Raw genomic sequence first — 57,671 nt, 5'->3', positions numbered from 1 at the left:
CATTGAACGATATTAAAGGAGCAACTCAGAAAAAACTGGCAGAAGGTAGAGAAGACGCGCAAAAATCTCGCTACTTGGCAAGTATAGTTCTTGATGTTCCTTTAGAAGTTAACTTAGAAGATTGTAAATTAACAGGGTTTGATGCCAGCATTCTCACACCAATTTTAGAAAAGTTAGAATTAAATAAATTTTTAGGCAAAATTAACGAAATTCAGCAACAGTTTGGTGGCAAAATTGAAGCAGCACCAAAAGCAGAAACTGTTGATACTGAACCCGAATTTGAAGACGCAGACCTTTCATTTTTCAGTTTTTCTGACACACAAGCCGCACAACAGCAACCTGTTTCACAAATTCAACCAAGCATTATTGATACTGAAGCCAAACTCACTAAGTTGGTAAAAGTGTTGCAACAATTTACTAATCCAGAAATACCTGTTGCTTGGGACACAGAGACTAGCGATTTAGAACCACGGGATGCTGATTTAGTAGGAATTGGCTGCTGTTGGGGAACTGAACCAGAGGAATCAGCTTATATTCCCCTTGGCCATAAAACAGGGGAAAATTTAAATAAAGATGTGGCGCTAGCAGCACTACGCCCCATTCTTGAAAGTGCCACTTATCCTAAGACATTTCAGAATGGAAAATTTGACCGCTTAGTTTTCCGTTGTCAAGGAATTAACTTGGCGGGAGTTGTGTTTGATCCGATGCTAGCGAGTTACGTTCTGAATCCAGATACTAGCCATAATTTGAGTGATTTGGCACTGCGATATTTAGGATTATCGCTGCAAAATTATGTGGATTTAGTTCCCAAGGGAAAAACCATTGCTGATATAGATATCTCTGCTGTAACAGATTACTGTTGTTTGCAAGTTTATGCCACATTTCAACTGGTAGCAAAATTGCGTGAGGAACTGGAGAAGTTTCCAGTTTTGGATAAGCTATTGATGGAAGTGGAACAGCCGCTAGAAGAAGTTTTAGCGGAAATGGAATATACAGGTGTCCGCATTGATTCAGCTTACTTAAAAGAACTTTCGCAGCAATTGGAAATAGATTTAGCAAAGCTGGAGGAAAAAGCTACTGAGATAGCTGGAGAAAAATTTAACCTGGGTTCTCCCAAAAAATTGAGCCAGATATTGTTTGAAAAATTAGGATTAAGTACTAAATATTCCCGTAAAATTCAAACAGGTTACTCTACGGATGCAGCAACTTTGGAAAAGCTCCAAGAAATTGATAAAACTGGTTTTGTTGATGCCATCATTGAGTACCGTACTCTATCTAAATTAAAGTCTACTTATGTGGATGCTCTACCAGCATTGGTGCGTCTAGATACCCAGCGAGTTCATACTGATTTTAATCAAACGGCGACATCAACTGGCAGATTATCTTCTTCTAATCCAAATTTACAAAATATCCCCATTCGTACAGCTTTTAGTCGCCAAATTCGGAAAGCATTTTTGCCAGAACCAACCTGGTTAATGGTGGCTGCTGATTACTCGCAAATTGAGTTGCGGATTTTAGCTCATTTGAGTCAAGAGCCAATATTGGTGCAAGCCTATCAGCAAAATGAAGATATTCACACAGTGACAGGAAGGTTGGTGTTTGAGAAAGAAGATATCACATCAGATGAACGAAGGGTGGCGAAAACTATCAATTTTGGTGTGATTTATGGAATGGGTTCTCTAAGATTTTCGCGTTCAACTGGGATAGATAAAGCTGTTGCTAACGAATTTATTAAACGCTTTAACGAACGTTATGCGAAAGTATTCGCATATTTAGAGCGGATGAAAAAAGAAGCGATCGCCCAAGGTTATGTAGAAACTATTCTCGGTCGTCGCCGTTATTTTGATTTTACTATTAACAGTTTACGCAAACTAAAAGGTAGCAAACCAGAAGATATTGACCTAAGTAAATTGAAGAATTTAGGTGCTTATGATGCAGGTTTACTGCGCTCCGCTGCTAATGCACCCATTCAAGGTTCTAGCGCCGATATTATCAAAATTGCAATGGTGAGATTGCATGAGGTCTTATCTAAATATCAGGCGCGTTTGTTGTTGCAAGTTCACGATGAATTAGTATTTGAAGTCCCGCCCGATGAGTGGGAAGAATTACAACCACAAATTAAATCTGTGATGGAAAATGCTGTGCAGTTGAGTGTGCCTTTGATAGTGGATGTGCGTGCGGGTGAAAATTGGATGGAGACGAAGTAAGGCAATCACTCCTACAAACAAAGGGGAGGTAGACAACTAAGCAAGATTCTCCCCCTACTTGTATAATCAATCCTGGTAATCATTGATTCCGACAGAATTTGCGATCGCTATCATCCTGAGGGTATTGCCAAGAATAAGCAAAATGGCTCACTCCCTTCAGCTGAGGAGAAAATTGGCGGAGTGCCTGCATTTGTGCTTCTAGGGATGGACGATTGCTGATCGATGCTCCCCACTTACCCGCTAGAGCTGGAATCACTTGTGTACCTGGTTGCGCCATGCTCAAAACCCGTTGTACTTGCGTCACAATACAACTGGCGTTACCGCAAGCCCCATAAGCCATTGGATGCCATTGTAACGAACTAGGGAACCTATCCCAAGGTTGTAAGCGAGAATCATAACCTTGTCCTAATGTTTGGTTACCATCTGAGAAAAACACCACTCCTGCGGGAATCTTTTGCTGCTTTACTGGGAGAGTCGCTAAGGCTACAAAATCCACGATACCTTGCATCGCATGGGCAACGCAGAGCAGCCACAAATCCCATTGCAAAAGCGGTTGTCTATCGGTGGGAGTCAGGATGGACTTTTGCTGTGGCGCTAAAGTACGACCTTGCCAAAGGGGTTCTCCTTCCTGAGGATAAAGTTGATCTACTTCAGCAATATCTCCTGCGGTTATATATCCCTTACCCAAAAAGCGGCGAATCAAGTCCAATCCTTTGTTATTTTGCGCTCGTTGAAATAAAGCTTGTTGAGTTGCTGAACTATATAACCATAAATCTGTGACTTTGGTAGCGACAGAATTACTTCCTGTTTGTCGTGGATAGCGCACATAGTCAAATAGCAGCCCATCTGGCCGACGGCGCAACACCTCTTGTACCATTTGGTAATAGTCGCGTTTTGCTTGCAAATTGTAGGGGTCAATAAATACTTGAGGACTGTTATCTACAACATATAAGCTCGTCTGACCTTTGCCATTACGGGCGATCGCATCTTCTCTATCTCGACGTTGGGCGTAGGTATAGCCGAAATTGATAGTGAACATCCAGGCATAGACTTTTAAACCGCGTTGTCGCCCTTTTTGAATTGCAGTGGCTAGTAAATCCACTTTTTCTGCCCCTGGGGTACGAATCACAGAAGGCCAAATTGTGGGGTTGGCGGCTGCTGGCAAAAGTACCTGTCCGTCATAAAATACTTCCAAATAAACTTGGTTATAACCACGGTTGACAATTCGATCCATAATTTTATCCAGCACTCCGGGCTGAATATCGCAGGGATACAAACGCAACCACAGTGCCTGAGTTTGTGGCCAAGTGCGACTACGGCATTGCTGTATTTCTTGTGCGTGTTGTTTTAACATCTGTTGGTAGCGCTTCTGGGCATCTTTATTGCCTCTTAGTGCTGAAAGGCGTAACTTTTCTTTTTCATTTGCAACTGTTGGTGATAATTGGCAATATTCCGTTACTTGTGCCTCTGCTGGTTGGTTACCAAAACTGGGAATTAACAGACTACTACTGAAAACGACAGCGAATAGGCGTCGCCAAAATAACATTGATTTTGCAACGTTTAAGGAACGGTTAGACATACTTAAAAGTAGATGAACAAAACAATAGACTTCTGGGAAAAATCAGGTAAAAGTTAAAGGTCAAGGGTAAAAGCAATATAATTCTGCTTTTTCCTTTCTCCTATAATCCTTTGCCTATCCCTTGTAAAAGACACTTGTGTAAGAGGTATAATCATAAACCCCAAATCAAACGACTTAGGGCAATGTGTATCAAATTCTATATTGTAAAAATAGGGGTTTTGGAGCCTAGTTTTGAAAGACTCCTAAACCCCTATTTCTGTTGCCACATTTTTTATTGAGTTAAGTTCGTCTCAATTTTGAGTTGCTTGATTTGTCGTCAATGACAATACTCTGGGATATTATATGTAATTCAAAATTCAAATTCAAAAACTATTTAACTGATTCAAACATACTCGACCAAGTAGTCAAGAGTCTCAAGTTTAGACTCTTGACTTAGCTGCGCGGATAGTTAAGAACCACGCTTTAGCGCTGCCTCTACTTGATTGAACTCTTGTTCTAGGCGATTTTTAAGTTTTTGTGGTACAGGACGATTTGGGTAAGAACTGTAGTGTCCGGCTAGGGAATTTAGAGCTGTTCGCATAGTGGTAAACGAGCTAAGACCAGAAACAGAGTTAGCTCGTTGGTAGCGAGCTGAAAAGTCGTTAATTTTTTGACGCGCTTCTGCTTGAATTGCTGCCTTGTTTGGTGAATCTTGTGATAACTCTAGGACATTTCTCATAATCTGGACTACAGCTAAGGTGTCCTGACGATAATCCCCTGTCAAACTATCCGGACTAGAACAGCCCATTAAGCTGATGGATACAACTAAAACTAGGGCAAGCAGACGCGACCAATAGCGCTTCATAAGCATTTAGTGAAACAACGCATAAATCAACGTCCATCGTATCTTGGATTGGTATCCTGGGGATCAGGAGTAAGGATGAAGGATCAAGGATGATTAGGGAATTTTTCTCTTAGTTTATGGTTCATACTTTCTGATACAGAGTATCTCTTTGCTGGTAAGGTCTTCCTATAGAAGCGATCGCCATTTGTAAAGTTTCTACTTCCATGCATGTACCACCCACAGCACCAGCCATTGTAGTAATATGCTCTTCCATCAATGTGCCACCAATATCGTTACAGCCCCAAACTAAAGCTTCCTTAGCGCCAGCAAGCCCCAGTTTTACCCAACTCGGCTGATGATTAGGAATCCAATTACCTAAGAAAATCCGCGCCACAGCACCCAGTAGTAGGGCATCATTTAAAATTGGTTGATCGCGCCCCACACGACGACGTAAGGGTTTAGGAGCTTCTTGCCCAACAAATGGCAATACAATGAACTCGGTAATTTTCGCTGGATATCCTTGATTGATGGCAGTTTGTTGGAGCGATCGCAATTTTTCTAAATGTCCTATTTGCTGTTCTGGTGTTTCAATATGCCCTGATAGCATCGTGCTAGTAGTATGCAAGCCTAATTTGTGGGCTGTACTAACAATTTCTAGCCAAGTGGCTGTGTCAATCTTCTCTGGACACAGTACCCGCCGCACTTCATCATCTAACACCTCAGCGGCTGTTCCTGGCATTGAGCCTACACCAGCATCTTGTAATGCCGCAATGACATCAGCATACTCAAGTCCATCCACTCTGGCGATAAATTGCACTTCCTGAGGAGAGAATGCGTGTAAGTGTACTTGGGGAAATTCCTGCTTGATGGTTTCCACCAGCTTGAGATAATAAGGCAAAGATTTATCGTTGATTTTCGCCTGTGGATTCAATCCCCCCTGCATACAGATTTCCGTTGCTCCCCGCCGCACTCCATCTGTCGCCTTTTCCAAAATTTGTGCCCAATCTAACCAGTAAGCACCTACATCACCATCATCCCGACGAAATGCACAAAAACTACAGTGCTGCTCACAGATATTAGTAAAGTTAATATTACGGTTAATTACGTAAGTTACCGTATCACTAGCTTGAGTGTGGCGGAGTTTATCAGCTGTCATCCGAATGGCAGCGATCGCCTCTGGGTCTGTTTGCTTTAATAATACCAATCCCTCTGCGAGAGATATATCGTACCCCATCAGAGCACGGTCAAGAATACCATCAACAGTTTTATGCTTCACAGCGCATCAGTGACAACCAGGTTACTCCTACTATTTTGCCAGGAAATCTTGATGAGGCTAAAATCCTAGACACGCATCGCAGACGCAACAGCGTTTATTGGACAACTTTAGAAGAATTTTGATTATAGAAAATATATTTTTATTTTACTACATAATATAGTTCTTTTTAAATTTTATTATTAATACCAAATTTCACAGTTTCAAAAAAATACGTATATCTTACCTAGTCATTGCTAACTATATTTTATAAGCTGGCATAAGTTTAACTGGTAAACTTATGCCAGCTTATCAATAACTAATTACAATGATTTTGCGTAAATAAAAAATTACAATTATCCTTCCATAGTATAAAGCTTTAATAATTGAGATTATTTAAACAAAATAAATGGAGTTCGCTAATAAGAATTTACCAGTTTTTTATTAATTATCAAAATTCCAATAAAAAATAAAAATATTATTTATTGAATCGCAAAACTGTTATCCCAGCCAACTGATTGATTAATCCAAGCTTACTAATCACTAACATGAAAAAGCTTTTTTCTGTAGAAAAATTAGCGCTAATTGTTATTGCGATCGCAATAGTGCTAAGAATGTTGAATTTAGGAAACCGGGAGTTGTGGTATGACGAAGTTTTATCACTACTTCTTTCTAGCGGACAAAAGGGTGCTTACCAAACCCCTGGCGATACACCAGCTGTATTGGCAGAATACACATCCTTGTTGAGCTTACCAATTGAGGCAGGTTTGCGCGAGGTTTTCTCAACCTTTATTCAGCTAATTCGGAGTCTATTAGGAGGAGAACCTCATCCACCACTATTTTTTTTGAGTCAACATTTCTGGCTGCGTCTTTTCGGTAACAGCGAAGCAGCAATGCGGAGCCTAAATACATTATTCAGTATTGCCGCTATAGGCAGCGCCTATGGGTTAGGTAGGGTTTTCATAGGACATCGTGGCGGACTACTCCTGGCTGCACTAATAGGAATTAATCCGTTTTATTTATTCCACTCTCTCAATATTCGGATGTATGCTCCCCTAGTTTTGTGGGTAACACTAAGTGCATGGGCACTGCTGCATCTAATTTATCAGCAGAATACTCAAAGTACCAAAAATCTTCGCAGCCAATTGCTATGGAATAGTCTTTTGATCGGCTCTACTGCTGCTGGCCTACTGACCTTTTATTTATATGTTTATTGGGTGGTTGTTTTAGCAGTCTTAGTAGTTTACCTTGATCGGCAGAATTGGTGGCAGCACGGATTACGTTTGGGGGCAGGAGTTTTATTAACCATTCCTTGGATGCTATGGGGAACCATCAAGCAGCTTCGTAATGCTGATTTAAAACGTTTTGGTGCAGCAAAAGAAGTTGGGTTTGCATGGTTACATCACTTACAGGATATTGCTCAAACTTTGGGTACTAATTTACTTCTAGGAGATTGGGTAACCAGTTTACCTTCCCTGAGCGTGGCCACAGCAGGTTGCTTGGTAATTTTACTACTTTTGACTTGTAGTATCAGCCTTTGGCAAAAAGGTGAGCAAACAAACTTAGGAGTAGCTTTAATATTAGGAATTGTGCCCTTGTTACTAGCCTTAGGAGTAGATATTGCGACTCAAAAATTTACCTTGGGGTTTGGCTGGGGAAGGACTATGATCATTATTCTCCCCGGCTGTTTATTATTGCTGGCTTTATGGGTAGAACGAGCGGTCTCTGTGCAATGGCGTACACCTGTAGCAACTGGTTTATTGCTTTTGTATCTCACTATTAGTATTAGTGATTTTAGTCTACGGCAACGCTCAGTTTTCCATTCAGTTGCCGATTTAATTTTACAAGATGTAAATCAGCCAACCTTAATTGCTCTGAATTCCAAAGCTTGGGGTCATGTTATGCGTTTAGCTTATTATATTCCCTCGAAAGCTCCTGTTAGGCTACTAGCTGACAAGCCTGCAAATCTGGCAACTTCTTTAGAAAAAGTCTTAATAAATGAAGCTGGGCAGTATCCTCGCCTACTCTGGTTAGACAGTAGTGATCCTGTGTGGTCACGTTTGGAAACAGAATCGGAAATAGAAAAGGAAAAACAGAAAATTCAGCAAGTTATATCGTCTCAGTTTCAGCTAATAAATACGCAAAATTTATCTGGCACAATGTCTCTGGATAACTTTACTTTAAGGCTTTACACACCTTCTAGAAACTAGAGTATGATTTTTTGCGAGGTCTGAGGGCTATGGAGTTAATGTTGTCTACATTTTAGCTTTCATGCCACCTTCTCAGGTATTACAGTCAGTATGCCTAAATTAATTTATCTGCGCCAAAATTGCCAATTTTCTGCTAATGTCTGTAATTTTCCGGTACACCCACTGGTGACAAACCAGCGATCGCCCGTAAGTTTTGGCAACGAATCAACTCGATAAAATTTAAACTAGAACGTCCTTCAATTTTTGCTGTCGCCTCAATTGCGGATAATAGATGTTGGGCGGCTTCAGCTTCTGAGTAACCCCGTCGCTGCGCGATTCTAATTGCGGCTGCATCGGCATTTAATTCTACATCTTGAGATTTGTTGGTGCGCCAGATGCGAACTAATGCGATCGCACTTAATCCTGCACCTATTACTACACCCACTACATCAGACTGCGTTGACTCTATTAATCCACCCAACAACCCCAGCAATACCACACCTTGATAAATGTCTGGTTTGAACCACTTCACCCCTATCAACCAGCTAACCATTTGCAACAGCAGCAAGTCTCGTTGTGGTTTTGTCAGGCGGAACCATAAATCGAAATTAATATATATAGGTCGCTCGTGACTCCAGGGTAGCGGAAATGAAGCATCAATTACCTTTGCTTGTTCAGGCTTACTGACGATTTTTGCCGTCATTCGTCCCGAAGCAGGCATTACATCTAACAGACGGCGGATTTCAACGTTTGGCTCCATAATTTAGCTATTAGCCATCATAAGCATAGTAATTAATTATGCAAAAGATAAAGTTTTCATGCTACCTTTTGATTTGTGCGAAATTGTCACAAACTTTGAAGATGAGGGTAATTTAAGTGAAAACCTCTGCAAATTAAGACTTGTAAAAGAGATAGACCAAGCCATCAGAATACTGGTTAAGCAAGTATATAGTGTGACCGGATTCTATAGTATCCACCCGTTTGGCTACAAGTTCAAAACGTTAAAGTTTTGGATAACCATTAAGACTAAAATTTTAACTACATGGACGCTTTTGCTCCCTTCCCACCTGAATGGACGAATCAGGCAATTCATGCTTATAAGTTTTGCTGTCCTAGCTGCAATGCCAGTAGCCTAGAAGCTTTACAAGTTTGGATAAATCGGCGATCGCCTGTAACTACAGAAGAATATCGCCGTAAATGGCAAGAATTTTACAATTGCCACTGTGGTTGTGCATGGTGGGCTTGGAGTAGCGATCGCCCTCCAACGGATCTGTCCACCCAGCAAGATTGTAATCCTACATAGCCTTTTTTGCGTCAGCAAAAGCCCGGTCTATAAGAACGGGCTTTTGCTGATTCATATTGTGACTAACAAGTTAGTAGTAGCACTACTAACTTAGTATGCATTTTAGAAAGTGAAGGTAGTACGGAGAGTACCAACGTAGATAGTGTCGTTAATGTCGTTATGCTCTGGATTGAAAATCACCAACAAGCCAGGGGTAACTTGAATGTTATCCGATACCTGCACCTTGTAGAGACCTTCTAAATGATAAGAAGTGCTGGGATCTGTAGCAATACCAGTACCACCAGTTACTTTAGGTGGTTGACCAAACAGAAGACCCAAAACGTTTCCTTTACTACCCAAGTCTCGCACACCAAGCGAAGCAGCCCAGTATAAAAACTCTGCATCTCTTGCAGCACCAGTTAGGGCATCGGCAGTGGTGTAGCCTACCCAACCACTCAAAGCCAATTTAGGGCTGGGTTGGAAGGTAGCTTGTACACCATAGTGATTGGCTTCAGTACGCGCACCACCAAAGGGGTTATTAGCAAATGCGCTACCTGTTGCTTGGAAGAGGTTGGGAGTAGGTTGATAAGTGCGGGCGTAGCTTAGACCGATGTTAAAGGCTTTGCTAGGTTGGAAAGTTAACTGACCAAAGATGGCATTTTCACCTTCAAATACCCCGTTAGTCGGAGTAGGATTGCTAGCAGTCCTAGCTAGATAAGCTGCACTCAAGCTAAAAGGGCTTTGATTAGGATTGAAGGTCACAGTCACACCAGCACCACCGGCACCTTGGCGATAGATAGGGCTGAAACGACCATAGCGGGATATAGAACCCCTACCAGAACTGGCAAAGTCTGGGTTAAAGGTGTTGACGTTCTCGTATAACTCAGCATTATTAGCGTCAACCTTGATACGTATTGCGTCACTCAGGTTAAAAGCGTAGTTAATTTTATCAATTTCAACGCTGTTGTTAACGCCCCCATCAAAGCTCAAGCGGGTCATGTTTGTACCAGTTACACCAGCGTTGGAGAGTGTATTTGCTGCTTGCAACCGGATTTGTAATTGGTCTTTACCTGTAAAGCTACTAAGCAAGCTCAAACGAACCCGGTCAGAAAAGACAGTGTTGGCATCTAAGTCAGCACCGCCAACTCTCGTATCACCGAAAGGTTCAGATATGTTGAAAATTACTTCCCCAGACAGCTTGGTTGTTGTAGAGAATTGATTAGCTTCTAGTTCAGCAGTACGAGCTTCTAAAGAATCCACACGACCCCGTAGGGTAGCTAATTCAGCAGAAAATTCTTCTTGTAAACGCTGTAGGGTAGCAAGGTCTTGTTTAGTTACCAAGTCAGCGGTAGCTGTCGCAATTAGTTCGTTAACTCTATCTAAGCAAGCGTTCAAACCTGCGGCAAATTCGTAACGAGTCAAAGCACGGTTGCCCCGGTAAGTTCCATTGGGATAACCTGCTATACAGCCATAGCGTTCAACTAAAGATTGCAAAGCTTGGAATGCCCAATCTGTAGGCTGCACATCCGAAAATTGCGAAACGGATGTAACTTGTTCCATGCTGTTAGATTCTTGTGACAACTCGGTAACAGCAGTTATCGGTTCTTCGGCTTCAGCAGCCAAGGCGCTATTACTAGCAAAAAAGGTCGCAGCAACAATAACTGGACTGACCTTGATAAGATCCCAGAATGCTTTTTTCATAATCTTACTCTCGCTCACACCTAACTAATTCACTCCAAAGCATAATTCCCAAAAAATTTTATTTTTAAGGAATTTACTTATTAATCTGGTAAGTATAATACCAAATTCTCTTGTTAATTTACCATTCAACTACCATGATTTTAAATGAATTTATAGTTATTTAATTCGCTAAATAAAGAATAATAAGGCGTTTATAACGTAAAAGACTTCCTTCTTCTTCAAATTGCTGGAGAAGACGAGTTACAGTTACTCTTGTTATATTTAACACTTCTGCAATTTCTTGATGGGTGAGAGTTATGTCAACCAGCCTACCCTGTTCTACATCACGACCGAATTTTCCACTTAACCAAACCAAAAAATGCCACAAACGTAGCGAAGTTGGTTTACGATGTACTATGCTTAAAAGCTCTTCAGATTGCTGAATGTGGGATAACAAAGCATTGATATCTTGATACCAAAGCTGAGGTGGTAAAATGCTCACTTCCACACTCGTCAAACATTCAATTTGATAAGGTTTGACTCTAGACAAAGGATATCCAATTATATCACCTGGCCCCCAATAGCCTAAAGTGATAAATGTTCCCTCTTCACTCCAAGTTAAACTACGAACTGCTCCACGCTCAATACGCCACAGTACGTCATTACGTGGTGGCATTACTTCCCTACGAGGGAATAGTCGTTGGGGTAACTGTTCATTAATAGTAGATTTATTTGATGTAACAGAGGATTTTAGAATACTACTTGTGTAATACATCACAAATGTTTTTTTAGGAAGCAATGTTTGATTGAAAACCTATTCAATCTACAATATTCGCTTTATTAAATCGTAAGATTTTTTAAATGATTATCTTAGTAATCTTATTCGTAATTAATTGCATATTTTATCTTTAATATGAACTCACAGCAGATATAAAATGATATTTTTTATAGGTTTTAAAAATACTTAAAAAACAATGAATAAAACTATAAACATAATGAATACTGCTGATTAAATTACTATAATAAAATGCAATTATATTATTTTTTAACTACTAAAAACGAAAATAATGTTCGGTAGTAAACTTAAAAAAATGCTTGTAGCCATTACACCAATTTTTCACTAAACATCGCTAGCATTAATAGCAAGACTATATAAATAATGGGAGCTTGGCAAAGTATGACAGAATCATTTACCAATAATTCTATGTTGATATTCCAACATTACCTCCTACCAATATTAATAATTGGCGCTTATAATAAATATTAGTTTTCTTTATTACAGCGTAACCATTATTAAGTAAATAAGTAAAGTAGAAGACGATTTTTATACTGTCTTCGTTTACTTTAATGGTCAAAGTTTAAGAACAGGTAAGCTTTTAGTGAAATGTATGTTAGATTACTAATTTTTAAATACTTAAGACTTTAGTAGTATATAGACTTGTTTTTTACCAAAAAATAGAGGAATAAAGCTCTAACCCCAATTCTGTCTGAAGTTTAAATGTTACCTTTGATTTTTATTCATTCAGGTCATAGACGAGCAATAAATACTTAATGTAAAGTATTTATTATTACATAATTAGGTAAAGCACAAATAAGATGGGGACTGGCAAATAAGATGATTGCCAATCCCTGATTTTTCTGGTTCCCAAGCCATAATTAGGATCGTTGACCAGTAACGATATACGCCACTCTTTGGCCAATATTAGTAGCATGATCTGCCATGCGTTCCAGGTAACGGATTGCCAGTGCCAACAGAACAATTGGCTCGACCACACCTGGAACATCCTTTTGGAAAGCTAAAGTCTGATAAAGACGCTCATAGGCATTGTCTACAGCATCATCCAGATGCTTAATACTTCGTCCACTTGCTTCATCCAAATCTGCTAAAGCTACTAAGCTAGTTGCTAGCATAGCCTGAGCATGATGGGACATAACTGCAATTTCTGGTAAAGAGGCATGAGGCGGATAAGGAAAGATTTTAATGGCAATGTCAGCTAAATCTTCAGCGTAATCCCCAATTCGCTCCAAATCCCGCACTAGCTGCATAAAAGCGCTCAAACAGCGCAAATCTTGCGGCGTAGGTGCTTGCAGCGTCATAATTGCGGTACAGTCTGACTCTATTTGCCTGTAAAAACGATCAATTTTTTTATCTAATCGGGGAAGTTCCTCTGCTGCTGTTAAATTGCGGGCAAATAACGCTTGGTGGCTGAGACGAAATGATTGTTCGACCAAAGCTCCCATGCGTAGTACATCCCGCTCTAAGCGCCTAATGGCACGTGCCAGATGAGATCCATCAGAACTGGGACTATAAAGGACAGCTTTCACACTTGTAATCTTAAACGTGAAGATATTTTTTTAACTATAATCTTGGCTTGAAGTGTTTGCCATCATTCCAGGGAGTTGAACTTGTATCCAAGCACCACCACTTTCTGGATGGTTCATAGCTTTGATTGAACCACCATGGGCAAGAATAATTTGCCGGACAATTGCCAAACCCAATCCACTGCCAACAACTGCGGTTGTTGAATTACCTTCTTGTACTGGGTAACGAGTTCGTGCTTTATCTCCCCGGTAAAATCGCTCAAAAACATGTGGCAAATCTGCTTCCGAAAAACCAACTCCAGAATCAATAATATTGATTTCCAGATAAGATGAAGCGAGATTGCTCTTGTGATTATTTTTGACCGATAAGATTTTTGCTTGAACTTGAATAGTTGTACAAGGAGGGCTGTATTTAATGCTGTTATCCAGTAAGTTTAAAAAAACTTGATATATGCGCGAACGATCTACTTTAATAAAGAGATTTTCTGCTCCAGAATAGTGAAGATTTAGATGTTGCCGTTGTGCCAGTGGTTCTAAAGTTTCCCACACGCATGTGATCAGCGATCGCACTTCTACAGTTTCAAAATGCAATTGCATGGTTGGGTTGGTTTCCATTTGAGTCAAATCTAACCAGCCTTGTACCAAGTTAATCAGCCGATCGACTTCCTGCATGAGGCGGTCAACCCAACGATTTAAAGGTGGTTCTAAACGGTTTTGTAAAGTTTCCCCAACTAGACGAATCGAAGTCAGTGGTGTTCTGAGTTCATGAGCTAGATCGGAAAAAGAACGATCTCTTACTTGATTCATATCCAGCAGCGGTTGGCGATTTTCTAAAAACACTCCCACTTGGCCTTTAGGTAATGGAAAGCTAGACGCCCGTAGAGCCAGAGGCTTTACCTCTAACATTGCCGCCGCATTCTCACAAGAAGGGTGAAACACCCACTCTTTGACTCGTGGTTGTTGGCAATCACGAGTTTGCTCAATTAAACGGTCAAGTTCATAAGAGCGCACTAACTCCAGTAACAAGCGCACTTGCCCTGGTTGCCACCGTTCCAGATACAATATTTCTCTTGCCTGCTGATTACACCACAGCAACTGATTTTCTTCATCCACCTGCAAATATCCCAGCGGTGCAAAATCCAGCAATTCTTGGTAAGTTTCCAAGGACTGCTGCAAATCTTGCCGCTGCTGCTTCACCATAGCAATTTCCCGGCGCAAGCGAGGAATCATTAGCAGCGCCACCTTGGAAGAGTGAGAATTTAAAGGCTTAAGTACTCGCCCCAGGTAGCGGTTCAGTTGAACCTGTTGCCAAATCCAAAACCCAATGCCTACCGCTAAACCCAGACAAAATCCCAATATGAGCATTTAAGTCATTAGTTGCTTTATAACAACTAAAAACTAACAACTATCCGAAGCAATTAACCAAATCGATAGCCAAAACCTCGTACAGTCACAATGTATTCTGGATGACTAGGGTCTTGTTCTAATTTTTCGCGTAACCAGCGGATGTGAACATCTACAGTCTTGCTATCTCCAACAAAATCTGGCCCCCAAACCTGATCCAGCAATTGCTCCCGTGACCATACCCGGCGAGCGTAACTCATAAATAATTCTAGAAGGCGGAACTCTTTCGGCGACAGACTCACCTCTTGACCGCGAACCAGCACGCGACACTCTTGGGGATTCAAGGTAACATCTTTATATTTTAATATCGGTAGCTGGGGCAAAGTGCTTAAACGTTGGCGACGGAGTAAAGCACGGCAACGAGCCACTAACTCACGCATACTAAAGGGTTTTGTTAGGTAGTCATCTGCTCCCACTTCTAACCCTAGAACACGGTCAGTTTCACTACCTTTAGCACTAAGCATCAAAATTGGTACGGGGTTGCCTTGATGACGTAGTAAGCGGCAAATATCTAGCCCATTGATTTGAGGCAACATCAAATCAAGGATTACCAAATCAAAGGCAAGTTCCCCTGAGTTGGGTTCAGCACTTTTAAGATATTCTACAGCCGATCGCCCATCAGGGGCAGTTACCACGTTATAGCCTTCTTCCTCCAATGCTACAACTAGCATTTCTCGGATGAGTTCTTCATCTTCCACTACTAAAATGCGACTTATTTGTCCTAAGTCTGCTTTGGCGGAAAACTTGGTTGATTCACTGGTATACATTGATATCACAAAACTTTGGGGCTGTACCGCCATCAAGAATAATGATTGGCTCTAATTATTTAACTTCAGTGCATTCACACTTCTATCGTAGAGAGCTACTTCGTAAAAAGTAACCGATATAACAGTACCCAATACATTATAAATCACTGTGGCTACAAGCGGACAAAAGTGTTTTTGACGACTCTATATTTCTCATATTTTTAAGACTTACGCATTCGCAACCAAAAACAAGGCTTGCGATTGCTTCCTTACGGTCGCAATCACAAAATTACGTTACTTTTGCGTAAGTCCTGATTTTGTATAGCTGTAATTCTATCTTGACAGCAGCAGATTAAAATATACCTATTTAGTTAGTAAAAATATTCTATAATATTTGTTACAAAAACTTTACTTAACAAGAAAAAACATTGATGTCGGCTGTTTTTAACATAGTTTAGTATCTTTTAATTCTCTATTTCAGTATTTACATTGAGCTAAAAACTTTTATTTTCAGGCTATTCGGATGTGTGCATTGAGTAAGGCTTGGTATGGCTTGCTACCCCTTAAATCATTTATCAAAAAAGCTATTGAAGGTACTGCTAATGTGAATCCATACCAGGCAATCAAAGAAATTGCTTTAGAACAAGCTAAAAGCCAGGTAAAAAATAAATAAGTTAGTTTTATATCTAAAAATAATGTAGAGACGTGATTTTACTACGTCTCTACAAAGCAGCATAATATTTTTGTCATATTTTATTTAGGCTTAATGCTCTCTTTTAGGTGGGATACCTTTGTTCAAAGGTTGTTTCCGCTCTTTTGTTTGATTTTCTGTAGTTTTTTTGTTGGATGCTTGCGGGGGATTTGGTTTTTGGCTAGACATAATACTAAACCTTGTATTCAATTTATCTATATTTTTATCTACAATACGTGCAGTACAAAGTCCGGAAACTAGCGAAAAATTTACAGCATTTTTTATACCCTGCGGAAACCCTTACGCTTAAAGCAGCCGCCTGGATAGAAGAAATCTTGCGCTGTCTCATCGCTACGCGTTTATGGATGCAAAATCAGGTAGATAAATTTTTTATGATAGTGGAAATCGGCTGTATTCTATTTAATTGAAAAAGCCATAGCTAAAAATACGAATATAAAAAAATAGAGACGTTATAATTTTTACGCCTCTAGAAAAGAGAAAACCCTATATTTTAAAAATTTAAAAATTTGAACAATTAAATTATCAGCAGTTTAACAAACACTAACTTATTTTATTTTGTTGAGTGTTTTATGCCCTGGTTTATTTTTATTTTATTGTTACTTTAGAACCTGAACGCACCAGGTTCAGTTTTTGCTGGCTTGCCCTTGTTGGAGGATTTCGACGAGCTATAGTAACACAATCAATGGTTGTTAACTCTCTACAAGTTGAACTACAAGTGTATAAATTATGAATCCGGAAAATAGAAAAAATAATCGAGGTGTAGTCTAATATATCTGTTGACTCGAAGACAATCCTAATTTCCGGTAAAAGGATGGAGAGGGAACAACATATATATAGTAGCTGCTATTGTCCCCCGCCCCTTGACATTTATACGTTCCCCTTGTTCCGTAATGAGTTTGTAATATTTTCAGATAGGGGAGGCAATATTAGCCAAAGGTAGAAAAATCTAGATTGGGTGGAATATCTTGAATACGCCCAGGCCCGATCGCACGTAATGCTTCTTTAAGGGCAATATCACCAGTATACAAGGCACGTCCAACAATTACACCAGTTACACCTTGTGGTTCCAAAGCTAACAGGCTCAACAAATCAGTAACAGAACTCACTCCCCCAGAAGCAATTACTGGTATGGAAATTGCCGCAGTAAGTTCTCGTAAAGCCTCTAAATTCGGGCCTGTAAGAGTGCCATCACGGTGAATATCGGTATAAATTATGGCTGCTGCTCCCAATTCTTGCATTTGTACAGCTAATTGGGTTGCTAAAACTTCGGAGGTTTCTAACCAACCGCGAGTCGCTACTAATCCGTTACGGGCATCAATGCCAATAATAATCTGTCCGGGAAATTCTTGACAGAGTTGTTGTACTAGCTGGGGTTGTTCTACGGCAATGGTTCCAATAATTGCCCGTTGTACTCCTATATTAAATAATTGCTGCACACTAGTACGATCGCGCAATCCCCCGCCTACTTGGATGGGAACTGATACTGCTTGGGCGATCGCTTCAATTGCCTCTAAGTTTACAACTTTACCTGTTTTTGCACCATCAAGGTCAACTACGTGTAACTTAGAAGCACCCTGATCGACCCACTGTTTAGCAACATCAGCAGGGTTCTCGCTAAAAACTTGCGATCGCTCGTAGTCTCCTTGATAAAGTCGCACGCAGCGGCCTTCTAGTAAATCAATCGCTGGAATTACGTCCATTCACCTCATCCTCAATGCAATCACAAAGCTAGCTATATCTGGGCTTTCTCTGTTTAAGCCTTCATTTTTAATTGCTTCACAGCTTGCCAGAAACCCAGCACAATCAAAATGTTAGAAAGCGTCAAAAAAACTTCCGCACCACCGTGTAGCCAATCGACATTTGCCAAAGACTCTCCATAATGCACTTTGGCATAAATCCCGGCTGGAATGGTGACACCGACAAACACTAGAGTGCCGTAAAATCCATACAGTGCCAGACGTGGCATTTGCTTGCTGCGGCTGATAAACCACAAGAAACCCAAATAAGGAAACAGTGAAAGGGCAAACAGGGCCTCTTTAGATATCATCACTTTGATTTAATAGGTTTTGGCTCAGTAGTATTCATGGCTGTATTCGCAGACTTGGTGGAACGCCAAATCCACACCGCAGCTGCCCAAAGGGTAAAATTACCAACTAAGGTCATGGTAGCTTGAAGTGTTACCAGCCATTCTAAAGATTCGGGATTATCGAAATAGTGCCAGGTGCAAGCACACATAGCGCTGACCAAAGCTGGTAACATGGCGAAGGATAATCCCCACCAAGTCCGATTACCTGTGAGTTCGCCGTAAGTCCAAATTAACCAAATGGCGGCAATCCACTCAATGACACTAGAAACGTGAATAATCCAGGTGGGAATCGAAAGGGCGTGCATAATTAATAGTCAGTTACTCTGTTGTCATTTGTCCCGTGGTCTCCCCACTACTTCATCTTCCCACAAGAAAATTCTGATTTTCTGGGCATTATGCCAGCGATCGCCGCAATCATTTGCGAAAAAACTTGATAAGCTAAAATCCAAACTCCAAAATGAAACCAATGCGGGCGTTATTATCTGGGTATTACGGAAAAGGTAATGGTGGCGACGAAGCTTTGTTAGCAACGCTTTTGCAAATGTTACCACCTCATGTAACGCCTGTGGTTCTTTCTGGTAATCCAGAGGAAACCCGCGATCGCTATGGTGCGGAAACCTGCAATCGCATGGCTTTTACAGCTGTGCTGCAAGCTTTGCGTTCTTGTGATGCTTTTATCTGGGGCGGTGGAAGTTTAATCCAAGATGTTACGAGTAGCATTAGCCCGTTTTATTATGGCGGACTGATGACCTTGGCACAGAAAATGGGTTTGAAAACTGTTGCTTGGGCGCAGGGTATTGGGCCGTTGAAGCGTCCCCAAACTCGTTGGTTGGCACAACACTCCTTCGGACATTGTACCAAAGTTAGTGTACGCGATCGCGCTAGTGCTGCTTTATTATCTGATTGGCAAATTCCTTATATCCTTGCGCCTGATCCGGTTTGGGCGTTAGAAGCTAAACCAGTCCCCGGACTTTGGAATTTACCTGCGCCTAGAGTTGCTGTAACTTTGCGATCGCATCCCCAACTTACAGAAACACGCTTGGCAAATTTAACTCGCGCCTTGGTAGATTTCCAAAAAGCTACGCAAACTTTTATTCTATTGCTGCCATTTCAGAAAAGTGAAGATTTAAGCATTGCCGAAGCAATTCATCCCCAGTTAAAAGATGTTAGCCAAATAATGTGTCTGGAAGATCCGCAACTTTTAAAAGGTGTGTATCGCGGTGTGGAAATGACAATTGGGATGCGTCTGCACAGCTTGATTATGGCAGCGGCTGAAGGATGTCGCTGTTTTGCTCTTAGTTATGATCCCAAGGTAAATCGCCTGATGGAAGATTTGGCTATGCCTGGATGGGATTTGGCAAGTTTACCAGATGACCCTAATGTAATTAGTACAACTTGGATGGAGCATTACGCCAATGGCGATCCCCTATCATCTGAGCAAATACAATCTTTGGTAGATCGAGCTTTGATGCACCGTGAGTTATTAAGTGAAGCGTTAACAGCCTAAATAATTGCTAATTACGAATCGCAAAGGACGCAAAGAGCGCGAAGGATAAAAGATTATGGCAAATCTCAATCGTGCTAATCCAGTCAGCAATCAATTTATGGGTGCAGTTCGAGTCAAAGTCAAACTTACCAATGCTATTGATGAAGCGCTTGTAAGTAGAGGAATGCTCAATCCAAATATGCTACGGGTGTATGAAACCGAAGCATTGATCGACACTGGGGCAGTACGTACTGTACTACCTATGTCTATTGTGCAGCAACTTGGTTTGAGAATTCGAGGACAGCAGATTGCTCAATATGCCAATGGTAGTGAAGAATCAATAGGCGTGACTGAACCTGTGATTATTGAATTGGCGGGACGGGAAACTACCGAAGCAACATTGGTTACAGGCGATATAGTCCTGATTGGGCAAACGGTGCTTGAGACGCTGGATTTACTGGTGGACTGTAGGAATCAGCGACTTATCCCGAATCCTGAGCATCCTAACTATCCTGTAATGAGGATATAGATAACATGCTAGTGACTCTTTTTGCTGCTGACAATCCCTGACCACTGCACTTTTTTCTCTTTTTCCCGACGGTAAGAAAAGAAATGCTCTGGAGTTTGGTAAGTACAATAAGGAGCGATCGCAACTTGTTCGGCACTAATCCCTAGGTTTTCTAACTGTAAAGCATTTACCCGCCGTACATCTAGCCTAACTTTGCCTGGGTTGGGGTCTTCTAGCAAGGGTGAGTTGGGTAGCTCATGCAATGCATTGACAATCTTTTTTTCGTCTTCATGTGGTATAATACTAGCCCCGATTTCAGCAGCTACCTCCACAGAGACTTGGTAAACTTCACCTGCGATCGCAGGCCCTAGAGCAATTCGTAAATCTTCCAGTTTGCTACCTTGTGCTTTGAGTCGGGCGATCGCCTGGGGAACAATTTTTTTCGCAGTACCCCGCCACCCTGCATGGAGTGCTGCTACCTGTCCAGTTTTCATATCCCCAATTAGTACAGGTGTACAATCAGCGCTAGCAACCCATACTGCTTGCAAAGGCTGCTCGCTAACTAAACCATCAGCCAATGCTAGGGCGGAATCACCTTCTCCCTCAACATCATCGTGACCTGTGCTTAACCTGCTGTCAATTTCTTGTGGAGTCAGAACAGTATTGCCATGAACCTGTTTCAAGCGATAAACTGATGCTTCCGGGTGTAGCACCTTTGTTAACTCTTTCGGCGAACGAGGCCAAAACGGCTGGGTAAAGAAGCCGTGATGCCAAGGTTCTAGGAGACTACAAGTCAGGTAGGGCAATCCGTCCCAATTACGCCAGTGCCAAGTGTGCATCGTGAACCAAACCTAACAAAAAATCAAAATCAGCCAATTAATGCTAACTTGAACAACGGGATTTGGGGTAACTGCGTGGGATTTGATCTACAACTCTTGGAAACAGCCCTCAAAACAGGGCGTAAGTATAGATATTTACCTTTCTCTCTTCACGTTTTTGATAGCGTAGCCTCGACTAATCAAACTCTTTGGGAGTTACTTGCACAGGGTGCTGAACAAGGATGTGTAGTAATCGCCACCCAACAAACTGCTGGACGCGGGCAATGGGGTCGCCAATGGAGTTCTCCTATTGGGGGATTATATGTTTCGGTGGCGATCGCTCCTAAATTAGAGGCTACTAACTGTTACCATCTAACTTTAGCTAGTGCTTGGGGAATTGCAGCACAATTAAGAGAGTATGGTATCAGCGTTGGAATTAAATGGCCGAATGATTTAGTTTTAAATGGTCGCAAACTAGGCGGCATTCTAACAGAAACCAAAGTAAATCAAGGACAAATTACACAAGCTGTGATTGGTGTTGGTATTAACTGGGCAAACCCAGTACCAGAGACTGGAATTAATTTGGAACTTTGGCAAGCTTCTGAGAATTCTAGACCGATCTCTAGTCTGGAAATGCTCACCTCTACAGTTTTAATCGGAATAGAATCCGGTATAGAGTGCCTTTTTCAAGAAGGAATAACCATACTCTTGTCTCGTTATTTAGAATTATTGATAAACATCGGTGACCAGGTACACGTTAATAATCTTGCAGGCACTGTAATCGGCGTCACTCCTCAAGGCAATTTACGAGTGAATTTAGAAGCGTATGATACAAAGGGACTAATCACACCAGAAATTTACGTTGAACCCGGTACAATCAGTTTGGGTTATCAAAAATCTTCTGTTTAATTTTTAGGTTTGTTCAAAATTTCGCTCTTTGGGCAAGACAAACCACTAGCATCATCTCTTTAGGCTAATTACTCACAACTGAGAGAACAAATGACGCAGCCCCATAACTCTGCCCATAATCGTTTACAAGGACTGACAACAAAACGCTTTGCTTCCACGCTACCAGCACAAAGCCTCTGTTGGCTTAGTAGCTTTAGCCTCCTAAGCGGTGGTTTGGTGTTAGCTCAAACGGAAACATCTATAGACAACATTGTTCCTACTATTGAAAATTCCCAGCCAACACCTGCAATAAATCCAATTAAAAAATATACTGCTACGCCAGATGTAGCTCGACCGCAACCGGAATTTTCTCAACGGCGAACTAGACTTAAAAAGAAATTAAATAGGGAAGTATCCCAATCAACACAACCAGTAAGACAGTCTCAACCGAAAATTCAAATTTCTGAGCCTGCTGCTATTAAGCGCTCAACACCTCAGATAGAAACTTCGCGGGTTGTCCCTGTAAAAATAAGAGAAGAAAAACCTAAACCAGAAGTAGCCACTTCCAATTCTTCGCCTTCCTTAACTGAGAAACTACCAGTAGTTGCTCAACCGTCTAACAACTCCAACAATAGTGTTAGTGAAACCGCCGGGAAAACTAAGGATTACAATAACGCCTATATTGACCCCACTGATTACAAAGCTGGTGGTACAACCTATATAGCGCCCGATTCTGTGGTGATTACAGAACGTTCCAGCGGTTGTCGAGCAACTTTGCCTGCTGGGGGTGTATCAGGTAGTCTTTGTGCTAAACCATCACAAGGCAATCAGCGTGTAGCTGATGGTAAACCGAGTTGGCTCAAAAGAAGCCAAAATTCTAAATTAGCAACTGTTCCTGTAGTTCGACCGCTAGCAACTACCAATGGATGGCGTAATCCCCGCGTTGCTCCTAACAGTGTAGCCAATAATAGATGGGGTGGGACAGCGATCGCTTCTAGTGGTGTTACCAAGAGTACTCGCCCTAATCGTTTTATCCCCAACCCCGGTGATTTCTCAACCACCAAAGTAAGCGCAACTCCGATTGCACCGAGTGGCGGCGCTTTACCTGCACCAATGGCAGATGGTAATGTCGCACCACGCCCTAGCACTGTGTCTTATGACTTCCCAATAGCGTCAGCATTACCGCAAATACCATATACCGGGAGAGTTGCTTATAGTGGTCAGGGAATGATGTTTCCGCTTTCTATCCCCTCCCCGATAACTTCTTTGTTTGGCTGGCGAACTCATCCCATCACAGGCGGTCGTCGTTTCCATGCTGGTACAGACATAGGTGCGCCTATGGGCACGCCAATTCTAGCAGCCGCTAAAGGTCAAGTAGAAACTGCTAACTGGCTCGGTGGCTATGGTTTAGCCGTTGTCATTAACCACAGTTCTGCTCAACAAACTCTCTACGGTCACATGTCAGAAATCTTTGTTCAGCCCGGTCAGTGGGTAGAACCAGGAACTATGATTGGGCGGGTTGGTAGCACAGGTAACTCCACAGGCCCCCACCTGCACTTTGAAGTTCGCCACCTGACACCCAATGGCTGGGTTGCAACTGACCCAGGCGTTACATTAGATACTGCCCTTAGTCAGTTGGTTCAGTCTTTGCAGACAGCTCAGGTAGCTCAGAAACCAGGTAGTTAAGGCTGGGGAATCGGGATTGGTGACTGGGGACTGGGGACTGGTTACCTAACACCCAGTACCTAATACCTAATCTCCGATACCCAATCCCCAACCTCTAATTACAAATATCCATGTTCTGCTAAAAATCCCGGTGTAATGTCAACAGAACTGGAATCATCAGTTTTGGAATTTACTTTGCCAGAATAAAGCAATTTTTCTACATATTTGCCGAGAATATCTCCTTCTAAATTCACCAAACTGCCAGGAACCAAATAACGGAGATTTGTTTCGGCGTAGGTGAGGGGAATTACCGCTACTTTGAACTGGGAGAGTTCTGGCTCATATACGGCTACTGTGAGACTAATGCCATTCACAGCAATGCTACCTTTGGGGACAATGTACCGCGCGATCGCCTCAGATGCCGTAAACGTCAATTCCCAAGAATTAGCCGTTTGTTCTGCCGCTAGCATTCTCCCTATGCCGTCTACATGACCCATGACAAAATGTCCGCCGATTTTGCTTCCTACCCGCAGCGACGCTTCGAGGTTGACATATCTCTGTGGCGTTTCTTCACCTCCCAGCGTTGTGCGGCGCAGCGTTTCTGGTGATGCTGTGGCGATAAAACCATCTTTTAAAACTTTTTCTACGGTTAAACAAACGCCATCAACTGCAATACTGTCCCCATAAGCCAGATCCTGCATAATTAATTGAGATGACTGACCTTCACAAGTAATTTGCCAAGAATCCCCCCCTAGGGGTTTCATCATTCCTAAAGCCTGGATTAATCCTGTAAACACAGCTTTTTTGCCAAACTAACTCTATTTATTGCCTAATTTTGCCTAAAATTCACTGGTAAATATCTCAATAATTGTAGAGAAATCTAAGTATAATTTCTGACGTTATTCGAGATAGGGATATTAACACATTAGCATCATTAACAAGGCATACTTGGGTAAGAAGTATATTGTCTAAGTAGACCACTTTGACTTACTCTGGTGTTCACATCAAGTTCGGAGTTTAATAGAAGCAATTATAGAGAACAAATGCCTATGTTTATTTTTGTCACTAAATTAACCCGTCAAGGGTGTTATTTGTTACTTATTACCCAAGTACTCCAAGGAGTGTAGAGGCTTAGCCAATGATTGAAATGAGAGTCGCTGGCATAGCATTAGATGCCATAACCCGTAGCCCGATTGTACTTTTAAAAGATGCTTCAGATCGTCGTGCTTTGCCAATTTATATCGGACAAGAACAGGCTAGGGCAATTGCGGGAGCGCTGGAGAGTCAGAAGCCTCCACGACCTTTAACCCATGACCTTATGGTAAATATTCTAGAGACATGGAACTTGACTCTGGATCGGGTAATTATTCATTCCCTACAAAAGGATACCTTTTATGCAGCCTTAATTGTTCAACAAGGTGAAGTTACAAAAGAAATTGATGCGCGTCCTAGTGATGCGATCGCCATTGCTCTTCGTACCAATACTCCTATCTGGGTCATGGAAGAAGTAATAGCTGATGCTTCTATTCCTGTGGATCGCGACGCCGATGAAGCAGAACAACAAGCCTTCCGCGAATTTATTTCTAATCTCCGTCCTGAGGATTTAATTAAGCGCTTCGGCAATAGCGAAAGTTAAAAAATTGCTGGAGTGCTAAACAAAAAAAAATCAACAAAATAAACAATACAAAATTAAGAAGAAAGAATCAAGAAAAGCATTCAGTTCCTTTATTCTTTCTTCTTCAATTTTCGCTCTTTGTATAGATGCAATTAATTGTGTCTGTACTCAGAACTTAGACTCTAATTTATGCAATATCGACGCTTTGGCAAAACGAATCTGCGCCTTTCTGTTTTTTCCTTGGGAACAATGCGCTATCTGGCTGATGCCGAAAGTGCTTATCACACTATCAATAAAGCCTTGGCGCTAGGAATTAATCATATAGAAACTGCCAGAGGTTATGGCAAAAGTGAAGAATATTTTGGGAAAGCGCTTAAAGTTGGGTTGTCAGTACCTCGTTCTCAACTTCACATCACTACCAAAATTTCACCCACAGCTGATGCTGACCTCATGCGTCGTCATATTGATGAATCTCTAGAACGATTACATTTAGATTATCTTGATTGTCTGGGAATTCATGGCTTGAACACTTGGGAACATCTGGAGTGGGTGCAAGCCGATTATATGCCAGCTGTGCAGGAAGCGATCGCAGATGGTCGAGTGCGTCATGTTGGTTTCTCCACCCACGGATCGTTAGAAGTAATTCTGGCGGCTATTGACACAGATTTATTTGAATTTGTCAATCTGCATTATTACTATTTATTCCAACGCAATGCACCAGCAATTCAACTAGCTGCGGAAAAGGACATGGGCGTTTTCATTATCTCCCCTGCTGATAAGGGAGGTCGTCTCTACACACCGCCCCAAACCTTGAAAGACATCTGTCGTCCATTTTCATCATTGGAATTAAACTATAGATTTTTACTTAGCGACTCCCGCATTACTACCCTGAGTGTAGGGCCAGCCAACCCAGAGGAATTAATTGAACCCTTGCGAGTTGCTGACAGTATCGATCAACTCACGTCAGAAGAAATTGCAGCTTTCCAGCGTTTAGAAAATCAACAGCAAGTGGCCTTGGGAACACAGAAGTGCAGCCAGTGTTATGCTTGTTTACCCTGTCCAGAAAATATCAATATTCCAGAGGTGCTGCGGCTGCGAAATCTAGCTGTAGCATACGATATGACAGACTATGGCAAATATCGCTACGGGATGTTTGAAAATGCCGGTCACTGGTTTCCAGGAATGAAAGCCAACCGCTGTACAGAATGTGGTGACTGTTTACCCCGATGTCCAGAAAATTTAGATATTCCAGCTTTACTGGAAGATAGCCACGAAAGATTAAATGGCAAAGCAGGTAGAAGATTGTGGGGTTAAACAATTCAAAATTAAAATTCAGGTAATGAATGCAGAAGGCGATCGCCTGCTTTATCCAACGAACACGCTACACTGTTCGGTAAATATGGGTTAAGTCCCTTGAGTGCGTAGACGCTTTGCATCTTGTCTTTCTTTAGACATCACTTCCCCACAAAAACTATGCAAGTAACACAACAATTACATTACACCCCAAAGGAATATTTAGAGCTAGAGGAAGCTGCTGACTACAAAAGTGAATATATTGATGGGCAAATAATTCCAATGGCTGGTGGCACAATAAATCATAACCGAATTGCAGGTAACTTCTATGCTGTGTTGAACTTTGCATTCAGACAACAAGAATATGAGGTATTTAACAGCGATATCCGGCTATGGATACCGCAAAAGCGTATCTATACTTATCCAGATGTTACCCTTGTAGCAGGTGAACCAGAATTTTTTAACAACCGTACAGATATAATTCTGAATCCACAGGTAATTATTGAGGTATTGTCTAAATCTACTAAAGCCTATGATCGCGAGGATAAATTTCAAGCATATCGGACAATCCCCACTTTCCAAGAATATTTATTAATTGACCAAACCCGGATTCATGTAGAGCAATATTCTAAAACTGGTAAGAAACAATGGGCGCTACGTGAATACGATGAAGAAGATGAAGCGATCGCACTTGTAACTGTAGCTTTTGAGATTTCGTTGCAAGATTTATACAACAAGGTGCAGTTTGAGCTTGTTGAATCAGAAGGAAAAAACGTTGATGCAGAGGGATGAAGTTGGAGGAGCGATCGCGTACCTTGTACAAAAGACTGAGTTCCCCCAAACAAATAAAAAATTTACGCTACTTTTAAGGGTTTTTGAGGAAAAGCAATCGGCTCTGGCAAAGGCTTTCCTTGTTCGTGATACCATTCAACCAAAGACTCAATCACCTCTTGTCCATGTTTGGCAGCTTCCTCATAAGTTTTGCCGTGAGTGTGAAATTGTTGCCAAGGAAATTCAGGTAAATGTACCAAATAGCAGTTATCTTCATCTGACCATTGGATAACCATACTGTAGCGATAGTTCATTCTTCTTCCTCTATTTCCCCTAGTTGCTTCAAAACACGATTAATTTGCTTTTATAAGTATCGCGGTGCATCGTCTCCATCTTTTCCAGCAATGGTGACTGGCTCATTGGGTATCAACGGATGAGTCCAGAAGGAATGACTACCTTTAGCAGGACGGTAGACAAACCCAGCCTTCAGCAACATTGCTTTTAACTCTCTGATTTTCTTGGGCATCTACCCTCAATTTAAATCACCATAATGATTGTTGCCTATAAAATTGAGCGATCGCTTAATTTGTCTCAACTGACAAAGGTGATCCGCCCCTTTGCTAAAGTGAGAGGTGTTAAGACTGCTTATACTAATACCAGTTATTAACTCTTTGTTGTCTCCGGCTAGCAAAATTATGTTGAAGACGATAAAAATAGAGAATTTCCGTAGTTTCCAATCTTTCGAGCTTCGGCAGCTTGGTAGAGTTAACCTACTTGTTGGTAAAAATAATATCGGTAAAACATCAATACTGGAAGCTATTCAACTTTTATGCTCACGGAATAATCTTGATCCACTACGTCAAACAATGACTAACCGAAGTGAATATTTTTTTGATGATGAGCGTAGTGAACGTAGGTTAAGGTTAGCTCAAGCTCAAGACCTTGATGTTCGTCACCTTTTTTATGGTCACGAGATTGAACTGGGGAGCAAATTTTCAATAACAGGTACTAACGGCAATATTAAAGAGGAGCTTGTTGTATCAATAGAAGTACGCAAAATTTCTTCAAAAGAGCCACTTAGCTCATCGTCTGAGTTTCAATATGATGAAGTCCCAGATGCATTAAGGGAACTAGATTTCAGTATTCAGTGGAATTATGGGCGAGAAGAAAAGCCTTGGAGACTACCGCTATCAGCTAATGGCGGACTTCCTATAGAGGATTATACTCGCCAATTACGTAGAGATCCTAAAAATCCAGCACCAAAAATACAATTTATAACATCATCTTCTCTAGGAACTGAGAAGATGATTGAACTATTTGATCAGATAGTACTAACGCCTGAAGAAAAACTTGTAGAGCAGGCACTTAATAGAATAGACTCTAAAATTCAACGGATTGCTCCAGTGAGTTCTCGAAAGTCTAGGTATGCCTTAGATTCGCGGGGCGGTTTTTTTGTACTTCTTTCTGATAGTAATCAGCGTGTACCAATTGGCAGTATGGGTGATGGTATTTGGCGGATTTTAGGACTTGCACTAGCTACAGTGTGTGCTAAAGATGGATACTTATTTGTTGATGAGATTGATACCGGACTCCATTTTACCGCTATGTCTGATATGTGGAAGCTAATTTGGGAAACAGCTAAAAGATTAAATGTACAAGTTTTCGCAACTACTCATAATAGTGACTGCTGGACTAGTTTAGCTAGTATTGCAGAGCAGGAAGATGCAACTGAAGATGGTATTAGAATTCACAGAATTGAAAGAGGTAAAAACACAAGTGTAGTTTTTATTGAACCTGAAATTGTCATTGCTGCTGAAGAAAACATTGAGGTACGTTAGTAATGACAAGCAGTTATAGAAGCAAACAACTTATTGTGGAGGGTGAACAAGACAAGCGGGTAATACCATATCTCATGGAAGCTAATGGAATTGTCTGGGAAAAAGATAAACATCCTGTCGATATTGAAAACTATGGTAGCGATGGATTTATTAATGCTTATAGGATATCAGCTCGATTGAAAGCAGCAGGGTTAACACATCTGGGTTTGATGGTAGATGCAGACGAAGATCCAGATGCACGCTGGAGAAGTATTAGAAATGCTTGTTTACCAAGTATTGCTGACATTCCTGAGCAAATACCAGAAACAGGACTGCTCCTCACCACTAATGGAATTAAGTTTGGGGTCTGGATTATGCCAGATAACCTCATGCGAGGTATGTTAGAGACTTTTTTAGCTTATATGATTCGAGATTATAACGAACCTCTCTGGCAATATGCTCAGGAAGTTGTAGCAGAAGCAAAAAATAGAGGGGCACTATTTATAGATTCTCATATTGATAAAGCTTACATTTATACATGGTTAGCGTGGCAAAAACCACCAGGAAGACAACTGCATAACGCTATTAAGGAAGAAATTCTGAATCCACGCCATCCAAAAGCACAGACATTCGTAGCCTGGTTTAAGAATTTATATGATTTATAATCCCAAGATGTATTTAATAGTGAAGAATAGCGATCGCCTCCCCTCACCCACAATCACCCACTAAATTCGATAAGATCGCTATGGCGCTAGTTAAACCTTCCCAAAGCTGATAAAAAGCGATCGCTCTTACTATCCTAAACTTTAAAATTTACCATTCAATTAACTAAACCCTCGAATTATGGTTGCCATTGGCAGAAATAGTGAAAGCTCATTGTCTTGAAAAGAAATAAATTCATACTTTAAATAAAATTCCTTTGCTTTCAAATCGATAGCATCAACTCTCACAGCATATATCCCAATTTCTTGAGAAGCACGAACAGCACGGTAGAGGGCATCAGCTAGTAATTCACCTCCTAAACCTTGTCCTTTAACGGAATTATTCACAGCTAATCTCCCAATCAGCATTGCTGGAATTGGATAGGCAGGCATCCTTTGTTGATAAGATTCTGGTAATGATTTGTACTCAATAATGCTGGCGCTGACGGTATAATAACCATCAATTTTTAAGCTGCCTGATGCAGGAACTGCTACAAATGTTTTAGCGATTCCTTTATTATGATTTTGCCGTGCATATTTTTTGAGATAATCATTTAATATTGAATAACCACAATCAAAAGTATCTCTTTGATATTTCTTATCAATTGGCACAAAATCCCATCTCGCCTCGCTATCACTTGCCATACTTATCTCTGTATTTGTGAATAGCAGATTTGAGTTTTCCCTTCAACTCGGGCGGATTTTCCATTACTGACATGAACAAATCTCTGTCACGATTAGTTAGTATTAACCTTTCATGAGCATCTATGTCTTGTTTAGCAGCAGGCAAAACATGAACAAGTGTATAAGCACTCAAAGAAATTCCTTTAAGACTTGCAGCACGTTCTAATATTTCTTTTTGTTCTTGGGTAACTCGTAAATCGATGCGGCAATCTTTTGCAGATGATGCTTCTGACATAGTTAATTCTCGCTTTTAGCTGAGTCTTTATTTACAGCATAGCTAATTGCGACGGACAATGTACACACAAATACTTTTATAAGTATGTCTAATTATTATCCTCAAATGGAAAATAGCGATCGCCTCCCTTGTGTCCCTTCACCCACAATCACCCACTAACTTAGATAAGATCACTATGGTGCTAGTTAAACCTCCCCAAAGCTGATGAAAAGCGATCGCTCCCACACCCCTCAACCCACTTCACTCACCCTGCAACGTCCTGAACTACTCGCACCAGCAGGCAATTGGGAATGTGCCAAAGCTGCTGTAGAAAATGGGGCAGATGCGATTTACTTTGGCTTGGATAAGTTTAATGCGCGAATGCGGGCACAAAATTTTACTGAGGCGGACTTACCCCAGTTAATGGCATTTTTACATCTGCGTGGTGTGAAGGGCTATGTCACTCTCAATACACTCATATTTCCCAAAGAATTAGCACAGGCAGAGCAATATCTGCGATCAATTATTGCCGCAGGTGTGGATGCGGTAATTGTTCAAGATGTGGGTATATGTCGTCTTATCCGTCATCTTTCTCCTGATTTTCCTATCCATGCTTCCACTCAGATGACTGTTACTAGTGCGGCTGGGGTGGAATTTGCTAAGTCTGTTGGCTGTCAATTGGTGGTGCTTGCCCGTGAATGTTCACTCAAGGAAATCAATAAAATCCAACAGCAAATTGCCCAACAAAATACTTCGCTACCTTTAGAAGTTTTTGTTCATGGTGCTTTATGTGTGGCTTATTCTGGTCAGTGTTTGACAAGTGAAGCTTTAGGCGGACGTTCTGCCAACCGAGGCGAATGTGCCCAAGCTTGCCGGATGCCTTACGAGTTAATCGCTGATGGGGAAGTTGTGAATTTGGGGGAACGCAAATATCTACTCAGTCCCCAAGACTTAGCAGGATTAGAAGTTCTGCCCGATTTGGTGAAGTCAGGAGTAACTTCTTTGAAGATTGAAGGTCGCCTGAAAACACCAGAGTATGTTGCTAATGTCACCCGTGTTTATCGAGAAGCCTTGGATCGGGTGATGGGGGAATTGGAAAAAGACGCGGGGACGCGGGGACACGGAGATACGGGGAAGGTGACAAAACACCCAGAATTTTCTGAGGATCACTACAACTTAGAAATGGCATTTTCTCGCGGTATATACACGGGTTGGTTTCGCGGAATTAACAATCAGGAATTGGTTCATGCCCGTTTTGGCAAAAAGCGTGGAGTTTACCTGGGAGAAGTCAGCCGCATTAGTAATGAACAGGTGGCAATTAAGCTAGAAGCACCAGTTAAACCAGGTGATGGCGTAGTATTTGACTGTGGGCATCCAGAGGCTAAAGAAGAAGGTGGTCGAGTTTATGCAGTCTTGCAAAAAGGTAAGGAGGCACTGCTGAGTTTTGGGCGAAGTGGCTTGAACTTCCGCCGAGTGCATGTAGGCGATCGCGTTTGGAAAACCAGCGATCCAGAACTTGATAAGCAACTGCGTCAGAGTTTTGCTGGAGATAATCCCCAATTTCAGCGTCCCATTGATTTAGAGATTTATGGAGAAGCCGATCAGCCACTAACTGCGATCGCTCGTGATGAACAAGGTCATGTCGTCCAGGTGGACTCTACAATATTACTGGTGGAAGCGCACACTAAACCCCTAACCACAGAACGTTTACAAGAACAGTTGGGTCGTCTTGGTAATACACCCTTCTGTTTGGGAAGGCTAACCAATCACCTCAGCGCTGGGCTGATACTACCTGTGAGTGAGTTGAACCGGATGCGCCGGGAAATCGTAGCACAATTGGAAGAATTACGTAGTCAACCTAAACGCTGGCAATTGAGTTCTCATGTCTCTTTAAAAGACTTGTTACCTTCCTCCAGTTCGCCACCTCCCATCTCTCCCTCCCTCATCGTCCTAGTACGAAATCTGAAGCAACTGCAAGCTGCACTTCAGGCGGGAATTGAGACACTTTACTGTGAATTTGAAGACCCCCGCTTTTATCGGGAAGCTGTGCAAATGGTACGTGAAGTAAGGACAAGGGGACAAAAGGACAAATCACTACTTCCTAACTCAGCACTCACCACTCAGCACTCAACATTCCCCACTATCTGGGTTGCACCACCGCGAATTGCCAAACCAGGGGAAAACTGGATTTTGCAACAAGTGCGTGCTTGTGAGGCAGATGGCTATATAGTTCGCAATTATGACCACCTACAATTTTTTGCCCAAGACCGCTGTATCGGAGATTTCTCGCTCAACGTTGCCAACCCTTTAACAGCAGACTACTTTCAGCAGCATTTTGGTTTAGAACGCTTAACCGCATCCTACGACCTGAATATTACCCAACTCGAAGACCTGCTTACCAGTTGTCCACCCCAGTGGTTTGAGGTGACAATCCACCAACATATACCGATGTTCCACATGGAGCATTGTGTCTTTTGCGCTTTTCTCTCTGAGGGAACGGACTACAATAACTGTGGACGACCTTGTGAAAAGCAGGAAGTTAAATTGCGCGATCGCGTGGGTAGTGAACACGTCCTCAAGGCAGATGCAGGTTGTCGCAATACTGTATTTAATGGCACTGCCCAAACAGCAGCTGAGTACGTACAGCGTTTAATTCATTTGGGATTGCGCCACTTCCGCATCGAATTTGTGAATGAGACACCAGATGAAGTGACCAAAACTATACAAAGCTATACTCAATTACTGCAAGGAGAGATTAAGGGTTCCCAACTTTGGCGAGAGTTAAAGCTGCAAAATCAGCTAGGTGTAACTCGTGGCCCTATGGGAGTATCTGCACTGCGGTCATAACTCATTTTCTGAACGTCCAGCTTGAAAAATCTGTTCAGCAGTCAAATTCAATTCTGGAAATGTAGGCGATAAGATGGAGTCAGTACCTCGAAACAGGTTAACTTGATACTCACCATCCACCAAATAGTAAACGGAAATAGTCGGTTGTTTGGGATTACCTATATACCTTCTACCACCCAAAGCTAAATAATCAATAATCCAGTATTCAGAAACGCCGAAAGTTTCGTAGTCAACAAGCTTGTGTGCATAATCATCTTTCCAATTACTGCTAACGACTTCAACAACTAAGGGAACAGATGCAGCTTGAGTTACCGTTGAGGACTTTTTCCACATCGGTTCAGATGAAAGATTCTTTTGATTTATTACTATTACATCAGGCGAGTAACCAGACTCTCTGTTAGGAATCTTGACCAGTGCTTGCTTGGGTATGAAGTAAGGAAGTTTTAATCGTTTGAACTCTAAAGTTATTTCACCAGCTAAAAAACCATTAATCTCTTCATGATCCCCTACTGGCTGCATTTCAACAATTACCCCATCATGTAATTCATAGCGTCCGCCATCTGGTTTCCAATTTAGGAATTCTTCAAAAGTAACTGTTTTTGGCAAAGCTTGAAACATCAGACTTGCTCCTGACTCTGGTTCAGAGTTTAGCAAATTATGCTTTGTCTAACTATCTCTAGAAACCGCTGCACAGTTGGGGATACATCGTTGCTTCGCCAAATCATGACAATTGCAGCTTTTGGAGTTGTTTCTTGCACAGTTTTATAAACCACCCCAGTCCGTTGCAGGTTTTGCAAAGATTCTGGCACGATCGCCACCCCCATTTCCCCAGCAACTAAACTAACAATCGTTTGCATCTGGATCGCTTCTTGAGTAACACTGGGGCTAAAACCTGCTTGCTGGCAAAGACTGATAATTAAATCATAGAGTCCGGGTGCTAATCTCCTGGGAAATAAAATAAACGGTTCATTAGCTAGCGATCGCAAACTTACATCAGATTGATTTCCTAGCAAATGTGTTTCAGGAAGCGCTACCATCAACGACTCTTGAAAAATTGTCTCCCAGCTAAATGTATTGTCTTCAACAGGCGGACGGATAAATCCTACGTCTAAGCGTCCTTCCCGCAGCCACTCTAGCTGCTGATCTGTAGTCAGTTCATGTAACTCTAGGCTTACACCAGGAACACGGCTGCGAAAAACTTTTAAAATAATTGGCAAAATATTATATGCTGCTGTACTGACGAAACCAACTACCAACTGTCCCATCTCACCCCGACTAGTTTGTCGCCCAATTTGGATTGCTTGCTGCAATTGCCTCAGAAGTTGCTGCACTTCACCTAAAAATACTTGCCCCGCTTCTGTTAACTGCACACTTCGTTTTGTGCGATGAAACAATTCAAAGCCCAATTCCACCTCTAGTTGACGAATCTGTTGGCTAAGAGGAGGTTGGGCAATGTGTAATTTTTCCGCTGCTTTTCCAAAGTGTAGTTCTTCTGCCAAGGTGACAAAGTAACGCAAGTGTCGTAGTTCCATTGTTAACCGTAACTAATATTTAAAAGATATTAGTTACAGCATAAAAATATATTGGACATGAATATAAATCTCTTTTACCTTAATGATTAGGCGTTCATCAACTTAAAACTTATGGTTGAGGACTGGCGAGCCAACACTATGTAATTTCACTGCTTATGAATAGTATTTCGATACCCAAGCATAATTGGGATAGTACTTTGTATGAAGATAAACACGCCTTCGTGTGGCAGTATGGCGAAGACTTGCTGCAATTACTCAATCCCAAACCAGGGGAATTAATTTTGGATCTTGGCTGTGGTACTGGGCAACTAACAGAAAAAATTGCCCAAACGGAGGCTGAGGTAATAGGAATTGATAGCGCCGCCACAATGATTGAGAAGGCTAGACAAAACTATCCCCATATTCATTTTGATGTTGCTGATGCCAGAAACTTTCAAGTAAAACAGCCATTGGATGCAGTGTTTTCCAACGCTGTACTCCATTGGATTAAAGAAGCAGATGAAGCGATCGCCTGCATACATCAAGCGCTCAAACCAGGGGGGCGTTTTGTCGCAGAATTTGGTGGTAAGGGAAATGTACAAGCGATCGTTAAAGCTTTATGCACTGCTATGAAGTCCGTCGGTATTTTTGAACCACAAACACTGAATCCATGGTATTTCCCCAGCATTAGTCAATATGTTACCCTACTGGAACAGCAAGGCTTTGATGTTATTTATGCCACCCTGTTTGATCGTCCAACTCTCCTAGTAGAGAAAGAAGCAGGCATAGCCAACTGGATTCAGATGTTTGCCAGCGCTTTTCTAGTAGGAATGACTGTTGAGCAGCAAATAAAAGTAATTCGTCAAGTAGAAGACGAACTGAAGCCGACTCTGTATCAAGAGGGAACATGGACAGCAGACTACCGACGAATTCGTATCCTGGCTATCAAAGTTTAGATTTTGCTAATGAAGACTAAACAGCAAAGCTCATAATTAATTAGTTGGATAATAAATCATCGTAATTATTAATTGGTAACTCGTAATTCGTAATTAAAGACGGGTTAGAAAAAGCGGGAGCATCCACTTTTTGAAGAAACACCTGGCGATTAGAAATCGCGGCTATAAAAACCAAATTCACCTGCGTGGATTATATTGAGCCTACATAAAGCCTTCGGCATAGCTTCGCTTACGCGTAGCGTTCCGAAGGAAAGGCAGGCTGTGTTTGTTTAGCCTCAGACTTTAAATCTGAGGGGCTATTTAACGAAGACCGCTCAGTTTCAGATAGAGTAACAGTCTGCGTCTGCAAGTCAATTACGAATTTTTAACTTTATTTTCTGTAGTTAGATAATTCTTTGATGTATTACACCTAGTAGCGGATCGCTATAAATCTATAGTTCAAATTAGTACAAGTTATGACTAGATACAAAGTACCTTATTGTAAGACATTGCTCCGACTAGTAACTATCAGTCTGACTACGATTTCCCTGGTCTCAATTCGAGCTGCAATAGCGGAAACTACCTCTGCTCCACTGCCTTCTAATGCACCTTTGGAACTAAGCTTGTTGAAAAAGCCAAAAGGCTCTGTAATTACAGCTAGCACCGTTAACCCAGGAAAATTGACCATTCCTAGATTATGGTGGCCGCAAGAAAGCGCCGAGGACAAGCTGTTGGATAACTGGATAGCATATCCAACTACTGACAAGGAACCTGCGCGAGTAGACTTAATAGTCAATCAGCAACTTTGGAGCTTACTAGATTATCTAGAGCGCTACGATTTTGTTAATCGCTTGGGTACTGCTGCCCGCAGGGACAACTATAATGTTCGAGTGTTTAATTATCAGCAAGAACTTCTAGCAGCTTACACGTGTAACTTTAGTACCTTTCCGGCTTCATGCAGTATCCAGATGAATGCTCAAAACAAGCTAGGTTGGCGGCGCTCTTTCTAAAAAGAGTAAGGGATAAAGTTTTAGAAATTCTTAATCCGTGAGGACTTACGCATTCGCAACCAAAAACAAGGCTTTGTGATTGCTTCCCTACGGTCACAATGACACAATTACGTTATTTTTGCCTAATTCCTGGTCGCAATTGATAATTCGTAATTAAGTTTCAAAAGGGGACTGTTACCCCAAAAGAAATGCACGGCCGTCATTAGGTTGCTTTCTCTAACCCATCTTTAATTACGAATTACGAATTAGTAATTATGATCAAATCTCATTCTGGGTTAGGGTAATACTAAGTAGAACGGTGCAAATAAACCGAAGTATGTAACGAAAAGTAAAGTTACCTAAAACCCTCTTCCCTTTTGCCTTCTGCCCTCTGCCTCCTGCCTTGTCATAACGACAATTTTTAACATCGACCTACTTATGTTGCGATCAGACAGATTTGGATTTCCTCACCTCTGCTCCCCGAAGTTTGCTTGGAGGGAAACCCTCCTGGCAACTTCTCTTCCTGCTCCTCTGCTGCCCTAATTTAGTATCTTTGAATGCAACTCGGTATAAGCTGCCTGGATGGTGTGTACATCCTTGATAATTCATGCTTGTTTGATTTTGCCAAACAAAGACTCATACTGCTTGGTTGCTGATGGGGATAAGGGAAGTAAAAATTCGCTTTTGTCGAAAACTTCACGATTATTCAATAATAGGTTTTTTAATGCTTCCTGAATTTCAGATGCAACAATATTTGTAGAAATTGGCGAATTACTTTTAGTCAAAATAGCAATTTGTTTAGCGATCGCTGTTTGCCAACAAAAATCAATCCATTGATAAAATAATGTATCTTTACCAATACCCGCGGGACGTACCCATAAGTCTGCCCATATTGCTGTTCCTGACTGGGGAATAACTACGGCAAGTTGCGGATAACGCGCCAGTACTGGTACTACATCCTCAGACCAACCCACTGCTAGCCAAGTGTCCCCAGTAATTAAAGGTTCCAGGTAAGTACTGGAACCGTAGAACTTCACCTGTTGGTTTAATGTGCGTAGTTCTTTTTCCAGATCTGGTAGTTGGTCAAGATTCTCTGTATTGTAAGATTTTCCTAATTTTTTTAAGACTAAACCAATTACTTCTCGTGGTTGATTGAGCAAAGAAATGCGCGATCGCACCTCATCTCGCCACAAATCGCCCCAATCCTTCGGCGTCCATCCCAATTCTCGAAATTTGTTACGGTTATAAACAATTACTGTACTACCCCAGCGGTAAGGAGCAGCCCAAATTTGTCCTTGAGAATCAGGATTACCTTGCTCGTTGCGCGTTACCAGATTCTTCCACTTTTCATCCAAAGCCGACCACTGTTTTAGCTGACTTTGTTCGAGTGGTTGAATCAGTTTCTGCTCAATTGCTGCTTTTAACCAGTAATCTCCTAACGTCACTAGATCAGCTACAGGCGTTTTTGGGTCTTGTCTAAATGGGATAAAGCGACTCCATCCTTGCTGATCACTAGTTTTTGGTTGCTGCTGCCAACTTTGCAATTGTTTAAATAAATCTTGTATTTGCTCGACAGGGGCAAACTTTAACTGTACGTTTCGCTGCAAAACTTTTTGAAACTGCTCAACTACCTGAGCAGGTATAGAACCTCTCAATAATTGCACTTTAAGGCTCGTTTGGTTGTTTCCATTACACCCAATCAGTAGTTGTGAAAGTACCAGTGTGCTTGTACCTAGCAAAAAAGACCGTCGATCCATCGATTTTGATTATATTTCGGATTTTGGATTATACCTAACTGAAGCAGAGAGATACCAGGGGCTTCAGGAATAAAGAGTGTGTAAATTCAAAATTATCTCTATCTTGGCAGGTAACTGATGAGTTCGCCAAATACACTTTTATCCCACTTACGGTAGATGTATATAGCAATAATATTGTCTTTTTTTAGTTTGTTGTGATTGCTTTTATGAGAAGTTAGCTGCCAGATTTTGCCTGATGAACCCGATTATCCAATTATTAATTCTTTCTGTTATTTCTCTTTGTGTGTAAACAGTAACAGAATCCTAAAATAGCTACCTTTTTTAAGCTTTATGTCAACTTAAGAATACTTATTTCCGCTAGTTGTCAAGGTTTTGTAATAAATAGTCGATTATCTTAATGCTCTAAATCAAAGCTATGTAGAGCTAAATTAAAAGCACTGTAACTATCATGATGAAAGATTATCATTTATGAATATTATGAACAAAAGCGGTAATATTAGCTCTTTTAGCGAGATATTTGTCATTATTCTAGACGCAGTTAATATTTTTCAACAATACGGACAATTTTTACTAATAAAAATATTTAGTTATATTTATAAATTCAGACTTTAGTATCAGATTTCCACAATCTATGGGAAAAATTAAATAATTCATAAGTATATTTAAGGTCGCCAGTAAATTGAATAACATAGAGAAAATATGCGGACTAGGGTATTAAATGGAGCCATTACAAAAGCAGATCCTGACTTTGAGCCATAAACTGGATGCCCTCTGCCAGGTAATTGAGGATCTTGACAGTAAAGTGTCTCAAACTTTGTCAGAGTGTTCTTTAGCTAAAACACAAGCAAAAGATAGTTATTCCGAAAATAGCGAAGCCATACACTACCATTTCAGAGGAAATCTAAATTTAAATCCCGAAATGGAACATAAGGATGTATTGGCAGATGGCATTTATACAGATATGAATCGTCAAAGTGGAGAAAAAAGCTTAACACCAGAAATTCAAATTCAACGGCTGACAGCGCAATTAACAGCAGCATACAACCGCATTGCAGCCTTAGAAGAACAATTACTGCGGGAGAGAATTCACTAAATTAATCATTAGACCCAGATATTTCCTGGAAATTTGTAACTTTTGGCATCCGTTATCAGTTATTGAATCGGCTCAATCGCTCAAGTTGTTTTTCAATGGCTTCTAAAAGTTGGTGTTGTTGCCAATCTAGATTAAGATGGGCAGCGATCGCAGCTCCACCAGCGCCCATGCCTTCTTTAACAAAGCCCTGCTCGTAAGCTTGGAGTTGGGGATAACGAGAATCAATAAAACTCAGCTGAGTGGCTAATAAGGGCGGGATTACCTCGTCCTTATTTTTTTTGCTTTTACCTAAACTCAGGGCTAATTCAACCGTACCTCCAGTAGAATCTTCGGCTACCCAACGAGTTGTACCTACGACCACTTCTTCTGGTTGCCAAGCTAAGGCGTAAGCTTGAGCGATCGCATTGATTAGGGCATAAACCGCCAGCATTTGCGTCCCACCAGCCAGCAGAACACCACAATTGCGACTAGCTGCCATCGCCATTCCCGCTACCACTACTTGCATCGGATCGCCCACTGCTGCAACCAGTTTTAGAGGGTCAATTATACCAGCACCAAAGAGTTGAGATTCACCACCAGGAAATGCCAGTTGCAACCCAGCTTGTACCAACGCCCACTTTTGCGCGTGGTTACAAATAGGATGGCTACTGTTAACTTTCCCCTGTGCTTGTATCCCCATGCCAGTTAAAATTCCCAAGGCAGTGGTAGTTCCGCCGACAACGCACTCACTTAAAATGAGATACCTTTTTTGGTTTTTGGCAGAAAGTCGCTCACCCCAAATTAGCCCTTGTTCTAACAAGTGGTGTACTGTTGCCAATTTCATAGCATCACCACTACTTAAACACCTAGCTGGAAGACCACCCAAATCAATTATTGGTACAGCTGGAGGCTGAGGTAACCCAGCATTAAACAAATAAACTGGAATCTTTAGTGCTTCAACCACAGCACGGGAAATCAACACAGGTGATGCTCCCGCCGCTAGAGGTGGTAAAGAATATTGGGGTTGATGTTCTGGCCCGTAGTATAAAAACTCAGCATCAGCACAAGCAGTATACTTTCGGTCTTCTGGAGTCCGTCCAGCTGCTGAAATCCCCGGAATCAAACCAGTTTCAGTAAATCCTAATACACAGGCAAACACAGGTAGGCGACCGCGATACTTAGATATCCATTCTTCACCTTGTGCTATTTGAGTATAAATACGAATCATAACTTCTTTGTCAGTTGCCAGTTGCCAGTTGTCATTAGTCAGTTGTATTTTTTTGCAACTGACCCATAAAAAATGACCACTGACTAACTGTCATAATCCATTAATACTTGTACCCAACGTGGCGGACGAGGGATAGGATTTCCTAAGCGATCCAACAGTAGCCATGCGGCCAGGTGGACTATAAACAAATAGATCAAGTTATTGAACATAATCAAGGCGATCGCTCCAACTTGAATCCAAAATACACTAGGACTTGCTAATAATCCCAGCTTCAAGAATAACCACTCAATTAAATCTGTTACTTGATTGATTACATAGATCCAAAGATCCTCACCCGACAACACAGATAGTAACCATACGCGAAAAAAAGCTCCCAAAGTGCCCAGTAGCATACCCAAAGTAATAGAAACTATCCAGCGAACACGACGATTCCATGTTGCTCCCAATAGCACGCCCATAAAAGCATAGGGCATAACAAATAGCAGACTGCGGACTGGCCCCATCAGCACCGCTAGTAGTAAGCCAGATGTAACTGCTGCCATCCAAGCAGCTCGTTTACCCCAGCGAAGATAGACTAGAGCGATCGGTACTGGAAAAAATATCCGTAAAACTGGCCCTAACGGAAAGTAAAAATTAATAAACCAAATCAGGCTAGCAGTACTGGCTAAAAATGCGGTTTCCACCATCCTCAAGGGCGCATCAGCTTTCAGTTGGGGTTGTGTAAGCTTTTCTGGTTTATCTAATTGATTGCGGGTGGTTTGAGATTCAGAAGATGAGCCAGCTTCTGGCTCATCTGGTAGAGAATCTAACATACTCATATTTGACAAGTTATTAAACTATCATTCTTTCTAAAGCTGACAAATCGGGAATACAAATAATGTCCTGATCCCGTTTAATCAACCCTTTTTTTTCTAACCTTGTCAATACTCGTGTAACTGTTTCCCGCGCCAATCCACTCAAACTGCTCAATTCACGATGTGGTAAATTGGGAATTTCAGTTCCTGTCTGCCCCTTTTTTCCCTGTCCTTCTGCTAAAAACAACAAGGTATCCGCTACCCGCGATTGACTATCAGATTCTCGCAAACGCAATCTTCGATTCACTTGTCGCAAGCGCCGCGCCATTAATTGTGCCAATCGCATTCCTGCTAGAGGTTCAGTCTGAAGTAACTTAACGAAATCCTGAGACGGCATACTGCCAATCATCGTGGGAGTCAGCGTAATTACATCGGTAGAGCGAGGTACTTCATCTAGCGCCGCCATTTCACCAAATAATTCCCCTTTGCCAAGAATATTTAGCGTCACCTCCTTACCTTCTAGATTGTAGGTGCGAATTTTCACCCATCCATCCACAATAAAATATACAGAACCACCCCAGTCATTTTCGAGTAAAATCACTTGATTAGCTGGGTGAGTGCGGGTAACAAGATGGGTGAGGGCTAGTTCCACAACTACTTCTGGCAACCCTTGAAAAAAGGGAGCCGAGATCATCCAGGGATTGGCTGGTGTGTGCAGGCTAAATCGGTCTTCCATTACGACATTTTAATTACATAGTTATTACAGCTACTGGATACACAACAAACAAGAGAGCTACCTTAAGCCTAAGCGAACAAAGTACAGCCCCCTACAAAAATAAAACTAAACTATGTTACACAAGAAAACGATCAGAGCATTTTTTCTCAGCAATCTTTATCTATGGGTTTAAACCTAATAACAGTTTTACATAAAGCAGTTGATGACTCTGGGTGGTCTTCTTTCAGGGCAAGCCTGACTGCAAACATGATTACTTAAGAATTTAAGAACATAATAGGTACACAATATTAATCATACTCAAGGTAGTTAATTTTTGCTAAGGCCAAATTTTTAGCCGATTTCAGTCAGATACAACTCAGTATAAATAGTTGTTTGCTACAGACGTTGCTTGTTTGTATCGATACAAAGTAATCATCCACCAAAGGTAGTTTGTTTAGCTGTTGTATTTTTTTCTATTTTTTATGCTATGAAGTCTGAGAAGCTATAACATTAATTGTCTGTTCAATAGTACTGAGTACATAAACCATAATTCCTAACAATCCATAACATAAATATAATTTCACTTCCAAGTCCGATTGGAAAAACCAACCCTTGAAACTTCAGTAATTGTAAATTAATTTTCACACTAGTTGACGTAAAGTTCTACATAAGGTAATTAAAAGTGACTTCCCGCGCAGATGAAATTCAAAGACTGATTGCAGACATTGACAACTTACTTGCCAATAACGGCAAGCGCCTGTCTCGGCTTTTGTCTAGTCAGGCGCAGGAGCCAAGAGAGGTTTTAGAAAGAATTCGTGACTTTCTCTCCAGACTAGGAGAAAGTGAAAACTCACAGCCAGATGCTTCCAACAAATTTTCTGGACAAACACAGTTATCGCCTTTAGTGGCAAAATTTGTTGATCAAAATAATCACCAGTCTTTAGCACAACACAAGCAGCCAAGCGAAGAGCAGAATAATGTTGTGCCTCAAAAATTAAATAGTGAATTCTCAGCTTTGTTACAGCCGTTACAAGCGGAATTAGCAGCATTACTGCAAGAACGGTCAACTCTTGTGCAAGAAATTAGGCAGCTAGAACAAAGGCGACTACAGAACTATTCCCTAAGCCAGCAGTTGGCGAACCAAGAGCAGGTGATTAATGAATTTTTGCAGGTGTTAGTAAATCGCCTAACGCCAACGTTAAGCTCACATTTAGCACATTTGGCAAATCATCCTAGTTCCTCAACAACGAGTAATAAAACAGACCTAGATGCTATCAGCTCTATAGAGCCACCTTTGGGAGAATCATCAGATCAGCAGATGGAGCTGTTAACACGGCTAGCCAGAGATTTGGATCGACGCTTACTGTCGTTAGATGGAACTGTCAATGTTGTCTTTGAGGGACTACAGCGTAATATTAATACTTATAATGAATCTCTATCGCAAGCACTCGCAAGGATGCACAGTCAAGGAGTGCAAGGCGAACAATTAATGGCAAGCTTTGTCAATAATTTGGCTAAGTATTTGCAGCAACCACTTCCTAATCCTCAATTATCTTTGTTTGGGGTAGATAATCAAACTGTATCGCCTTCACAAACATCAGCAGCTAGAGCAGACAGTATCACTAATTTAGTAGACAAGCCATCATTTGAATTTATACAACCGCAAAAAGAAGATGCGGCTGCTACAGAAGATTTAGAAGCAGCAATTTTACAGCTGCTCGAAGATGCGCCGCACGCTTCGGAAACTGCCACTGCTGCAAACACAACTAGATTACAACCAGACAGTTCACAATTAGATGAAGTAGACCAACTTTATGCTAGTTTGTTCGGTACTAACCCTGTTGTTGAAATAGAACCGACGCAGGATTTCAACAATCAATTATCTCTACAGGACACAGCTTTTTCGCCGCCAGTATCCCCAACTAATCAATTGCAAGTTAGTGATTCTGTTGTTGAAAACTCACTTTGGTCTGAACAACCAAACCTAAGCCTTGTTGATGCAATCCAAGATACACCAGAACAATCCACACACTCAACATCAGACTTAGCATCAGAGCTATGGGAAGGTTCATTAGTTGAGGAAGTAAGCGATTCAACCTTACCTCCTAACTTGCTGTCAGAAGAAATTACTGTAACGGAAAGCCATACTCAGCTACTCAATGTTGATACCATTACAGCGCTGACAGATTTATTAGTTGATTTTGATGATGACCAACAGTTACTTGCAGCCTCATCCCCAAAGGAAGTCGTAAAAACTTCGACAGTAACAAATGTTGTTCCAAAATCTGAAGTAATAATTAACGATGAGGAGCAAGAAAAGTCCACAGATAACTACATACCTGCCTCGCCACAAGAAAATTTACTTTCCCAAGCGGAAACTCAGGCTAATACCATGCTTGATATTTCCTTGGATGAGGAGCAATTAAATCTCTTAGATCAGGATTTAGCTAACTTTGATGGGCTGCTAAATTCTTCATCTAGTGATCAAAAACAGACACAAAGTGATTCTTCGCTGGAGATAGAATATCCCGCCAAGCAACATACTGTAGAAAATATGCTTACTGCTGCTTTCTCCAGCATGGAACTGCCGCAGCTAAATTCTACTTCTTTGCCTCAGTTAGAAGCTGAGTTAGACTTTAGTCCTGCAATTGAAAAAAAAACAGAAGTCACAGCTGGCAATTCAGAAAGTTCTTTACCCGCTATTTCGCATAATCTAAACAATACAGAATCTGCTCTCAACCTTGCTGATTCGGTCTGGTATCTAGGAATTGATTTGGGTACAACAGGGATTTCTGCGGCACTTTTGAATCGCTCTACTTTTGTTGTGCATCCTATCTACTGGTCAGCAGAAAACGAAGCAGGAACAAATTCCTTTCAGCAATCGTTTCGTTTACCCGCAGAGGTTTATCTGCCTACAGCTTCTATACCTCATGGCGAGGCTGACAATACAGATGCTATTGAGCAAACAGCACCCGCAGTTGTCGCTCAGGAGAAAGTGCCTGACAATTTGGCTACAACACCTACATCGCCTAAGTTGGCTCCAGATTTGACAAACACTCTCTACTCAGCGCAGTTGAAGCCTTATTTACAAATAGCTATTCCCTACAAAAATGCACAGCAAAAATGGGAACCTGTGCTGCAATTCAATGAATTTTCTGCGGGGCCTTTGATTTGGGTTGTACGATCGCTCTCTAAACTACTGTTAACTCTCAAGTCTGATCGCTATAGTACCACTCAAGGTTTAACTGCTGCTGCTGTTGGTCTCAACGAAAAAACTTTCGGTAGTATTATCAATAACATTGCTGGGGTGATCTGTACTTGCCCATCTAGCTGGTCAGAACAATATCGTTTTAATGTGCGAGAAGCATTACTGACTAGCAAAGTCATTCAACATCCACAGCAAGTATTTTTTATAGAAGAAGCGATCGCTAGTCTACTGAGTGTACTCGATGCTGCCAACGGTGAACCCGTACAATTAAGTGCTCGCCAGGGTTTGCGTCCTGCAAAAATCAGCGAACATCCTCTGGTGGGTAACACTCTTGCCATCAATATTGGGGCAACTGCAACAGAAATGGCGTTGGTAGATTTGCCAGAAAATCTCCAGCAATTTACACATAATGATTTCATGCTCCACAGTTTTGCTTATGGTGGCAAGGAAATCGAGCAGGATATTATCTGCCAACTGCTTTTACCGCCAAAATCCCGACAATCACGCGCTGAGATCCAAGGTGATAGCAAAACTAGTAGTAACCCTTGGCTTTGGCAATCAGCTATTCCCGGTTTAGAACGGATGCAATGGCATAGTTTGGGATTAGAAGAATTAGAACTACCGCGAGTCGGAGAACCAGACATAACTGCTCGTGTTCGCCTTCAGCAGCGTCTAGAAAGTTCTCTTCTGGGACAGGCGGTGCTAGATGCGGCACTTGCCCTGAAGTTGATTTTACAACACCAAGACTCTTTCACCTTAGACTTGGCCGATCAGCGGTGGGTATTGCAACGGCGAGATTTGGAAAGCCAGGTATTAGTCCCGTTTGTGCGCCGCCTCAACCGCGAACTTAATAAGTTGTTGGTAGCTCGTGGCATACCCACAGAAGCAATTAATCAGGCTATCTTGACTGGAGGAGTAGCTTCTATTGAAACAGTCAACCGTTGGCTCAAGCAAAAACTCCCCAACGCCAAGATTATTCAAGATTCGTATCTCGGCGACAACGGTGCCCCAAATTGTAGCCGGGTTGCCTATGGCCTGGCCATGTTGCCTTTGCATCCCCAGGTTTTAGAAATACCCAGACAACAGTATACAGACTATTTCCTGTTTACAGAATTGCTGCGGCTTTTGCCAGATCGGTCACTATCCTTTGACGAAGTGATCCAGTTATTCGAGGGACGTGGCATTAATACCCGTGCTTGTCAGCAACGCCTGCTGGCTTTCTTGGAAGGTGAGTTACCTCCAGGTTTGATACCTAATAGTCTAGATTCTACCTGGCTTGCCCAGAGTTCCCATGAAAATTCTGACTACCAGGCGATCGCAGCCGCACCACTTTTTGAAAAACAAGGCAATCTCACCTATCGTCCTAATTCCCAACAACTTTTGTCTTTGCGTAGCTATCTCGACGCCATCCAAGCTAGTACTCAGCAATCGCTTGAAGAACCATATACAGTTAATTTTGCTTTAGAAGTAGCTCATTAGGGACGTGAGTTCGATGAACCCTCTCTAAGCCTCTCTCCGACGGCGAGAGGGGCATAAATATCTTTAGTGCGGAACGAAAAATTAGGTTTTTTAAGCCTCCCCCAAGTGCCAGAATTACTTGTAATATCATGTCCGCCTAGTTAGTTATAATTCTCGCATCTGTGCAAAAACCGCGAAATACTCTTTCCCCCTGCTCCCTGCGGTCTTAATGATAAGTCTTTCACCGGACACGATATAACTTTATAGGCCAACTCAACCTTTTAACTTGCTGCATTAAAGGTAGATGAGATAAGTACAAAAACGGCATACACTTTTTGATGGTAAAGCTAACAAAAGGAGTTGCCGTGAACAGTTTTTTATTCGTGACTGATTTAGATCATACTCTTGTAGGCAATGACAATGCACTCAAAGACTTAAACGATCGCCTACAGAAACATCGCCAAGAATATGGTACTAAAATCGTCTATGCTACTGGGCGATCGCCTGTGCTTTACCGAGAATTGCAAATAGAAAAAAATCTGATCGAACCAGATGCTCTTGTACTTTCTGTAGGTACAGAAATTTATCTTGATGGTAATGATACACCAGACTCAGGATGGTCAGAAATTCTCTCTCCTGGATGGGATCGAGAACTTGTATTATCTATTACTAATAATTACCCTGAGTTAGCTTTGCAACCAGACTCAGAACAGCGTCCATTTAAAGTAAGTTTTTTCTTAAAAGAAGCCGCAGCAGGTGACATGCTACCGCAACTTGAGTTAGAGTTGCAAAAATCTAATTTAAATATAAAGTTAATCTACAGCAGCGGAATTGACCTTGACATTGTACCCCGTACCAGCGATAAAGGTCAGGCAATGCAGTTTCTACGTCAAAAGTGGAAATTTGCAGCAGAGCAAACTGTTGTTTGTGGTGATTCAGGTAATGATATTGCTTTATTTGCTGTAGGCAACGAACGGGGAATCATTGTAGGGAATGCCCGTCCAGAGTTACTTCAATGGCACAACGAGCATCCCGCTGACTACCGTTACCTAGCACAAGATTTTTGTGCAGGTGGCATTCTCGAAGGATTAAAATATTTTGGATTCTTAGAATGATTAGTTATCTAAAAGGTATCGTCGCTGGTGTCCAAACGATTAGCAGTAATCGCGTGATTCTGACTTTAGAGGTCAATGGTATTGGGTATGATCTACAAGTTCCGCAACGACTGGCACAACAATTACCAGATTCGGGAGGAGTAGTACAGATTTTTACCCATTACCAAGTTCGTGAAGAAGTACCGTTGTTGTATGGCTTTGCTTCGCCAGCAGAAAGAGATTTATTTCGTCATTTGCTGACTGTTAGCGGTATTGGTGCGGCTTTAGCGATTACCTTATTAGACACATTGGAATTACCCGATTTAGTCCAAGCAATTATCGCCGCCAATATCCAAATTTTAATTCAAGCTCCTGGTGTTGGTAAGAAAACCGCAGAACGCATTTGTTTGGAACTCAAAAGCAAATTGATCGAGTGGCGCAAATCAGCGGGGTTCTTCGTTGCTACAGGCGGGCCAGCACCAGGAATTCTCGAAGAAGTGCAAATGACACTCTTTGCTTTAGGATATACTGCCCATGAAGTTAGCCATGCTTTACACGTGGTGAGTGAAGACATCGGACTTCCGAAAGACGCCTATGTAGAGGATTGGATTAAACAGGCGATCGCCCATCTCAGCAGCCAAGCTGAGTGCTAATTAGTGAGTACTGAGTGCTGAGTATGCCCACCGATCCTTATGCTTGGATAGAACAATCTTTGACAACTATTCATCGGGCAGACTGGTATCGGTCAGTACAAACAATTCACGGTCGCCCTGGTGCAACTGTGATTTTAGCTGGTCAAGAAGTAATTAATTTTGCCAGTAATGACTATTTGGGCTTGGCAGGGGATGAGCGTTTAATTTCTTCTGGGGTTGCAGCTACCGAAGAATTTGGCACTGGTAGCACTGGTTCAAGATTACTGAGCGGACATCGAGAATTACATAGAAAATTAGAGGAGGCGATCGCATCTCTCAAACAAACAGAAGATGCGCTGATATTCAGTTCTGGGTATCTGGCAAATCTAGGTGCGATCGCAGCTTTGATGGGTAAGCGCGATTTAATCTTATCTGACCAGTACAATCACTCCAGTCTCAAAAATGGGGCGATTCTCAGTGGTGCGGCTGTAATTGAATATCCACACAATGATATTACGGCTGTAAAAACCCACTTGATGCAAGAAAGGCAAAATTACCGCCGCTGTCTCATCGTCACCGATAGCGTCTTTAGTATGGATGGTGATTTATGTCCTTTGCCTGCACTGTTGAATCTAGCTGAAGAATTTAGCTGTATGCTGCTAGTTGATGAAGCTCATGCTACTGGAGTCATGGGCGAAACTGGCGCAGGATGTGTTGAATATTTTGGCTATACAGGAAAGCCACTAATTCAAATTGGCACTTTGAGTAAAGCTTTGGGTAGTTTAGGCGGATATGTGGCGGGAAGTGCAACATTAATCGACTTTTTAAGAAATCGCGCCCCAACTTGGATTTACACTACCGGTCTTTCCCCCGCAGACACAGCCGCAGCATTAGCAGCAATCGAGATAGTGCAACAAGAACCACAACGCCGCATCCAACTGTGGAGAAACGTAGATTATTTAAAACAGTTAATGCAAGAGTATGTAATTGATTTGAAATTACTGCCTTCAGAGTCACCGATATTATGTTTTCAATTGCCTAGTGCAGCAGAGGCACTAAAAGCAGGAAAGTATTTAAGAGATGCTGGTATTTTTGCCCCTGCGATTCGTCCGCCAACAGTACCCACAAGTCGAATTAGGATATCTGTAATGGCAACGCATCAAGCAGCACATATTGAAAAATTAGTAGCAGTATTGGGCGATCGCACAACAGTAATTTAATCAGACAACTGTAGGAAACAATGTGTGCCCTTTGTCAGTAAAGCATTAGAGGTAACCACACAGAACCCAGGCTTTTTACCGCGATCGTTTGACCTTGATGAGATGCGGAAGGACGTAGAATTATTTGAAACGTTGTATCCCTTATTGCTCAATACGGTTCGTGTAAATGGGACAACGTTTCGCCCCTAAATCTAAAAAAGTCAAGTTTAAAGAAGCGGCGTTGTAGAAAATAGCTCGGTAATTGCACCGTTGAAGTGCATCTTTGAGGCTCAGAACTCGAACGACCGAGTAAAAAGGTCAAAACTCCGAGTTCCGAACTCAAAAGACCGAATAAAAAGGTCGAAACGCCGAGTTCTCAACTCAAACGACCGAGTAAAAAGGTCGAAACTCCGAGTTCCGAACTCGAACGTCCGAGTAAAAAGGTCAAAACTCCGAGTTCCGAACTCAAAAGACCGAATAAAAAGGTCAAAACTCCGGGTTCCGAACTCGAATTTTAGAGTGCAAAAGTCAAGGAGTATGCAAAAAACTGAAAATTTGGGTTTCAAGAGATATAACTTCCTGGGACTCACAGACTTTAGAACAATAGAATTTCGCTCTAATACCATTTCACGAAATGGCTGATATAAATAATTGCTCCTTAATTTTTTCCCCTGCTCCCTGCTCCCAGACAACTTCTCTACAGGTCATTTTTGGGAATATCTTCTCGAAATTCGATGACCAATTGCATGGTTTCAACTACCAAATCTCGTAAATCCCGATTTAGAACCACAGCACCTTGAGGGCCAAACCAACGGTCAAAAATAGCGACATTACGTTTATTACCGTTGACGAACCCTTGCATAAACTTGATGAGCGAATAGTTGACAGTATCCAAGAATTTTGAGTTATTCTCAGGAACCATGCAAGCGATACCCTCTCTTGAATAGGGAAGGTCAGGTACGATTGCAAAAGTATCTGGATTTTTTTGCTGTTGCAGCCACGCTTCTAAAAGAATGCTATCGGATGAAAAAGCGTCAATAGTGCCTTTTTCCAAGGCTGCATATCCTTCTGCCCTAGTTTTAAAGTAAACTAATTTGGCTTTCGGTTGTGCCCGTGCGATCGCCTGCTCATTTGTGGTTTGTGCTAACACACCAATCCGCTTACCAATTAGAGATTCAGGAGAACCTAAATTACTTCCACTCTTGACCAATAATTGAGTACCGGTGACAGCATAGCTGACAGAAAAATCTACTTTTTTATCCCTCTCCCATGTGAAGCTAGTAGCGTCACACACAATATCAACTTGTTGGTTGACTATTTGAGGAATCCGCTGTGCAGGAGTAAGTCCAATTAATTGCAGTTGAATTTTTTTTCCTAGTTCTTTTTCTAATTGCTCTTTAATCAGAGTCAACATATCTACTGAATAACCATTTAACTTCCCTTCTTTGTCAGAGTAGGCAAAGGGAGGGGCATCTTTACTCGTACCAGCCTTTAACACTCCTGTCCTAGCAATTTTTTGCATCAAAGTTTCAGCAGCAGCAACGCTAGGCATCATCGCTGCAAACATCAGGCTCAAAATAGCTATAGTAATTTTTTGATACATACTTACTCTTGTGAATGCAGGTAAACGCATTAACTCATCTTTGTGATTTACAAACACAGTTTTATATTTAATCTTTTTACAGAATTGACTAATTTGATTAACCTATAGCCCAGCTTAAGCCAAGCAAGTTGAGCTTAATTTGAGTTGAAACAACCTTAGTGGCTTGAGATATATCAAGCTAAAGAAGTTACCACTGTCGAGTACAAGGTTAGGTAATACAGCAACTATTCTTTACATCGTCTTGAAACAAAGCACTTACAGAAAGTCGGCGATAAAGCCCACTCCTTCAAGGAGTAGAATGAATCTTCCCCTTGACTTGGGGCATCGGGAATTGGGCATTGGTGATTCTTTCCCATGCCCTATGCCCTTTTCCCTATGCCCGCTTTCATCCCACTCCGTGGCTGGGGTGAGATGAGCTTAAAGCCAATTTTAGATTTTTTTGGTTCATGCCCTGCTTCTCATGGACGGAACAAATCCAAAATCCAAAATCCAAAATTGGTTGACTCTTACCTTTGATTAGGGAGTAATAACTAATAGCAGGGGAAATTGCGCTTATATTGTTCGGTTATACGACTGTCGCCAGTAAGCGAATGATTATAACCTCGTACATATATATATAGTGAAATGTCTACCCAGTTGCTGTTAGTCGCTCTTGAATCTAGGGGTGAAAACCTGTGTACGAATGGATATTACCAAGCCTAAAGGAAGTTTTAGCCCAAAGCCAATCAACTGTGGCTGAATGTTCCCCAGCTAAAGCAGAGTGGCAGTGGCGCATTAGTTTAGCAGCAACAGAACAGCTGCTCATCAACACTCTAGCAACTGCGGCATCTGATACAACCCAAGGATTAGTTTTAGCTGCACCAGCACCTTTGTTTAGTCAGCCTATACTGACTCAAAACTTACAAACGGTAACTTTTACGGCCAAGCCATTTAACCCGTTGGCACTGATGCCATTTCAGATGCCTGTAGCTATAGCAACAACATATGAAACTGCTCCGCATGAGTCAGTATTGCCCTTACTAGCTGCCGATCCGCTAGGGACAGAGCAGTTTTGCTTGGTTTTTACAGATAAGTTTAGATTAGTCTTAGTTTTAGCAGAACACAAGAGTGGTCAAAAAACATTTTTATTTTCATTTGAGCCAGAGGTAGTCCAACAGGCGTGGCGTGCGCTGGGAGCGAGAGTCATGCTGACGAATCCCGATTTTTTCGCCGATTTGGATGCATTAGTTCAGCAGTATTCTCCAGTAGCTCCAGATTACCGGACTGTAATTCAGTTTAGTCAGTTATTGCTTCAAGAATTACCAGAGTTAGAAGCAGATAAGGAAATTAGGGAACACAGTGAGACGACTTCACAAACTCCCTCCACTTTACCTTGTGTCAATTCCTCTATTTCCTCATCAGCAAAGGTATCTTCTCGTCCTGATGTGGAATTATTACAGGCCTTTGCTCACGAAGTTCGCACTCCTCTAACTACTATTCGCACTATGACTCGCTTACTACTGAAGCGAAAAGATTTACCTGCTAATGTAATCAGTCGCTTAGAAGTGATCGACCACGAGTGTACCGAGCAAATTGATCGAATGGAGTTACTATTTAAAGCAGCAGAATTAGAAACATCTGCTTCAGTCAAATCTTCGCACACTCAACTTACACCAACGTCTTTAGATCAAGTTTTGCAGCAAAGTATTCCCCGTTGGCAACAAGCGGCGAGTAGACGAAGCTTGACTTTGGATGTGGTTTTACCTCAACAACTACCAACGGTAGTGAGTAACCCCACGATGTTAGACCGGGTACTGACTGGTTTGATTGAGAATTTTACTCGTAGTTTACCTGCTGGTAGCCATATTCAAGTTCAAGTTATTCCGGCAGGTGATCAACTGAAGTTACAATTATCGCCTCAACCTCAGTGCAAAGATACTAGTAAAGCTGCCACACCGACAACACCACCAATTCGCAAAGCTCTTGGCCAATTGCTGATGTTCCAGCCGGAAACAGGTACGATTAGTCTCAATATTGCTGCAACTAAGCATTTGTTTCAGGCGATTGGGGGTAAACTCATTGTGCGTCAGCGTCCTGAATACGGGGAAGTGTTGACTATTTTCCTGCCTTTAGAAGTTAGTGCTAAACAGTGGTAATAAGCTAATAAAAGGACACAATTGTTACTCTTGTTATCTAATCTAAGTTTTAGGTTTATTACGCACAGTTGGCAAATGTATTGTAAAAACCGAACCTTCATTAACTTTACTTTTTACAGTAATAAAACCACCAGAACGCCATAGTAACTGCTGTACAACCGTTAAGCCTAATCCTGGCCCGCTAGATTCATCTGTTGCGCCTGAACGCACACGATAAAAGCTGTCGAAAATTCTGGGAATCTCTGTTTCGGCTATGCCAATGCCAGTGTCGCGGAAGTCTAATTGGATATAGTCGCCATGTACACGGGTTTTTACCCACACTTGTCCGCCATCAGGGGTAAATTTAATGCTGTTATGCAGCATATTAATCACAATCAGCCTCAGTCCACCGCTGACGCACCAAACAGGTGGGAGTTCAGTAGGTACTGTATAAGCTAACATGATCCCTTTTTCTTGTGCTATGGGTTGGTAGGTACTGACTATTCCGGGGACAATATCAGAAAGACGTACTGACTCCAAAGTGATATCGTGTAAACTATGCTCCAACTGCACCAGATCTAACAAACCGGTGATTAAAGAATTCTGGCGATCGCATTGAATATTTAACATTTGTAAATAGCGTTGCCGTTGGGGAGGTTTCAAAGTTGAGGAATTTAACAACGACAGCGCTGTCTTCATGTGGGTGAGGGGAGTACGCAATTCCTGACACACATTGCGTAAGAATTCATCTTTAAGTTTTTCTCTGCTGTGCAAGTTTTGATTTTGCCGCTGCAACCTGGCGATGCGCTGATTCATGATTTGATGATTAATTTCATCCTGTCGCTGGAGTTGTTTGACTAATAGCTGACTCATCAGTACAGGTTCAGGCATAGCGGGGCAGATAAAATCATTTGGTAGGCTCAAGGATGATTCTGAGGTTTTTGCTTGTTTGATGCCATCCAAGACTTGCTGAATTACTCTACCTTCTACAGTATTTATAGCTAATAAAGTCCGATTTTTACTGGTATTTATTCTCTTTAATATTTGTGTTTTGCGTCTTTTAAGCGGTCGATGAGCCACAATTAAACTGCAAAACTGTGGCGACAAGATTATTAAAAAGTATTCTCGTTGCAGTTGCTTATTTGGTAGTAACTGTAGGCTGTGGCTAGTAGTTGATGGGCTAAAATATTTACTGCTCGTTTGGTCTGCTTTCCTCCTTTCCTCAATTTGACAGTTATAGATGACAACAGACGCATTTACTGATGACTGATAACGCGCTAATTCTGAACGCCAAATTTCTCCTGGTGGTAGCTTTACCCATAAAGTAGCTGCAATTTTCTGCTCAATTAATAAATCTATTTGTGACCTTAGTATTGATAGTAGGGTAGCAGGACTGAGAGGCATGGCTTGCGGAGGCGCTTGCATTCCCAAAGCCAGCTGATAAACGGATAAATCCTGAACAGGAGATTCATTCATGAGTCAAGCACAACAAGAAAAAATTAAAAAGGATGAAGGAAGAAATAACTCTGTCTTTGCTTTTCATCCTAATGTGTACATTGTTTGCACAAAAGCTACAAAAATTAATAATAATGATGAAATATAAAATATGAAATATGAAATATAAAACTAATGGAGTTTATCATTTAAAATAAACTGTGACAAGCGGATCTGGGCTTGAATAATTTATAATTAATCAATTATGTTATGTTTCTCATTTATTTTTAACCTTAGACTCTCATCTAGGTTATTGGTTCACTAGAAAAGACGCGATACTTCGCGTCTCTTCTAATGCTAATAAGTGCAATTTGGTATTAACTTTGGATCTTCAGTCTTTGTTGTAAAGCTTCTCTGGCGTGTTCTCGGTCGTCAAAATGGATTTTTTCAGTACCGAGAATTTGGTAGTCTTCGTGACCTTTACCAGCAAGTAAAACTCCATCGCCTGGTTGCGCTTGTAAAATAGCAGTACGAATGGCAGATGAGCGATCGCCTATAACTGTCGGATTTGCTGTTGACGGGATTCCTGCCAAAATATCTTGCAGAATCTTTTCTGGGTCTTCAGTGCGAGGATTATCTGATGTCACGACAGCCACATCAGCTAATTCTGCGGCGATTTTACCCATTTTTGGGCGCTTAGTGCGATCGCGATCGCCACCACAACCAAACACGCAAATCATCTTACCAGGAATAAACGGACGTGCAGCTTTGAGTAAATTCTCTAAACTGTCTGGTGTGTGGGCATAATCTACAATGACGCTGATATCTTGGTGAGGAACAATCTGCACTCGTTCCATCCGTCCGGGAACTCCAGGAAACTCAGGGATAGCAGCTGCGACTAACTGCAAATCTAGTCCTAAGTGTAAAACTGTCCCTACCGCTGCCAAAAGATTTTCTAAATTATATTGACCGACTAAAGGTGAACGAAAAGCCACATCACCCTTTGGTGTATGCAAAATACCGCCAACACCATTAGGCTCATAATTCAAGTCACTCATCCACAAATCAGCATTGGCATCGGTGACACTGTAACTCCAAACCCGTTCTGAATTCAACGATGCAATTAATCGCTTCCCATAAGGGTCATCAGCATTAACGATCGCCCGTCCTTTAAGATAATCTGGGCTAAACAACAACGCTTTTGCCGCAAAATAATCTTCCATATCGCGGTGATAGTCTAGGTGGTCTTGGGTGAGATTGCTAAACACCCCCACCTCAAACTCACAACCCAGCACTCGACCTTGGGCTAAAGCGTGAGAACTAACCTCCATCACCCCAAATTCGCAACCAGCATTCACAGCTTCTGCTAGCTGCTGTTGTAGTTCCACCGCAAACGGTGTGGTGTGAACAGCAATTTGCTCAAAACCAGGCCAACGAGTGTACAGCGTTCCCATTAAAGCCGTTGGTAGACTTGCTTTATCCAACAGAAATTCAATCAGGTGAGTAGTTGTAGTTTTACCATTAGTACCAGTCACACCCACCAGTTTGAGTTTTTGACTGGGATAACCGTAAAAAGCACCTGCTATTTGGGCACAGGCTTTAGTCATATTATTGGCACTGATGACAACAGCCTCAGTTGTGGGAGGATTTTTCTCGACAGCTTGAGGAGAGACAATCGCTGCTACAGCACCCGATGCGATCGCACTTTGCCAAAATTCTCCACCATCTACCCGTGTTCCGGGCATACCAATAAACAAATCTCCCAAACCGCAAGCATGGGAATTCGTCTTTAAGCCTTTTACCTCCGCATCCTCTAAAGCAGGATGGTTAGGCAATTGCTCTACACTGTCTATCGCTGCTAGTAATTCCCGCAGTTTCATCTTGTGAACCTCGTCACACGCATTTCTTGCGCTTATTCTGCATTATTTTTTTCTATTTGGACAAATACTTACGCAGCATTTGCTCCAACTGCTGCACACTAGCACGAGGAGAAGGACGTGGCAAATGTTCTTCGATTACATTTGTTTTCCCCTCTGTGCCTCTGCGGTTCGATAAATATAAAACCGGCACTTCGTACTGATACGCTAAGAACCAATCTTCACGAGTTGTGATATCTCGAATTTCTAACTCAAAACTGAGATTTTGAATCTGTTCGAGCTTTTCTTGTAAACCCTCACATAAATGGCATCCTGGTTTACTGTATAAAATTAATCGCATTTGCTTTTATCCATGCCGCGATCGCGTTTCTACAAGTCATGATAAGCGGAAATTGGGCTGGGGATTAGGGATTGGGGATTGGGGATTGGGGATTGGGGATTGGGGATTGGGGATTGGGGATT

Annotated in this window: 52 protein-coding genes (1 of these 52 running past the window's edge); 24 read left to right on the top strand and 28 right to left on the bottom strand. The window is 41.7% G+C overall.

Annotated elements, in window-relative coordinates:
* Positions 1-2,207: the 3' portion of a DNA polymerase I gene (gene polA / locus AC5JL8_RS15245; RefSeq protein ID WP_495880627.1), read on the top strand. It extends 715 nt beyond the left edge of the window; the window shows 2,207 of its 2,922 coding nt (coding positions 716-2,922); its start codon lies off the left edge, out of view; the stop codon is at positions 2,205-2,207.
* A gap of 79 nt (positions 2,208-2,286) precedes the next feature.
* Here the strand turns inward: polA and AC5JL8_RS15240 are convergent, their stop codons facing one another.
* The 3 genes from AC5JL8_RS15240 to cofH all read right to left on the bottom strand — a co-directional run bounded on the left by AC5JL8_RS15240 (position 2,287) and on the right by cofH (position 5,885).
* Positions 2,287-3,786 carry a family 10 glycosylhydrolase gene (locus tag AC5JL8_RS15240; RefSeq protein WP_495880626.1) on the bottom strand — a complete coding sequence of 500 codons (1,500 nt, stop codon included), beginning with the start codon at positions 3,784-3,786 and terminating at the stop codon, positions 2,287-2,289.
* A gap of 448 nt (positions 3,787-4,234) precedes the next feature.
* Positions 4,235-4,630 carry a photosystem II protein Psb27 gene (psb27, locus tag AC5JL8_RS15235; RefSeq protein WP_495880625.1) on the bottom strand — a complete coding sequence of 132 codons (396 nt, stop codon included), beginning with the start codon at positions 4,628-4,630 and terminating at the stop codon, positions 4,235-4,237.
* Between the two features lie 121 nt (positions 4,631-4,751).
* Positions 4,752-5,885, bottom strand: coding sequence for a 7,8-didemethyl-8-hydroxy-5-deazariboflavin synthase subunit CofH (gene cofH / locus AC5JL8_RS15230; RefSeq protein WP_495880624.1), 1,134 nt, complete (start codon positions 5,883-5,885; stop codon positions 4,752-4,754).
* A gap of 524 nt (positions 5,886-6,409) precedes the next feature.
* On the opposite strand from cofH, the gene AC5JL8_RS15225 reads away from it, so the two are divergent.
* Positions 6,410-8,071: a glycosyltransferase family 39 protein gene (locus AC5JL8_RS15225; protein ID WP_495880623.1), complete on the top strand. Its 1,662-nt coding sequence runs from the start codon at positions 6,410-6,412 to the stop codon at positions 8,069-8,071.
* Positions 8,072-8,204: 133 nt separating this feature from the next.
* Here the strand turns inward: AC5JL8_RS15225 and AC5JL8_RS15220 are convergent, their stop codons facing one another.
* Positions 8,205-8,810: a DUF3318 domain-containing protein gene (locus AC5JL8_RS15220; RefSeq protein WP_495880622.1), complete on the bottom strand. Its 606-nt coding sequence runs from the start codon at positions 8,808-8,810 to the stop codon at positions 8,205-8,207.
* Positions 8,811-9,092: 282 nt separating this feature from the next.
* Between AC5JL8_RS15220 and AC5JL8_RS15215 the strand changes: the two genes are divergently transcribed.
* A complete protein-coding gene (locus tag AC5JL8_RS15215; protein WP_495880621.1) occupies positions 9,093-9,353 on the top strand; it encodes a hypothetical protein in 261 nt (86 codons plus the stop codon).
* Positions 9,354-9,455: 102 nt separating this feature from the next.
* Here the strand turns inward: AC5JL8_RS15215 and AC5JL8_RS15210 are convergent, their stop codons facing one another.
* From AC5JL8_RS15210 to AC5JL8_RS15190, 5 genes are all read right to left on the bottom strand, one after another.
* Positions 9,456-11,033 (bottom strand): iron uptake porin, encoded by a 1,578-nt coding sequence (locus AC5JL8_RS15210; RefSeq protein WP_495880620.1) that lies wholly within the window; start codon positions 11,031-11,033, stop codon positions 9,456-9,458.
* Positions 11,034-11,193: 160 nt separating this feature from the next.
* The gene (locus AC5JL8_RS15205; RefSeq protein ID WP_495880681.1) at positions 11,194-11,787 is read right to left on the bottom strand and encodes a Crp/Fnr family transcriptional regulator; all 594 of its coding nucleotides are present in this window, start codon (positions 11,785-11,787) and stop codon (positions 11,194-11,196) included.
* An 881-nt stretch (positions 11,788-12,668) separates the two neighbouring features.
* Positions 12,669-13,337, bottom strand: a complete 669-nt coding sequence (phoU, locus tag AC5JL8_RS15200; protein WP_495880619.1) for a phosphate signaling complex protein PhoU — start codon at positions 13,335-13,337, stop codon at positions 12,669-12,671.
* Positions 13,338-13,367: 30 nt separating this feature from the next.
* Positions 13,368-14,699 (bottom strand): sensor histidine kinase, encoded by a 1,332-nt coding sequence (locus AC5JL8_RS15195; RefSeq protein WP_495880618.1) that lies wholly within the window; start codon positions 14,697-14,699, stop codon positions 13,368-13,370.
* Positions 14,700-14,752: 53 nt separating this feature from the next.
* Complete coding sequence (locus AC5JL8_RS15190; protein WP_495880617.1) at positions 14,753-15,505, bottom strand: winged helix-turn-helix domain-containing protein; 753 nt, start codon at positions 15,503-15,505, stop codon at positions 14,753-14,755.
* A gap of 502 nt (positions 15,506-16,007) precedes the next feature.
* Here AC5JL8_RS15190 and AC5JL8_RS15185 point away from each other — a divergent pair.
* Positions 16,008-16,157: a hypothetical protein gene (locus tag AC5JL8_RS15185; protein WP_495880689.1), complete on the top strand. Its 150-nt coding sequence runs from the start codon at positions 16,008-16,010 to the stop codon at positions 16,155-16,157.
* Positions 16,158-17,122: 965 nt separating this feature from the next.
* Here the strand turns inward: AC5JL8_RS15185 and hisA are convergent.
* The 3 genes from hisA to AC5JL8_RS15170 are packed head-to-tail and all read right to left on the bottom strand — an operon-like array spanning position 17,123 to position 18,587.
* Positions 17,123-17,896 (bottom strand): 1-(5-phosphoribosyl)-5-[(5-phosphoribosylamino)methylideneamino]imidazole-4-carboxamide isomerase, encoded by a 774-nt coding sequence (hisA, locus tag AC5JL8_RS15180; protein ID WP_495880616.1) that lies wholly within the window; start codon positions 17,894-17,896, stop codon positions 17,123-17,125.
* Positions 17,897-17,949: 53 nt separating this feature from the next.
* Positions 17,950-18,243, bottom strand: a complete 294-nt coding sequence (locus AC5JL8_RS15175) for a DUF3593 domain-containing protein (protein WP_495880615.1) — start codon at positions 18,241-18,243, stop codon at positions 17,950-17,952.
* Positions 18,243-18,587, bottom strand: coding sequence for a DUF2499 domain-containing protein (locus AC5JL8_RS15170; RefSeq protein ID WP_495880614.1), 345 nt, complete (start codon positions 18,585-18,587; stop codon positions 18,243-18,245). The genes AC5JL8_RS15175 and AC5JL8_RS15170 overlap by 1 nt, the downstream gene beginning before the upstream one ends.
* 161 nt (positions 18,588-18,748) lie before the next feature.
* Here AC5JL8_RS15170 and csaB point away from each other — a divergent pair, with 161 nt between their 5' ends.
* Positions 18,749-19,789 carry a polysaccharide pyruvyl transferase CsaB gene (gene csaB / locus AC5JL8_RS15165; protein WP_495880680.1) on the top strand — a complete coding sequence of 347 codons (1,041 nt, stop codon included), beginning with the start codon at positions 18,749-18,751 and terminating at the stop codon, positions 19,787-19,789.
* A gap of 55 nt (positions 19,790-19,844) precedes the next feature.
* Entirely contained in the window at positions 19,845-20,297 is a 453-nt protein-coding gene (locus AC5JL8_RS15160; protein ID WP_495880613.1) for a retroviral-like aspartic protease family protein, read from the top strand.
* 8 nt (positions 20,298-20,305) lie between these two features.
* Here the strand turns inward: AC5JL8_RS15160 and pgeF are convergent, their stop codons facing one another.
* Positions 20,306-21,115 carry a peptidoglycan editing factor PgeF gene (gene pgeF, locus AC5JL8_RS15155; protein WP_495880612.1) on the bottom strand — a complete coding sequence of 270 codons (810 nt, stop codon included), beginning with the start codon at positions 21,113-21,115 and terminating at the stop codon, positions 20,306-20,308.
* A 75-nt stretch (positions 21,116-21,190) separates the two neighbouring features.
* On the opposite strand from pgeF, the gene AC5JL8_RS15150 reads away from it, so the two are divergent.
* Positions 21,191-22,003: a biotin--[acetyl-CoA-carboxylase] ligase gene (locus AC5JL8_RS15150; protein ID WP_495880679.1), complete on the top strand. Its 813-nt coding sequence runs from the start codon at positions 21,191-21,193 to the stop codon at positions 22,001-22,003.
* Between the two features lie 90 nt (positions 22,004-22,093).
* Positions 22,094-23,668 (top strand): M23 family metallopeptidase, encoded by a 1,575-nt coding sequence (locus tag AC5JL8_RS15145; RefSeq protein WP_495880611.1) that lies wholly within the window; start codon positions 22,094-22,096, stop codon positions 23,666-23,668.
* A 98-nt stretch (positions 23,669-23,766) separates the two neighbouring features.
* Here AC5JL8_RS15145 and AC5JL8_RS15140 read toward each other — a convergent pair whose 3' ends face one another.
* Positions 23,767-24,444 (bottom strand): riboflavin synthase, encoded by a 678-nt coding sequence (locus tag AC5JL8_RS15140; RefSeq protein ID WP_495880610.1) that lies wholly within the window; start codon positions 24,442-24,444, stop codon positions 23,767-23,769.
* A gap of 341 nt (positions 24,445-24,785) precedes the next feature.
* On the opposite strand from AC5JL8_RS15140, the gene AC5JL8_RS15135 reads away from it, so the two are divergent.
* The 3 genes from AC5JL8_RS15135 to AC5JL8_RS15125 all read left to right on the top strand — a co-directional run bounded on the left by AC5JL8_RS15135 (position 24,786) and on the right by AC5JL8_RS15125 (position 27,347).
* Positions 24,786-25,283 carry a bifunctional nuclease family protein gene (locus tag AC5JL8_RS15135; RefSeq protein ID WP_495880609.1) on the top strand — a complete coding sequence of 166 codons (498 nt, stop codon included), beginning with the start codon at positions 24,786-24,788 and terminating at the stop codon, positions 25,281-25,283.
* A 168-nt stretch (positions 25,284-25,451) separates the two neighbouring features.
* Positions 25,452-26,576 (top strand): aldo/keto reductase, encoded by a 1,125-nt coding sequence (locus AC5JL8_RS15130; RefSeq protein ID WP_495880608.1) that lies wholly within the window; start codon positions 25,452-25,454, stop codon positions 26,574-26,576.
* Between the two features lie 159 nt (positions 26,577-26,735).
* The gene (locus AC5JL8_RS15125) at positions 26,736-27,347 is read left to right on the top strand and encodes a Uma2 family endonuclease (RefSeq protein ID WP_495880607.1); all 612 of its coding nucleotides are present in this window, start codon (positions 26,736-26,738) and stop codon (positions 27,345-27,347) included.
* Positions 27,348-27,409: 62 nt separating this feature from the next.
* On the opposite strand, the gene AC5JL8_RS15120 is transcribed toward AC5JL8_RS15125, so the two are convergent.
* Positions 27,410-27,640 carry a type II toxin-antitoxin system HicB family antitoxin gene (locus AC5JL8_RS15120; protein WP_495880606.1) on the bottom strand — a complete coding sequence of 77 codons (231 nt, stop codon included), beginning with the start codon at positions 27,638-27,640 and terminating at the stop codon, positions 27,410-27,412.
* 50 nt (positions 27,641-27,690) lie between these two features.
* A complete protein-coding gene (locus tag AC5JL8_RS15115; protein WP_495880605.1) occupies positions 27,691-27,852 on the bottom strand; it encodes a type II toxin-antitoxin system HicA family toxin in 162 nt (53 codons plus the stop codon).
* A gap of 169 nt (positions 27,853-28,021) precedes the next feature.
* On the opposite strand from AC5JL8_RS15115, the gene AC5JL8_RS15110 reads away from it, so the two are divergent.
* Both AC5JL8_RS15110 and AC5JL8_RS15105 read left to right on the top strand, forming a co-directional pair.
* Positions 28,022-29,164: an AAA family ATPase gene (locus AC5JL8_RS15110; protein WP_495880604.1), complete on the top strand. Its 1,143-nt coding sequence runs from the start codon at positions 28,022-28,024 to the stop codon at positions 29,162-29,164.
* A gap of 2 nt (positions 29,165-29,166) precedes the next feature.
* Positions 29,167-29,808: a DUF3226 domain-containing protein gene (locus AC5JL8_RS15105; protein WP_495880603.1), complete on the top strand. Its 642-nt coding sequence runs from the start codon at positions 29,167-29,169 to the stop codon at positions 29,806-29,808.
* Positions 29,809-29,967: 159 nt separating this feature from the next.
* Here AC5JL8_RS15105 and AC5JL8_RS15100 read toward each other — a convergent pair whose 3' ends face one another.
* Both AC5JL8_RS15100 and AC5JL8_RS15095 read right to left on the bottom strand, forming a co-directional pair.
* The gene (locus AC5JL8_RS15100) at positions 29,968-30,489 is read right to left on the bottom strand and encodes a GNAT family N-acetyltransferase (protein WP_495880602.1); all 522 of its coding nucleotides are present in this window, start codon (positions 30,487-30,489) and stop codon (positions 29,968-29,970) included.
* Positions 30,479-30,763, bottom strand: a complete 285-nt coding sequence (locus tag AC5JL8_RS15095) for a type II toxin-antitoxin system TacA family antitoxin (RefSeq protein WP_495880601.1) — start codon at positions 30,761-30,763, stop codon at positions 30,479-30,481. Before AC5JL8_RS15095 ends, AC5JL8_RS15100 begins: the two co-directional genes overlap by 11 nt.
* 204 nt (positions 30,764-30,967) lie before the next feature.
* On the opposite strand from AC5JL8_RS15095, the gene AC5JL8_RS15090 reads away from it, so the two are divergent.
* A complete protein-coding gene (locus AC5JL8_RS15090) occupies positions 30,968-33,589 on the top strand; it encodes a U32 family peptidase (RefSeq protein ID WP_495880600.1) in 2,622 nt (873 codons plus the stop codon).
* Here the strand turns inward: AC5JL8_RS15090 and AC5JL8_RS15085 are convergent.
* Positions 33,584-34,207 (bottom strand): Uma2 family endonuclease, encoded by a 624-nt coding sequence (locus AC5JL8_RS15085; RefSeq protein ID WP_495880599.1) that lies wholly within the window; start codon positions 34,205-34,207, stop codon positions 33,584-33,586. The genes AC5JL8_RS15090 and AC5JL8_RS15085 overlap by 6 nt on opposite strands.
* 29 nt (positions 34,208-34,236) lie before the next feature.
* Positions 34,237-35,121: a LysR family transcriptional regulator gene (locus tag AC5JL8_RS15080; RefSeq protein WP_495880598.1), complete on the bottom strand. Its 885-nt coding sequence runs from the start codon at positions 35,119-35,121 to the stop codon at positions 34,237-34,239.
* Between the two features lie 155 nt (positions 35,122-35,276).
* Between AC5JL8_RS15080 and AC5JL8_RS15075 the strand changes: the two genes are divergently transcribed.
* Both AC5JL8_RS15075 and AC5JL8_RS15070 read left to right on the top strand, forming a co-directional pair.
* On the top strand, positions 35,277-36,056 hold the full coding sequence (locus AC5JL8_RS15075; protein WP_495880597.1) for a class I SAM-dependent methyltransferase: 780 nt from the start codon (positions 35,277-35,279) through the stop codon (positions 36,054-36,056).
* Positions 36,057-36,511: 455 nt separating this feature from the next.
* Complete coding sequence (locus AC5JL8_RS15070; RefSeq protein ID WP_495880596.1) at positions 36,512-37,045, top strand: hypothetical protein; 534 nt, start codon at positions 36,512-36,514, stop codon at positions 37,043-37,045.
* A gap of 584 nt (positions 37,046-37,629) precedes the next feature.
* On the opposite strand, the gene AC5JL8_RS15065 is transcribed toward AC5JL8_RS15070, so the two are convergent.
* Entirely contained in the window at positions 37,630-38,781 is a 1,152-nt protein-coding gene (locus tag AC5JL8_RS15065; protein ID WP_495880595.1) for an extracellular solute-binding protein, read from the bottom strand.
* Between the two features lie 718 nt (positions 38,782-39,499).
* On the opposite strand from AC5JL8_RS15065, the gene AC5JL8_RS15060 reads away from it, so the two are divergent.
* A complete protein-coding gene (locus AC5JL8_RS15060) occupies positions 39,500-39,874 on the top strand; it encodes a hypothetical protein (RefSeq protein ID WP_495880594.1) in 375 nt (124 codons plus the stop codon).
* A 55-nt stretch (positions 39,875-39,929) separates the two neighbouring features.
* On the opposite strand, the gene cobT is transcribed toward AC5JL8_RS15060, so the two are convergent.
* The 3 genes from cobT to AC5JL8_RS15045 all read right to left on the bottom strand — a co-directional run bounded on the left by cobT (position 39,930) and on the right by AC5JL8_RS15045 (position 42,611).
* A complete protein-coding gene (cobT, locus tag AC5JL8_RS15055) occupies positions 39,930-41,081 on the bottom strand; it encodes a nicotinate mononucleotide-dependent phosphoribosyltransferase CobT (protein WP_495880593.1) in 1,152 nt (383 codons plus the stop codon).
* Positions 41,082-41,164: 83 nt separating this feature from the next.
* Positions 41,165-41,899 carry a DUF2232 domain-containing protein gene (locus tag AC5JL8_RS15050; protein ID WP_495880592.1) on the bottom strand — a complete coding sequence of 245 codons (735 nt, stop codon included), beginning with the start codon at positions 41,897-41,899 and terminating at the stop codon, positions 41,165-41,167.
* Positions 41,900-41,912: 13 nt separating this feature from the next.
* Complete coding sequence (locus AC5JL8_RS15045; protein WP_495880591.1) at positions 41,913-42,611, bottom strand: Crp/Fnr family transcriptional regulator; 699 nt, start codon at positions 42,609-42,611, stop codon at positions 41,913-41,915.
* Between the two features lie 661 nt (positions 42,612-43,272).
* Here AC5JL8_RS15045 and AC5JL8_RS15040 point away from each other — a divergent pair.
* The 5 genes from AC5JL8_RS15040 to AC5JL8_RS15020 all read left to right on the top strand — a co-directional run bounded on the left by AC5JL8_RS15040 (position 43,273) and on the right by AC5JL8_RS15020 (position 50,391).
* Positions 43,273-47,277 (top strand): hypothetical protein, encoded by a 4,005-nt coding sequence (locus AC5JL8_RS15040; RefSeq protein WP_495880590.1) that lies wholly within the window; start codon positions 43,273-43,275, stop codon positions 47,275-47,277.
* Positions 47,278-47,621: 344 nt separating this feature from the next.
* Positions 47,622-48,371, top strand: a complete 750-nt coding sequence (locus AC5JL8_RS15035; RefSeq protein ID WP_495880589.1) for a sucrose-phosphate phosphatase — start codon at positions 47,622-47,624, stop codon at positions 48,369-48,371.
* The gene (ruvA, locus tag AC5JL8_RS15030) at positions 48,368-49,003 is read left to right on the top strand and encodes a Holliday junction branch migration protein RuvA (protein ID WP_495880588.1); all 636 of its coding nucleotides are present in this window, start codon (positions 48,368-48,370) and stop codon (positions 49,001-49,003) included. The genes AC5JL8_RS15035 and ruvA overlap by 4 nt, the downstream gene beginning before the upstream one ends.
* 23 nt (positions 49,004-49,026) lie before the next feature.
* On the top strand, positions 49,027-50,202 hold the full coding sequence (gene bioF / locus AC5JL8_RS15025; RefSeq protein WP_495880587.1) for an 8-amino-7-oxononanoate synthase: 1,176 nt from the start codon (positions 49,027-49,029) through the stop codon (positions 50,200-50,202).
* Between the two features lie 24 nt (positions 50,203-50,226).
* Positions 50,227-50,391 (top strand): hypothetical protein, encoded by a 165-nt coding sequence (locus tag AC5JL8_RS15020; protein ID WP_495880688.1) that lies wholly within the window; start codon positions 50,227-50,229, stop codon positions 50,389-50,391.
* 487 nt (positions 50,392-50,878) lie between these two features.
* Here AC5JL8_RS15020 and AC5JL8_RS15015 read toward each other — a convergent pair whose 3' ends face one another.
* A complete protein-coding gene (locus AC5JL8_RS15015; RefSeq protein WP_495880678.1) occupies positions 50,879-51,784 on the bottom strand; it encodes an amino acid ABC transporter substrate-binding protein in 906 nt (301 codons plus the stop codon).
* Positions 51,785-52,458: 674 nt separating this feature from the next.
* Here AC5JL8_RS15015 and AC5JL8_RS15010 point away from each other — a divergent pair.
* Positions 52,459-53,919 carry a sensor histidine kinase gene (locus tag AC5JL8_RS15010; RefSeq protein WP_495880586.1) on the top strand — a complete coding sequence of 487 codons (1,461 nt, stop codon included), beginning with the start codon at positions 52,459-52,461 and terminating at the stop codon, positions 53,917-53,919.
* 42 nt (positions 53,920-53,961) lie between these two features.
* Here AC5JL8_RS15010 and AC5JL8_RS15005 read toward each other — a convergent pair whose 3' ends face one another.
* On the bottom strand, positions 53,962-55,374 hold the full coding sequence (locus AC5JL8_RS15005) for a DICT sensory domain-containing protein (protein WP_495880585.1): 1,413 nt from the start codon (positions 55,372-55,374) through the stop codon (positions 53,962-53,964).
* Between AC5JL8_RS15005 and AC5JL8_RS15000 the strand changes: the two genes are divergently transcribed.
* A complete protein-coding gene (locus AC5JL8_RS15000; protein WP_495880584.1) occupies positions 55,373-55,501 on the top strand; it encodes a hypothetical protein in 129 nt (42 codons plus the stop codon). The two genes, AC5JL8_RS15005 and AC5JL8_RS15000, sit on opposite strands and share 2 nt — an antisense overlap.
* 208 nt (positions 55,502-55,709) lie before the next feature.
* On the opposite strand, the gene AC5JL8_RS14995 is transcribed toward AC5JL8_RS15000, so the two are convergent.
* Both AC5JL8_RS14995 and AC5JL8_RS14990 read right to left on the bottom strand, forming a co-directional pair.
* The gene (locus AC5JL8_RS14995) at positions 55,710-57,212 is read right to left on the bottom strand and encodes a UDP-N-acetylmuramoyl-L-alanyl-D-glutamate--2,6-diaminopimelate ligase (protein ID WP_495880583.1); all 1,503 of its coding nucleotides are present in this window, start codon (positions 57,210-57,212) and stop codon (positions 55,710-55,712) included.
* 52 nt (positions 57,213-57,264) lie between these two features.
* Positions 57,265-57,549: a glutaredoxin family protein gene (locus AC5JL8_RS14990; RefSeq protein ID WP_495880582.1), complete on the bottom strand. Its 285-nt coding sequence runs from the start codon at positions 57,547-57,549 to the stop codon at positions 57,265-57,267.
* Positions 57,550-57,671 lie beyond the last annotated feature (122 nt).

It is taken from the genome of Mojavia sp. (genome assembly GCF_059505145.1).
Note: the sequence above shows the minus strand (reverse complement) of the source record. Positions and strands in the feature narration are given on the sequence as shown.

Coding starts and splice junctions, on each gene's coding strand:
- csaB (WP_495880680.1), top strand. CDS start 18,749: ATGCGGGCGTTATTATCTGGGTATTACGGAAAAGGTAATGGTGGCGAC.
- AC5JL8_RS15085 (WP_495880599.1), bottom strand. CDS start 34,207: ATGTTTCAAGCTTTGCCAAAAACAGTTACTTTTGAAGAATTCCTAAAT.
- AC5JL8_RS15105 (WP_495880603.1), top strand. CDS start 29,167: ATGACAAGCAGTTATAGAAGCAAACAACTTATTGTGGAGGGTGAACAA.
- AC5JL8_RS15065 (WP_495880595.1), bottom strand. CDS start 38,781: ATGGATCGACGGTCTTTTTTGCTAGGTACAAGCACACTGGTACTTTCA.
- cobT (WP_495880593.1), bottom strand. CDS start 41,081: ATGATTCGTATTTATACTCAAATAGCACAAGGTGAAGAATGGATATCT.
- AC5JL8_RS15005 (WP_495880585.1), bottom strand. CDS start 55,374: ATGAATGAATCTCCTGTTCAGGATTTATCCGTTTATCAGCTGGCTTTG.
- AC5JL8_RS15220 (WP_495880622.1), bottom strand. CDS start 8,810: ATGGAGCCAAACGTTGAAATCCGCCGTCTGTTAGATGTAATGCCTGCT.
- AC5JL8_RS15120 (WP_495880606.1), bottom strand. CDS start 27,640: ATGAACTATCGCTACAGTATGGTTATCCAATGGTCAGATGAAGATAAC.
- AC5JL8_RS15145 (WP_495880611.1), top strand. CDS start 22,094: ATGACGCAGCCCCATAACTCTGCCCATAATCGTTTACAAGGACTGACA.
- AC5JL8_RS15190 (WP_495880617.1), bottom strand. CDS start 15,505: ATGTATACCAGTGAATCAACCAAGTTTTCCGCCAAAGCAGACTTAGGA.
- AC5JL8_RS15045 (WP_495880591.1), bottom strand. CDS start 42,611: ATGGAAGACCGATTTAGCCTGCACACACCAGCCAATCCCTGGATGATC.
- AC5JL8_RS15125 (WP_495880607.1), top strand. CDS start 26,736: ATGCAAGTAACACAACAATTACATTACACCCCAAAGGAATATTTAGAG.
- AC5JL8_RS15160 (WP_495880613.1), top strand. CDS start 19,845: ATGGCAAATCTCAATCGTGCTAATCCAGTCAGCAATCAATTTATGGGT.
- AC5JL8_RS15000 (WP_495880584.1), top strand. CDS start 55,373: ATGAGTCAAGCACAACAAGAAAAAATTAAAAAGGATGAAGGAAGAAAT.
- AC5JL8_RS15115 (WP_495880605.1), bottom strand. CDS start 27,852: ATGCCCAAGAAAATCAGAGAGTTAAAAGCAATGTTGCTGAAGGCTGGG.
- AC5JL8_RS15240 (WP_495880626.1), bottom strand. CDS start 3,786: ATGTCTAACCGTTCCTTAAACGTTGCAAAATCAATGTTATTTTGGCGA.
- ruvA (WP_495880588.1), top strand. CDS start 48,368: ATGATTAGTTATCTAAAAGGTATCGTCGCTGGTGTCCAAACGATTAGC.
- AC5JL8_RS15205 (WP_495880681.1), bottom strand. CDS start 11,787: ATGTATTACACAAGTAGTATTCTAAAATCCTCTGTTACATCAAATAAA.
- hisA (WP_495880616.1), bottom strand. CDS start 17,896: ATGGACGTAATTCCAGCGATTGATTTACTAGAAGGCCGCTGCGTGCGA.
- bioF (WP_495880587.1), top strand. CDS start 49,027: ATGCCCACCGATCCTTATGCTTGGATAGAACAATCTTTGACAACTATT.
- AC5JL8_RS15075 (WP_495880597.1), top strand. CDS start 35,277: ATGAATAGTATTTCGATACCCAAGCATAATTGGGATAGTACTTTGTAT.
- AC5JL8_RS15215 (WP_495880621.1), top strand. CDS start 9,093: ATGGACGCTTTTGCTCCCTTCCCACCTGAATGGACGAATCAGGCAATT.
- AC5JL8_RS15095 (WP_495880601.1), bottom strand. CDS start 30,763: ATGTCAGAAGCATCATCTGCAAAAGATTGCCGCATCGATTTACGAGTT.
- AC5JL8_RS15110 (WP_495880604.1), top strand. CDS start 28,022: ATGTTGAAGACGATAAAAATAGAGAATTTCCGTAGTTTCCAATCTTTC.
- AC5JL8_RS15080 (WP_495880598.1), bottom strand. CDS start 35,121: ATGGAACTACGACACTTGCGTTACTTTGTCACCTTGGCAGAAGAACTA.
- AC5JL8_RS15185 (WP_495880689.1), top strand. CDS start 16,008: ATGTGTGCATTGAGTAAGGCTTGGTATGGCTTGCTACCCCTTAAATCA.
- AC5JL8_RS14990 (WP_495880582.1), bottom strand. CDS start 57,549: ATGCGATTAATTTTATACAGTAAACCAGGATGCCATTTATGTGAGGGT.
- AC5JL8_RS15070 (WP_495880596.1), top strand. CDS start 36,512: ATGACTAGATACAAAGTACCTTATTGTAAGACATTGCTCCGACTAGTA.
- AC5JL8_RS14995 (WP_495880583.1), bottom strand. CDS start 57,212: ATGAAACTGCGGGAATTACTAGCAGCGATAGACAGTGTAGAGCAATTG.
- AC5JL8_RS15210 (WP_495880620.1), bottom strand. CDS start 11,033: ATGAAAAAAGCATTCTGGGATCTTATCAAGGTCAGTCCAGTTATTGTT.
- psb27 (WP_495880625.1), bottom strand. CDS start 4,630: ATGAAGCGCTATTGGTCGCGTCTGCTTGCCCTAGTTTTAGTTGTATCC.
- pgeF (WP_495880612.1), bottom strand. CDS start 21,115: ATGCACACTTGGCACTGGCGTAATTGGGACGGATTGCCCTACCTGACT.
- AC5JL8_RS15015 (WP_495880678.1), bottom strand. CDS start 51,784: ATGTATCAAAAAATTACTATAGCTATTTTGAGCCTGATGTTTGCAGCG.
- AC5JL8_RS15195 (WP_495880618.1), bottom strand. CDS start 14,699: ATGCTCATATTGGGATTTTGTCTGGGTTTAGCGGTAGGCATTGGGTTT.
- AC5JL8_RS15135 (WP_495880609.1), top strand. CDS start 24,786: ATGATTGAAATGAGAGTCGCTGGCATAGCATTAGATGCCATAACCCGT.
- AC5JL8_RS15130 (WP_495880608.1), top strand. CDS start 25,452: ATGCAATATCGACGCTTTGGCAAAACGAATCTGCGCCTTTCTGTTTTT.
- AC5JL8_RS15100 (WP_495880602.1), bottom strand. CDS start 30,489: ATGGCAAGTGATAGCGAGGCGAGATGGGATTTTGTGCCAATTGATAAG.
- AC5JL8_RS15175 (WP_495880615.1), bottom strand. CDS start 18,243: ATGATATCTAAAGAGGCCCTGTTTGCCCTTTCACTGTTTCCTTATTTG.
- AC5JL8_RS15170 (WP_495880614.1), bottom strand. CDS start 18,587: ATGCACGCCCTTTCGATTCCCACCTGGATTATTCACGTTTCTAGTGTC.
- AC5JL8_RS15225 (WP_495880623.1), top strand. CDS start 6,410: ATGAAAAAGCTTTTTTCTGTAGAAAAATTAGCGCTAATTGTTATTGCG.
- AC5JL8_RS15050 (WP_495880592.1), bottom strand. CDS start 41,899: ATGAGTATGTTAGATTCTCTACCAGATGAGCCAGAAGCTGGCTCATCT.
- AC5JL8_RS15060 (WP_495880594.1), top strand. CDS start 39,500: ATGGAGCCATTACAAAAGCAGATCCTGACTTTGAGCCATAAACTGGAT.
- AC5JL8_RS15090 (WP_495880600.1), top strand. CDS start 30,968: ATGAAAAGCGATCGCTCCCACACCCCTCAACCCACTTCACTCACCCTG.